At 69.7% G+C, this 48472-nt stretch carries 39 protein-coding genes (1 of these 39 only partly in view); 28 read left to right on the top strand and 11 right to left on the bottom strand.

All coding sequences use genetic code 11. The features are described 5' to 3' along the window. Positions 1-64, top strand: the 3' portion of a protein-coding gene (locus LKO27_RS14265) for an extracellular solute-binding protein (protein ID WP_227738182.1). 1703 nt of this gene lie to the left of the window's left edge; the window shows 64 of its 1767 coding nt (coding positions 1704-1767); the start codon falls outside the window, past its left edge; its stop codon occupies positions 62-64. 179 nt (positions 65-243) lie between these two features. On the opposite strand, the gene LKO27_RS14270 is transcribed toward LKO27_RS14265, so the two are convergent. After that, entirely contained in the window at positions 244-873 is a 630-nt protein-coding gene (locus LKO27_RS14270) for a YesL family protein (protein WP_227738183.1), read from the bottom strand. Between the two features lie 10 nt (positions 874-883). Then, positions 884-1897, bottom strand: a complete 1014-nt coding sequence (locus tag LKO27_RS14275; protein WP_227738184.1) for a LacI family DNA-binding transcriptional regulator — start codon at positions 1895-1897, stop codon at positions 884-886. Between the two features lie 246 nt (positions 1898-2143). On the opposite strand from LKO27_RS14275, the gene yicI reads away from it, so the two are divergent. Together yicI and LKO27_RS14285 are read left to right on the top strand one after the other, a co-directional pair. Then, positions 2144-4426 (top strand): alpha-xylosidase, encoded by a 2283-nt coding sequence (yicI, locus tag LKO27_RS14280; protein WP_227738185.1) that lies wholly within the window; start codon positions 2144-2146, stop codon positions 4424-4426. Further along, positions 4423-6939, top strand: coding sequence for a glycoside hydrolase family 3 protein (locus tag LKO27_RS14285; protein ID WP_227738186.1), 2517 nt, complete (start codon positions 4423-4425; stop codon positions 6937-6939). The genes yicI and LKO27_RS14285 overlap by 4 nt, the downstream gene beginning before the upstream one ends. On the opposite strand, the gene trpB is transcribed toward LKO27_RS14285, so the two are convergent. Next, a complete protein-coding gene (gene trpB, locus LKO27_RS14290; RefSeq protein WP_227738187.1) occupies positions 6936-8147 on the bottom strand; it encodes a tryptophan synthase subunit beta in 1212 nt (403 codons plus the stop codon). The two genes, LKO27_RS14285 and trpB, sit on opposite strands and share 4 nt — an antisense overlap. Positions 8148-8329: 182 nt before the next feature. Between trpB and LKO27_RS14295 the strand changes: the two genes are divergently transcribed. The 6 genes from LKO27_RS14295 (at position 8330) to LKO27_RS14320 (ending at position 14543) form a co-directional block, all read left to right on the top strand. Continuing rightward, positions 8330-9319 (top strand): siderophore ABC transporter substrate-binding protein, encoded by a 990-nt coding sequence (locus tag LKO27_RS14295; protein WP_304650908.1) that lies wholly within the window; start codon positions 8330-8332, stop codon positions 9317-9319. A gap of 97 nt (positions 9320-9416) precedes the next feature. Further along, positions 9417-10427 (top strand): ABC transporter permease, encoded by a 1011-nt coding sequence (locus tag LKO27_RS14300; RefSeq protein ID WP_227738188.1) that lies wholly within the window; start codon positions 9417-9419, stop codon positions 10425-10427. Positions 10428-10440: 13 nt separating this feature from the next. Next, positions 10441-11568 (top strand): iron chelate uptake ABC transporter family permease subunit, encoded by a 1128-nt coding sequence (locus LKO27_RS14305; protein WP_227738189.1) that lies wholly within the window; start codon positions 10441-10443, stop codon positions 11566-11568. After that, positions 11565-12323: an ATP-binding cassette domain-containing protein gene (locus tag LKO27_RS14310; protein WP_227738190.1), complete on the top strand. Its 759-nt coding sequence runs from the start codon at positions 11565-11567 to the stop codon at positions 12321-12323. Before LKO27_RS14305 ends, LKO27_RS14310 begins: the two co-directional genes overlap by 4 nt. Before the next feature lie 190 nt (positions 12324-12513). Further along, positions 12514-13920 (top strand): type VII secretion integral membrane protein EccD, encoded by a 1407-nt coding sequence (eccD, locus tag LKO27_RS14315; RefSeq protein WP_227738191.1) that lies wholly within the window; start codon positions 12514-12516, stop codon positions 13918-13920. A 116-nt stretch (positions 13921-14036) separates the two neighbouring features. Beyond that, positions 14037-14543: a hypothetical protein gene (locus LKO27_RS14320; RefSeq protein ID WP_227738192.1), complete on the top strand. Its 507-nt coding sequence runs from the start codon at positions 14037-14039 to the stop codon at positions 14541-14543. On the opposite strand, the gene LKO27_RS14325 is transcribed toward LKO27_RS14320, so the two are convergent. Next, entirely contained in the window at positions 14540-15502 is a 963-nt protein-coding gene (locus LKO27_RS14325) for a sugar-binding transcriptional regulator (RefSeq protein WP_227738193.1), read from the bottom strand. The genes LKO27_RS14320 and LKO27_RS14325 overlap by 4 nt on opposite strands. Before the next feature lie 124 nt (positions 15503-15626). Between LKO27_RS14325 and LKO27_RS14330 the strand changes: the two genes are divergently transcribed. The 3 genes from LKO27_RS14330 (at position 15627) to LKO27_RS14340 (ending at position 18171) form a co-directional block, all read left to right on the top strand. After that, positions 15627-17237 (top strand): alcohol dehydrogenase catalytic domain-containing protein, encoded by a 1611-nt coding sequence (locus tag LKO27_RS14330; RefSeq protein ID WP_370630041.1) that lies wholly within the window; start codon positions 15627-15629, stop codon positions 17235-17237. A gap of 77 nt (positions 17238-17314) precedes the next feature. Next, positions 17315-17962 (top strand): ThuA domain-containing protein, encoded by a 648-nt coding sequence (locus LKO27_RS14335; RefSeq protein WP_227738194.1) that lies wholly within the window; start codon positions 17315-17317, stop codon positions 17960-17962. Between the two features lie 26 nt (positions 17963-17988). Further along, complete coding sequence (locus LKO27_RS14340) at positions 17989-18171, top strand: DUF5302 domain-containing protein (protein ID WP_227738195.1); 183 nt, start codon at positions 17989-17991, stop codon at positions 18169-18171. A gap of 67 nt (positions 18172-18238) precedes the next feature. On the opposite strand, the gene LKO27_RS14345 is transcribed toward LKO27_RS14340, so the two are convergent. Then, the gene (locus LKO27_RS14345) at positions 18239-23008 is read right to left on the bottom strand and encodes a metallophosphoesterase (RefSeq protein WP_227738196.1); all 4770 of its coding nucleotides are present in this window, start codon (positions 23006-23008) and stop codon (positions 18239-18241) included. Between the two features lie 227 nt (positions 23009-23235). On the opposite strand from LKO27_RS14345, the gene meaB reads away from it, so the two are divergent. The 7 genes from meaB (at position 23236) to pknB (ending at position 32251) form a co-directional block, all read left to right on the top strand. Beyond that, positions 23236-24249, top strand: coding sequence for a methylmalonyl Co-A mutase-associated GTPase MeaB (gene meaB / locus LKO27_RS14350; RefSeq protein WP_227738197.1), 1014 nt, complete (start codon positions 23236-23238; stop codon positions 24247-24249). 250 nt (positions 24250-24499) lie between these two features. Then, on the top strand, positions 24500-25249 hold the full coding sequence (locus tag LKO27_RS14355) for a DUF3662 and FHA domain-containing protein (protein WP_227738198.1): 750 nt from the start codon (positions 24500-24502) through the stop codon (positions 25247-25249). A 2-nt stretch (positions 25250-25251) separates the two neighbouring features. After that, positions 25252-25713, top strand: a complete 462-nt coding sequence (locus tag LKO27_RS14360; RefSeq protein WP_227738199.1) for an FHA domain-containing protein — start codon at positions 25252-25254, stop codon at positions 25711-25713. Between the two features lie 2 nt (positions 25714-25715). Further along, positions 25716-27110 carry a protein phosphatase 2C domain-containing protein gene (locus LKO27_RS14365; RefSeq protein WP_227738200.1) on the top strand — a complete coding sequence of 465 codons (1395 nt, stop codon included), beginning with the start codon at positions 25716-25718 and terminating at the stop codon, positions 27108-27110. Beyond that, the gene (locus tag LKO27_RS14370; protein ID WP_370630042.1) at positions 27110-28501 is read left to right on the top strand and encodes an FtsW/RodA/SpoVE family cell cycle protein; all 1392 of its coding nucleotides are present in this window, start codon (positions 27110-27112) and stop codon (positions 28499-28501) included. The genes LKO27_RS14365 and LKO27_RS14370 overlap by 1 nt, the downstream gene beginning before the upstream one ends. After that, the gene (locus tag LKO27_RS14375; protein ID WP_227738201.1) at positions 28498-29928 is read left to right on the top strand and encodes a penicillin-binding protein 2; all 1431 of its coding nucleotides are present in this window, start codon (positions 28498-28500) and stop codon (positions 29926-29928) included. Before LKO27_RS14370 ends, LKO27_RS14375 begins: the two co-directional genes overlap by 4 nt. 67 nt (positions 29929-29995) lie before the next feature. Continuing rightward, positions 29996-32251 carry a Stk1 family PASTA domain-containing Ser/Thr kinase gene (gene pknB / locus LKO27_RS14380; protein ID WP_227738202.1) on the top strand — a complete coding sequence of 752 codons (2256 nt, stop codon included), beginning with the start codon at positions 29996-29998 and terminating at the stop codon, positions 32249-32251. A 3-nt stretch (positions 32252-32254) separates the two neighbouring features. Here the strand turns inward: pknB and LKO27_RS14385 are convergent, their stop codons facing one another. Continuing rightward, on the bottom strand, positions 32255-32899 hold the full coding sequence (locus tag LKO27_RS14385; RefSeq protein ID WP_227738203.1) for an aminodeoxychorismate/anthranilate synthase component II: 645 nt from the start codon (positions 32897-32899) through the stop codon (positions 32255-32257). A 27-nt stretch (positions 32900-32926) separates the two neighbouring features. Further along, positions 32927-33664: a DUF881 domain-containing protein gene (locus tag LKO27_RS14390; protein WP_227738204.1), complete on the bottom strand. Its 738-nt coding sequence runs from the start codon at positions 33662-33664 to the stop codon at positions 32927-32929. A 107-nt stretch (positions 33665-33771) separates the two neighbouring features. On the opposite strand from LKO27_RS14390, the gene LKO27_RS14395 reads away from it, so the two are divergent. Both LKO27_RS14395 and LKO27_RS14400 read left to right on the top strand, forming a co-directional pair. Next, complete coding sequence (locus tag LKO27_RS14395; RefSeq protein WP_227738205.1) at positions 33772-34056, top strand: cell division protein CrgA; 285 nt, start codon at positions 33772-33774, stop codon at positions 34054-34056. Next, a complete protein-coding gene (locus LKO27_RS14400; protein WP_227738206.1) occupies positions 34053-34706 on the top strand; it encodes an HAD-IA family hydrolase in 654 nt (217 codons plus the stop codon). Before LKO27_RS14395 ends, LKO27_RS14400 begins: the two co-directional genes overlap by 4 nt. A gap of 98 nt (positions 34707-34804) precedes the next feature. On the opposite strand, the gene LKO27_RS14405 is transcribed toward LKO27_RS14400, so the two are convergent. Continuing rightward, a complete protein-coding gene (locus tag LKO27_RS14405; RefSeq protein ID WP_227738207.1) occupies positions 34805-36805 on the bottom strand; it encodes a cation-translocating P-type ATPase in 2001 nt (666 codons plus the stop codon). 93 nt (positions 36806-36898) lie between these two features. Further along, a complete protein-coding gene (locus LKO27_RS14410; protein WP_227738208.1) occupies positions 36899-37135 on the bottom strand; it encodes a heavy-metal-associated domain-containing protein in 237 nt (78 codons plus the stop codon). A gap of 171 nt (positions 37136-37306) precedes the next feature. Between LKO27_RS14410 and tal the strand changes: the two genes are divergently transcribed. Further along, a complete protein-coding gene (tal, locus tag LKO27_RS14415) occupies positions 37307-38413 on the top strand; it encodes a transaldolase (protein WP_227738209.1) in 1107 nt (368 codons plus the stop codon). An 18-nt stretch (positions 38414-38431) separates the two neighbouring features. Here the strand turns inward: tal and LKO27_RS14420 are convergent, their stop codons facing one another. After that, positions 38432-38893 (bottom strand): heavy metal-binding domain-containing protein, encoded by a 462-nt coding sequence (locus LKO27_RS14420; RefSeq protein WP_227738210.1) that lies wholly within the window; start codon positions 38891-38893, stop codon positions 38432-38434. Between the two features lie 97 nt (positions 38894-38990). On the opposite strand from LKO27_RS14420, the gene lysS reads away from it, so the two are divergent. After that, complete coding sequence (gene lysS / locus LKO27_RS14425) at positions 38991-40502, top strand: lysine--tRNA ligase (protein WP_227738211.1); 1512 nt, start codon at positions 38991-38993, stop codon at positions 40500-40502. Positions 40503-40506: 4 nt separating this feature from the next. Here the strand turns inward: lysS and LKO27_RS14430 are convergent, their stop codons facing one another. Then, positions 40507-41211: a Crp/Fnr family transcriptional regulator gene (locus tag LKO27_RS14430; protein WP_227738212.1), complete on the bottom strand. Its 705-nt coding sequence runs from the start codon at positions 41209-41211 to the stop codon at positions 40507-40509. A 270-nt stretch (positions 41212-41481) separates the two neighbouring features. Here LKO27_RS14430 and LKO27_RS14435 point away from each other — a divergent pair, with 270 nt between their 5' ends. The 5 genes from LKO27_RS14435 (at position 41482) to LKO27_RS14455 (ending at position 48395) form a co-directional block, all read left to right on the top strand. Then, entirely contained in the window at positions 41482-42066 is a 585-nt protein-coding gene (locus tag LKO27_RS14435; RefSeq protein WP_227738213.1) for a TetR/AcrR family transcriptional regulator, read from the top strand. Then, a complete protein-coding gene (locus LKO27_RS14440; RefSeq protein WP_227738214.1) occupies positions 42063-43805 on the top strand; it encodes an ABC transporter ATP-binding protein in 1743 nt (580 codons plus the stop codon). Before LKO27_RS14435 ends, LKO27_RS14440 begins: the two co-directional genes overlap by 4 nt. Beyond that, positions 43802-45772 (top strand): ABC transporter ATP-binding protein, encoded by a 1971-nt coding sequence (locus tag LKO27_RS14445; protein ID WP_370630043.1) that lies wholly within the window; start codon positions 43802-43804, stop codon positions 45770-45772. Before LKO27_RS14440 ends, LKO27_RS14445 begins: the two co-directional genes overlap by 4 nt. Before the next feature lie 91 nt (positions 45773-45863). Further along, the gene (locus LKO27_RS14450) at positions 45864-47384 is read left to right on the top strand and encodes a potassium/proton antiporter (RefSeq protein WP_227738215.1); all 1521 of its coding nucleotides are present in this window, start codon (positions 45864-45866) and stop codon (positions 47382-47384) included. A gap of 414 nt (positions 47385-47798) precedes the next feature. Beyond that, positions 47799-48395: a transposase gene (locus LKO27_RS14455; RefSeq protein WP_227738216.1), complete on the top strand. Its 597-nt coding sequence runs from the start codon at positions 47799-47801 to the stop codon at positions 48393-48395. Positions 48396-48472: the final 77 nt, after the last annotated feature.

Raw genomic sequence — 48472 nt, forward strand, 5'->3', positions numbered from 1 at the left:
CGACATGGCCAACGCCAAGGCGCAGAACGACGCGCGCCTCAAGGTGGCCGAAGAGTTCAAGTGATCGCGCCGCTGGTGTGATCCAGGAGGGGCCCGGGAGCGATCCCGGGCCCCTCGTCGTTCACCATCCCGGCCGCTTGAGTGTGGCCGAAACGACGGTCCATCGTCCTTTTCGCCACACTTAAGGTGGCCGGCGGGCGCCAGCGCAGGCCGGCGGGGCGTCAGGAGAAGGCCGCCGGGGCGTCAGGGGGAGTCCGACGGCGCGGCGTCGTCCTGGTGCCGGCGGAAGACGCGGCGGAACAGGAAGGCCGTTGCATACGAGCCGATGGAGAACCCGATGGTCACCAGGATGAACAGGAAGCTGGGGAAGATCACAACGAGCGCCAGCGTGGTGATGGGCAGCAGCAGGATGCCGAGCGTGTGCGCGGGTTCCACGACAGGCAGGAGCAGCGCGTTCTTCAGAGTCTGTCCGAAGGTGTTGCGGAACGCCGCCACGAGCGCGAGTCCGTAGAGGAGCGAGGCCAGCAGGTAAGCGGCCGCCAGGAAGGCCAGGATCGCGGCGGCGAGCGAGACGGGGCTGTCCACCGCCAGCCAGAACACCCCGACCCAGGCCAGCACGAGGACGGCCGCCAGCAGGGCGAGGAAGATACCCGTCGCCGCGAGGAAGTTGCGCCGCAGGGCGACGAAGTAGTCCTTGATGAGGTAGCCGCGCTCCTCGTCGGCGTAGCGGAGGGTCACCTCGTAGAGGGCACTGGTGGCAGCGCCGATGGTGACCAGCGGCACGCAGCACAGCAGATAGATGAGGTTCAGGGCCACGAACGCGAGCAGGGTGGAGACGCCCTGCATGGTCCTGCCGCCGGGATCGACCCTCATGCGCGCCGGCTCATCGGGCGGGGCTCGGCGCCGACAGGGGCAGGCCGGGGCGCAGGCTCAGCGTCGGCGGGATCAGGCGGACGCTGGGAGCCGCGCCGTCGGCGATCATCTCCCACACGACGTCGGCCGCGGCCATCCCGATCTCCTCAGCGGGGATGTCGATGGTGTCCACCGGGACCCGCAGCGTGCGGGCGACGTTGGGCGGGCACAGCGCGACGACGGCGATGTCGGCGGGTATCCGCTGGCCCCGTTCAGACAGGCGCGCCAGCAGGTGCGGCAGCGCCTCCTCGTTGTGGATGAACAGGGCAGTGGTGTCCGGCTGGGCCGCGAACACCTCGTCGATGACGGCGACGGCGTCCGGCGTGCTGGGACAGGGATGGATGCTGACCGCGATCCCGGCCTGAGCCGCCGCTGCCGTGAATCCCCGGGCCAGCCGGTCGGCGTAGGAGGTGTGGCGCGCCATGACCTCGGCGGGCGAGCCGATGAGCGCCACCCGCCTGTGCCCCTGTGCGGTGAGGTGCTCGACGGCGAGGTGGCCGGCGGCCTCGAAGTCGAAGTCGACGCAGGCCAGGTTGCCCGGCTCCGACGGCAGGCCGATCAGCACGCACGGCTGGTGCAGCCCTGCCAGGATGCCCAGGCGTTCGTCGTCGGACTCCACGTCCATCACGATGAGGGCGTCCACCATCGAGGAGTTGGCGGCGCGCTCCAGCCCGGTGGTGTCGTCGCTGGTGAGCAGCAGGATGTCGTAGTCGTGGCCACGCGCCCCGGTGGCGACGCCGGTGACGATCTCCATCACCACGTGGACGTCGACGCCGGGCCGCAGCGGAGCCTGCAGGCCGATGATGCTGGTGGAGCGCGACGCCAGCGCCCGAGCGCCCGCATGGGGTCGGTAGCCGAGTTCCTCGATGGCGCGCGCCACCCGGTCCTGGGTCTCCTGGGAGATCTTGCGCTTGCCGCTCATGACGTAGGAAACCGTCGAGATCGACACGTTCGCAGCCTCCGCCACGTCCGCGATGGTCACCATCTTCGAAACCTCATCCTCCAGGGTTCACCCCTCGTCCTCGAGCGGCGCCAACAGCACTCCGGCGGCCCCTTGCACACTCGTGGACACCGGTATGAGAGCTAGTATAGAGTCATCTGTTGAAGCGCTTCGAATGATGACGTAGAAGTCCCTTCCCCACGGTTGCTCCCCGTCCCCCCACTGCTGGGAGATCGGGGTCCGGAGCCGGGCGGGCGCTGACGGACAAGGCTTGAAAGGCAGACGAACAACGTGAAGTTCACCGACGGCTACTGGCTGACCCGCGAAGGCGTGAGGCCGCTGTACGCGGTCCAGGTCGACGACATCCGCCGCGACGACGAGGCCGGGACCATGACCGTCCACGCGCCCACGGCGGTCATCCGGGACCGGGGCGACACGCTCAACCGGCCCATGCTCTCCCTGAGCTTCTCGGCGCCGATGCCCGGCATCGTCAAGGTCCGGGTGCAGCGCCACGCGGGCGGCGTCCACCGCGGCCCGGACTTCGCCGTGCACGCCACCGGTGACTTCCGTCCCCAGATCAGCATCGACGATGCCGCGGGCGTCCTGGACTCCGGCGGCCTCCGCGCCAAGGTCTCCCGGCAAGGCCCGTGGCTGGTGGAGTTCGAGCACGACGGCAGGGTGCTGACGACGTCGCTCCCCCGCTCCGTGGGACACATGACCGACCACAGCACCTGGGTCCACCAGCAGCTGTCGATCGAACCGGGCGAGCGCGTCTACGGTCTGGGCGAACGCTTCGGCGCGTTCACCAAGAACGGCCAGGTGGTGGAGAGCTGGAACGCCGACGGCGGCACCTCCAGCGAGCAGGCGTACAAGTCCGTGCCGTTCTACCTCACCAGCCGGGGCTACGGCGTCCTCGTCGACCACCCCGGCCGGGTCTCGTTCGAGGTGGGCTCGGAGGTCAACTCCCGCGTCCAGTTCTCCGTCGAGGGCGAGACGCTCGACTACTACGTCATCGCCGGCCCCACCCCGAAGGACGTGCTGCGCCGCTACACCGCGCTCACCGGCCGTCCCGCGCGCGTCCCGGCCTGGTCCTTCGGCCTGTGGCTCACCACCTCCTTCACCGCCCAGTACGACGAGCAGACCGTCAGCAGCTTCGTCGACGGCATGGCCGAGCGCGACCTGCCGTTGTCGGTCTTCCACTACGACTGCTTCTGGATGCGCGAGTACCAGTGGTCCGACTTCGAGTGGGACGGCCGCACCTTCCCGGACCCGGCCGGCCAGATCGCCCGCCTCCATGAGCGCGGCGTGAAGGTCTCGGTGTGGATCAACCCCTACATCGCCCAGCGCTCACGGCTGTTCGCCGAGGCCGCGGAGAACGGCTACCTGCTCAAGCGGCGCGACGGCAGCGTGTGGCAATGGGACCTGTGGCAGGCCGGCATGGCCATCGTCGACTTCACCAACCCGGAGGCCACGGACTGGTACCTCGGCCACCTCGACAAGCTGCTGGACCAGGGCGTCGACTCCTTCAAGACCGACTTCGGCGAGCGGATCCCCGTCGACGACGTGGTCTGGCACGACGGCTCGGATCCCGAGCGCATGCACAACTTCTACGCCCACCTCTACAACGGGGCGGTGTTCCGTCTCCTGGAGCGGCGCAAGGGCGCCGGCAACGCCGTCCTGTTCGCCCGCAGCGCCACCGCCGGATGCCAGCAGTTCCCGGTTCACTGGGGCGGCGACTGCGACTCCACCTTCGCCTCGATGGCAGAGTCGCTGCGCGGCGGCCTGTCGCTGGCCATGTCCGGCTTCGGGTACTGGAGCCACGACATCGGCGGCTTCGAGGGCACCCCGGACCCGGAAGTGTTCAAGCGCTGGGTAGCCTTCGGGATGCTGAGTTCGCACTCGCGGCTGCACGGCTCGGACTCGGTCCGCGTGCCGTGGGCCTTCGACGAGGAGGCCGTCGACGTCACCCGCAAGTTCACCCGGCTGAAGATGCGGTTGATGCCGTACCTGGCCCGCGTCGCGGAGGAGACCCACCGCGATGGGATTCCGATGATGCGCCCGATGGTCCTGGAGTTCCCCGACGACCGGGGCGGCTTCGAGGCCGACTGCCAGTACCTACTGGGCGACTCGCTGCTGGTGGCACCGGTGTTCACCGCGGCCGGCGACGTCGAGTACTACCTCCCGGCGGGGACGTGGACGTCGCTGCTCGACGGCACCACCCGCGAGGGGTCGCGCTGGGTCAGTGAGAACCACGCCATTGACTCCCTGCCCGTGATGGTGCGGCCCGGCACCGTGCTGCCGCTGGGCGCGGTCACCGACCGCCCCGACTACGACTGGGCCGACGGCGTCACGCTCAGCTGCCACGAACTGCCCGACGGCTTCGAGTCCGACGTGGTGGTGCCCGGGCTCGACGGTGCGCCGTCGACCACGTTCCGGGTCCGTCGGCGTGGCAACGTCTACTCCGCCAGCAGCGACGACGCCCGCGCGGCCTGGTCGCTGGCCGTGGGCGGCCGCACCGTCGGCGCCGAAGGGGCGCAGGAGATCAGCATCGACCTCGGGGAGGACCAGGCATGAGCGAGGACCGGACGCCGGTGTTCCGGCAGGTGGACCGGCCGCTGGCCGAGCGCTCGGCGGACCTGCTGGGCCGCCTGACGCGCGCTGAGAAGGTTGCGATGCTGCACCAGGCGGCGCCCGCGGTCGAACGCCTCGGGCTGGGGCCGTTCCACACCGGCTGCGAGGCGCTGCACGGCGTCGCCTGGCTCGGCGAGGCGACGGTGTTCCCGCAGGCCGTCGGGCTGGCGGCGACGTGGGACACCGACCTGATCGAGGCCGTCGGCGAGGTGGCCGCCGTCGAGGTCCGGGCCAAACGGGCCACGGACCCGACCGTCGGGCTGAACGTGTGGGCGCCGGTGGTCAACACGCTGCGGCACCCGGGCTGGGGCCGCAACGAGGAGGGCTACTCCGAGGACCCCCACCTGACGGCGCACTTCGGCACCGCCTACAGCCGCGGCCTGCGCGGCCACCACGAGCGGGTGTGGCGGACCGTGCCGACGCTGAAGCACTTCCTGGGCTACAACAACGAGACCGACCGCTCGGTCACAGACACCAACCTCTCCCCGCGCACCCTCCACGAGGAGGAGCTCGCGGCCTTCCGCGAGCCCATCGAGTCCGGGGCCGCCGGGGCGATCATGCTGGCCTACAACCTGGTCAACGGCGCGCCCGCGCACGTGCAGCCGGAACTGGTGGCCGAGGCCCGCTCCTGGGCCGACGAGTCGATCGCGGTGGTCTCCGACGCCGGCGCCCCCGGCTTCACCGTCAGCCTCCAGCGCGCCTACGCGGACAAGGCGACGGCCTCGGCCGCGCTGCTGCGCGGCGGCATGGACTCCTTCACCGACGACGATGCCAACGCCGTCCCGACCATCACCGCCGTCGAGGCCGCGCTGGAGCAGGGCCTGCTCACCATGGCCGACGTGGACCGAGCCGTCACCAGGCTGCTGGAGCTGCGGATCCGCACGGGCGAGTTCGACGGCGACGCCGACCCCTACGCGGCGATCGGCCCCGACCACCTGGACCGCCCGGCCTCCCGCGAACTGGCGCGCGAGGTGGCCGGCCGAGCCGTCGTCGTCCTGGCCAACGAGGCCGGACTGCTGCCGCTCTCGGAGCCGTCGAGCATCGCCGTGGTCGGGCCCCTGGCGGACCTGGTGCTCACCGACTGGTACTCCGGCACCCCGCCCTACGCGGTGGGGCTGGGGGCGGCCCTGGCCGAGCGCTACCCGTCGGCCGCCGTGGAGGTGGTGACCGGGGCCGACGTCGTCGCGCTCCGCTCCCTGACCAGCGGGGGTTACCTCACCTCAGACACCTCCGGGGCCCGCGTGGACGCCAACGCCGCCCGGGCCGGCGACGCCTGCGCGTTCGAGGTCACTGACTGGGGCGACGGCGTCCTGACGCTCCGGTCACGGGCCAGCGGCGGACTGCTGACGGGCGGCCAGTGGCCCGTCAGCGCCGACGCGGGGCGCGTCGGCGGCTGGGTGGTCCAGGAGACCTTCCGGCGCCACGCCCACCCCGACGGCACCGTCTCCTTCCTGCACCTGGGGTCCGGCCGCTGGCTGCGCGTGCTGCGCGACTCCGGCGTCGTGACCGCCGACGGCGTCGAACTGGCCCAGGCCGAACGGTTCGTGGTGCGCGCCCTCACCTCAGGTCAGGCGGAAGTGGCGCGCGCCGCGGCGGCGGCCGACGTGGTGGTGGTGGCCGTCGGCAACGACCCGCACCTGCTGGGCCGCGAGACCGAGGACCGGCCCCACCTGTTGCTGCCGGAGGCGGCCGCCGAGGTGTGGCGGACCGCTGGCGAGGCGAACCCCAAGGCTGTCCTGGCCATCATCTCCAGCTACCCCTACGTCCTGGGTCCGGGGGTGGCCGACGCCGCGACCGTACTTTGGTCCAGCCACGGCGGCCAGGAACTCGGCCACGGCCTCGTCGACGTCCTCTCGGGTGACCGCGAGCCGAGCGGACGGCTCGCGCAGTCCTGGCCCGCGCGCCCGGAGCAGGCCGGGGACCTGTTCGACTACGACACCGCCCGACAGCAGGCCACCTACCGGCACCAGAGCGAGCCGTACGCTTACGCGTTCGGCCACGGCTGCACGTACTCGAAGGTGTCCTACCTGGGCGTATCGCTGGCCGCGCCGCGGCTGGAGGCACCGGAGCCGGCGCACCGGCATCCCGCGCTGACGCCCTCCGAGGGTGACCGGGTGGCGACCGTGACCGTCCGCGTCGCCAACACCGGGGAGCGCCCCGCGGAGGAACTGGTTCAGGTCTACGCCCTGCCACCCGCCGGCCTCCCCATCCCCGGCCCTCGACGGCTGCTCGTCGCCTACCAGCGGGTCCGGCTGGCTCCCGGCGAGGAGCGCGACGTCGTGGTGGAGTTCCCGCTGGCGCGTCTGGCCGTCTGGGACGACTCGCTCCGCTTGCCGGGCGCACCCGAGGACTGGGTGCACGCCGGGGCGCTGCGGGTGCAGCCCGGCGACTACGTCGTCGCGGCCGGACCGTCGGCCGACGACCTGCCGGTCCGCGCCACGCTCAAGGTGGTCTAGGCCCCAGCAGGCGCCATTCCGAGGCGCTCGGCGACGAAGTCGATGTCCTTGTCGCCACGCCCGGAGAGGTTCACCACGATGATGTCGTCGGAGGCCAGCGTCGGCGCGAGCTTCATCGCGTGGGCGACGGCGTGGCAGCTCTCGATGGCGCCGATGATGCCCTCCAGGCGGCACAGCAGCTGGAACGCCTCGATCGACTCGTCGTCGGAGGCCGAGACGTAGGACACCCGGCCGAGATCCTTGAGGTGGGCGTGCTGCGGGCCGACGCCGGGGTAGTCCATGCCGGAGGCGATGGAGTGGACAGGCCAGGGCTCGCCGTCGGAGTCCTGGAGCACGATGGTCTTCATGCCGTGCAGGACGCCGGGCGTGCCGAGGGTCATCGTGGCGGCGTGGTCGCCCGGGTTGTCCAGCCCGCGGCCGGAGGGCTCCACCCCGAAGATCTGCACCGACTCGTCCTCGAGGAACGCCTGGAACAGGCCCATGGCGTTGGAGCCGCCGCCCACGGCCGCGACCAGCGCCGTCGGGAGCCTGCCCTCCTTCTCCTGGAGCTGCCGCTTGGCCTCGCGGCCGACGATGGCCTGGAAGTCCCGCACGAGCGTCGGGAACGGGTCTGGACCCACCACAGAGCCGATGGCGAACATCGTGTCGGAGAAGTCGGAGGCCCACACCCCGAACGCGGAGTCGACGGCGTCCTTGAGGCACCGGCCGCCGCTCTCCACCGCCACGACCTTGGCCCCGAGCAGTTCCATCCGCACGACGTTGGGGTGCTGCTTGGCGACGTCGATGGCCCCCATGTGGATCTCGCACTCGAGTCCCAGCAGGGCGGCCGCCGTCGCCAGTGCGACGCCGTGCTGCCCGGCGCCCGTCTCGGCGATCAGCTTGGTCTTGCCCATCCGCTTGGCCAACAGCGCCTCGCCCAGGGTGTGGTTGATCTTGTGGGCGCCGGTGTGGTTGAGATCCTCGCGCTTGAGGTAGATCCGCGCGCCGCCGACGTGGTCGCTGAGGCGTCGGGCCGGGAAGAGCGGGGAGGGCCGACCCACGAAATCGGCCAGCAGCGCCTCGTACTCGGCCTGGAACTCGGGGTCCTCCTTGGCCTCGGCGTAGGCGGCGGCCACCTCGGCGATGGGCGCCTCGAGGTGCGGGGGCAGGAAACGGCCGCCGTGGGCGCCGAAGAATCCGGTGGCGTCGGCATGGGTGAGCGAGGTCATGGGCGGATGCTACTGCCCCCGGGGCCCGAGCCGGCAGAGGGGCCGCGAAACGTCGATCCGTCTCGGAAGCTGGATTAGGTCACGCCCGCCTTGCGTTTTGTCTGGGCCGTCCCCTAGCCTCAGTTAAGTAAGGCTTACCTAACCCGATACGACCCGACTGGGTCGCCTATCCGAAGGACAAGATGGCAAACACCCGCACCGGCATCGCCGCCCTGGCCGCCGTCGCCGCCCTGGCCCTGGGCGCCTGCAGTGCCCCCGCCGAGGCCGACCCCGCAGACGCTGGCACCTCCGACCAGCCGGCCGCCACTGTCGAGGTCGAGGACAACTCCGGCACCCAGACCGTCACCGTGCCCCCGGCCTCCGTCGTCGCGCTGGACAACCGCACGTTCGAGACGCTGGACGCCTGGGGCGTCGAACTCTCCGCCGCGGCTCGCTCCCTCATGCCCCCCACCATCGGTTACAAGACCGACGAGTCCATCCCCGACGTCGGCAACCACCGCGAGCCCGACCTCGAGGTCATCGTCGCCGCTGAACCCGACCTGATCATCAACGGCCAGCGCTTCACGGGGTTCGCCGAGGACATCGCAAAGCTCGCACCCGACGCCGTCCAGCTCAACCTCGACCCGCGCGAGGGAGAGCCCCTAGACGCCGAGCTCCGGCGCCAGATCACGACGCTGGGGCAGGTCTTCGGCAAGGAGTCCGAGGCAGAAGCCGTCGTGGCGGACTTCGACGCTTCCATCCAGGCCGTGAAGGACGCCTACACCGAGGGCGAGACCGTGATGGCCGTGAACGTCTCCGGGGGCAGCATCGGCTACATCGCCCCCGGCGTCGGCCGCACGCTCGGGCCGGTCTTCGACTTGTTCTCCCTCACGCCGGCACTTGAGATCGACGACGCCAGCGACGACCACCAGGGCGACGACATCTCCGTCGAGGCGATCGCCGAGTCCAACCCCGACTGGATCCTGGTCATGGACCGCGACGCGGCAGTCTCGGCCGACGACCCCGCCTACGTCCCCGCGAACGAGGTGCTGGAGAACTCCGCCGCCCTGCAGAGGGTGACCGCCGTGGTGGAGGGCAACATCGTCTACCTGCCCGCCGACGCCTACACCAACGAGGGCATCCAGACCTACACGGAGTTCTTCAACTCGCTGGCCGAGGCCTTCTCCGAGTAGGAACCAGGATCTCCACCTTGACAGCAGCTGACCGGACCGGGACGGGGCGGTGTCCCCGTCCCGGCCGGTCACGCCCTTTCCGCGAGCAGGAGCCGGCATGACCTCCGCGACGACCACCGCCCCCGTCACGCGGGGCAGCAGCACGCGCACCAGGGGCCGGCTGCTGGACTGGAAGCTGCTCGTCGGCCTCGTCGTGGTGGCGGTGCTGCTGGTGGTCTCCCTGTTCACCGGCGTCTACGACGTCCTCGGAGCCGACGACGGCCGCCAGATGTTCGCCCTCACCCGCATTCCGCGCACCGTCGCACTTGTGCTCGCGGGGGCCGCGATGGCGATGTCGGGACTGGTCATGCAACTGCTCACCCAGAACCGCTTCGTGGAACCCACCACCACCGGGACGACGGAGTGGGCCGGCCTCGGTCTCCTGGCCACCATGATCGTGTGGCCCAACTCCCCCATGCTGGTGCGGATGGGCGTGGCAATCGCGTTCGCGTTCGTCGGCACCATGGTGTTCTTCGGGTTCCTGCGACGTGTGACGCTGCGCTCCTCACTGATCGTGCCCATCGTCGGCATCATGCTGGGCGCGGTCGTGGGCTCCGTCTCCACCTACATCGCCCTGGCCACCGACACGCTCCAGAACCTGGGGGTCTGGTTCGCCGGCAGTTTCATCGCGGTTGTCCAAGGCCAGTACGAGGTGCTGTGGATCGTGGCCTTCGTCGTCGCCGCTGTCTTCGTGGTGGCCGACCGCCTCACCGTCGCCGGCCTGGGCGAGGACATCGCCACCAACGTCGGGCTCGACTACAACCGCATCGTGCTGCTGGGGACCGGCTTGATCGCCATCTCCACCGGCGTGGTGACCGTCGTCGTCGGCAACCTGCCGTTCCTGGGGCTGATCGTGCCCAACATCGTCTCGATGTTTCGCGGCGACGACCTGCGCAGCAACCTGCCCTGGGTGGCCCTGCTGGGCATCGCGGTGGTGACGGTCTGCGACATCATCAGCCGCACCATCATCATGCCCTTCGAGGTGCCCGTTTCCCTGATCCTCGGCATCGTCGGTGCCGCCGTGTTCATCATGCTGCTGCTGCGGCAGCGGCGACGCGGAGCCAAGTGAGAGCGACCTGACGATGACCACCACCTCAGACCGGCCAGCCACCGTGAAGCTCACCATCGACGCGGCCACCTACGCCGAGCACTCCGGCCCCGGGCGCGACGCGAGCGGCCCTTCCCGCGCCGTCGAGGCCTCCCCCGGGGAACGCCGCTCCGGCGCGTTCCACACCGCCCGGGCCCGCCGTCGGTACTGGGTCATCCTGGCCGTGCTCGCGACGCTAGCCCTGCTGTTCACCGCGGGGCTGATCGCCTACGACAACCCCATGGACTTCGGCACCGAGGGCTTCTGGCTGATCGCGGAGCGCCGCTCCACCAGCGTCTTCGTCATGCTGATCGTTGCCGTCTGCCAGGCGATGGCCACCGTCGCCTTCCAGACCGTGACGCACAACCGCATCGTGACGCCGTCGATCATGGGCTTCGAGTCCCTCTACCGCGCCATCCAGACCACGACGGTCTACCTGTTCGGGCTTGGCGGGCTGATCGCGTTCACGGGAGTCGGGGCCTTCGTCGTCCAGACCGCCCTGATGGTCGCGCTGGCCCTGGCGCTCTACGGGTGGCTGCTGTCGGGCAAGTACGCCAACCTCCAGGTGATGCTGCTGGTGGGCATCATCATCGGCGGCGGCCTGGCGTCGGTCTCGTCGTTCATGCAGCGGCTGCTGACGCCGAGTGAGTTCGACGTGCTGGCCGCCCGCACCTTCGGTTCGGTGAACAACGCCGACCCCAGCTACTTCCCCGTCGCGGTGCCGATCGTGCTGGTGGCCGGCGGGTTGCTGTACCTGCGTTCCCGCCAGCTCAACACCATCGCGCTCGGCCGCGACGCCGCGACCAACCTGGGTGTCAACCATCGCCGCGGCGTGATCGTCGTGCTGATCCTGTGCTCCGCGCTCGTGGCGGTCTCGACGGCGCTGGTCGGGCCCATGACGTTCCTCGGGTTCCTGGTGGCCACGCTGGCCTACCAACTGGCCGACACCCACGACCACCGCTACGTGTTCGGCATGGCCGTGCTCACCGGCTTCGTGGTGCTGGCCGGCGCCTACTTCGTCATGAATCACGTCTTCTACGCCCAGGGCGTGGTCTCCATAGTCATCGAGCTGGTGGGCGGCAGCCTGTTCCTGTTCGTCATCATGAGAAAGGGTCGCCTGTGATCACGCTCACCGATGTCCGGAAGTCCTACAGCGAAGACGTCGCGATCGGCCCCATCGACCTCGAGATCCCCACCGGCGGCATCACCGCGCTCGTCGGGCCCAACGGAGCGGGCAAGTCCACCATGCTCACGATGATCGGGCGCCTGCTCGGCATGGACCAGGGCGCCATCGAGGTGGCCGGGCTGGACGTGGCCGCCACCAAGTCCCGCGACCTCGCGAAGGTCCTTTCGATCCTCCGGCAGGAGAACCACTTCATCACCCGCCTGACCGTGCGCCAGCTCGTCGGATTCGGCCGGTTCCCGTACTGCGGGGGTCGCCTCACCGTCGCCGATGAGGCCATCATCAGCCGCTACATCGACTTCCTGGACCTCGGCGACCTCGAGGACCGCTACCTGGACCAGCTCTCCGGCGGCCAGCGGCAACGGGCCTACGTCGCGATGGTGCTGTGCCAGGACACCGACTACGTGCTCCTCGACGAGCCCCTCAACAACCTGGACATCGCCCACTCGGTGCGGATGATGCGCCATCTCAAGCGCGCCGCCGACGAACTGGGCCGCACGATCATCATCGTGCTGCACGACATCAACTTCGCGGCCGCCTACTCCGACCACATCTGCGCCGTCAAGGACGGGCGGATCGCGCGCTTCGGGAGCCCTGAGGAGATCATGCGCGACGAGGTGCTGACCGACATCTTCAACACCGAGGTCTCCGTCGTACGGACCCCAGGGCGGCCGCCCGTGGCCGTGTACTTCTAGGCGTGGGATTCCAGAACGCGAACTCGGCGTGTCGTGGACGGGGAACTGCCACGACACGCCGAGTTCGCGTTCCACAATCCCAGCCCGCTCCTGAGCCTGTCGAAGGGCTGCTGCCCTGACCCGGTCGAATGGCACCCTCGCCCGCCCGCCCAGTGGCCCCGTGACCGCTTCCCGCACTACCGTAGGGGCCGTGAGCAGCACCGCCGAGGAAGACCTGTCCCGGGTCACGATCATCTCGCAGTCCCGACGGGTGGACCTCGCGCTCCCCGGCTCCGTCACCCTCAGTGAACTGCTGCCCAGCATCCTGCGCTTCTCGGGGCTGGAGCCCAACACGCCCACCGACGCCGTCCACGCGTGGGTGCTGCAACGCTTCGGCGCCGACCCGTTCGACCTCTACACCCCGGTCGGCAAGCTCAACATCCGCGACGGCGAGACCCTCCACCTGCGCCAGCGTGAGAACGCCATCCCGGACGCCGCCTTCGACGACGTCGTCGACGCCGTGGCCGGGGCCACCAACTCCCGGCCCTCGTGGGCGGCGCGCCACAGCCGGACCATGGGCCTGGTCCTGATGATGGTGCTGCTGATCGGGGCCTCGCTGCTGAGTGTGAACGGCGCCATGGCGGTGCAGGGTCTGGCCCTGCTGCTCGCCGTCGCGCTCACCGGTTTCCTCGGCTTCGCCACGTTCATCGCCGCCGTGGCCCTCGCGCGTGCCGCCGGGGAACGGCCGACGGCGACCTGTCTGGCGTGGACGAGCGTCGCACTGGCCGGGATCACCGGCTGGTTCCTGCCCAACCTGATCGCAGTCGAACCCATCCCCATCGCCATCCGCATCCTGATGGCCGGGGCCCTCGTCCTGGTGGCGGCCTCGGCGTCGGCCCTCGCTGCCCGGGTGCACGCGATGCCGCTGTTCGCCGTCGCCCTCACTGCGGGCTTCATGCTCATCAGCGCCAGCGCTATGGCCCTCAACTACGGCCACGACGCTGAGGTCGCGGCCATCACGCTGGGTGTGATGGCGGTCCTGACCGGCTTCCTGCCCGCGTTCAGCTACCGGCTCGCGGGCATCGCCATGCCCAACCTGACCGTGAACACCGAGGCGATGCTGGCCGACCAGACGCCGGTCCAGCACGACATCGTCGAGCGCGCCCTGCTGGCGGACCGGATCCTCGCCGCCGTCCTGGCTGCAACCAGCGCGACGGCGGTGTTGTCGGCGCTGCTCGTCCTCCAGCAGGGCAGCCTTTGGGCACTGGCGCTGTGCCTGTGCACCGGTCTGGCATTCCTGCTGCGGGCTCGAGCCTTCGTCGGTCTGGCGCAGCGCATGGCGCTCCTGCTCGGCGGCACACTCGTCACGGCCCTGGCCATGTTCGCGCTGGCCGCGCCCGCAACCAGGTCGACCACCGGGGTGCTGATCCTGTTCGCAGGGGTGCTGGTGCTGGGCTACGTGCTGGCGCACTACTCCGCCTCCACCTACGCCCGGATCATCTCGCCCTCCTGGGGGCGCTGGGGCGACATCTTCGAGTGGCTGGCCATCATGGGAATCGTGCCGGCCCTGCTGGGAGTCCTGGACCTGTACACCTACTTCCGCTCGCTGTTCGGCTGACCCGGCCGCTACGCCCACCTGAACCCGGCCCGACAGACGCCTGGACCGCGAGTCCCCTACCCTTTGGGCAATGCTGTCCCTGGAACCGGGGCATCGAGCACTCGGAAGGCTGAACGTTGAGCATCGAGCAGGAAGACACGACCTACTCCAACTCCACCGCCACAATGCGCGGCGGCATGGCTGCCCTGGTGCTCCTCCTGCTTGGGGTCGCGGGGCGGTTCTGGCAGCGTTCGATGGTGGACACCCCCGCGGCCGCAACGGTGCAGTCCTTCTCCGGCCCGTTCTTCGAGGCACTCGTGACCATCGGGGCCGTGCTCGGAGCCCTGTGGCTCTGGCACCGGGTCACGGGACGCGACGCGAGCGCCGGCAGCAAGCGCGCCGGTGCCCGTCTGCTGTGGGTGGGCCTCGGCTTGATCTTGATGTTCGTGCTCGTGCAATTCCTGTGGGTGCGCCTGGTCTTCCTTGGCGGCCCGGAAGCGGACCCGGTGATTGCCGGTTGGGTGATCGAACTCACCAGCCTCTTGCTCAGCGTCCTGTTTCCCGTCGGCCTGGTCCTGGTGGGCCTGAGCCTGTGGAGCCGGTGGTCGCGCACGGAATCACCCGTGCCCACTGACCTCCACTAGCGCGCGAGCAGCAGTTCCGCCGTCGGCTCGTCGGTGACCAGGACGTTCAGGTAACGGCCTGCCACGGCGCCCCTGATGGCGTCCACCTTCTCGCGGCCCGCGGCCACGCCGACGACGTTGGGCAGGGCCCGCACGTCGGCGAGCCGCAGGCTGACGGTGCGCTCGGAGACGTCCCCGGCCACCACCCGGCCACGCAGGTCGAACCATTGGCCCAGCATGTCGCCGACGGCGCCGCGGCGGCCGAAGTCAGCCACCTCCTCCTCCGTCACCATCCCGGTGCGCACCGCCGAGGAGCCGGGGCGCACCGCCCCCACGCCGGTGAGGGTGATGCTCGCGCCCCGTGCCAACGCGAACACGCTCTCGACGGCGTCCTCGGCCAGCAGGGCCTGCGCGGTCTCCGCGCTCGAGACGAACAGCGGCGCGGGGACCGTGCGGAGCCGGCGAACCGCTTCGGGGTTCTCCGAGACCAGGTGCGCGACGTTGTCGATGGTCCCGGCGGCCGACGCGAGCGTGACGCCGTCGAGGGATTCGGCGGACAGCATCGTCAGGGCACGGGCGACGCTGTCACTCCAGCCCAGTCCCACCACGACCCCCGGGTGCAGGTGACGACGGACGTAGGCGGCCGTCGCGGCGGCCACCCGCTCGTTGGTGCGCTCCCGCGACAGCGGACCGTCGGAGGTGGGGACCACGACGGCGTCGTCGAGGCGCAGGTGGTCCCGGAGCCTGGTGGCGAGCCCGAGTGCGGTCAGGTACTTCGCGTCCATCTCGATGCGCACGATCCCGTGCTGGCGTGCCGACTCGAGCAACCGGCCGACGCTCTGCCGGGACACGAACAGCCGCTTGGCCACCTGCGCCTGCGTCAGTCCGTCCTCGTAGTACAGCCACGCGGCGCGCACGATGATGTCGAAGTCGTCCCCCTGTGGTGTGAGCACCTTCTCCGCCTTCCTGTCGGCTCGCATGGGCCGATGCCCAGACTTGCTCCAGACACCTTCTCACGCGGTCCCGCTGAGCCAGAATGGAGGCCAGAGACCATGTCTGATTCCGCGCACCGCGCGCGAGACCACTTTCCACGAAGGAGTCGCCGTGGCCGAGATCCCCGCCACCCAGCACGCAATCCAGTTCACCGGAGTGGACCAGATCGTCCACAACACCGCCAAGGCGGTGGACCCCGTGGGGCCGACGCAGATGCTCCTCCAGGTGGAGGCCTGCGGCATCTGCTTCTCCGACACCAAGCTCCTGCACGCCTTCGACAGCCACCCGCGCAAGGCGGAGGTGGTCTCCGGGATCGACCTCGACGCCCTCGCAGAGATCCCCGGCTACCGGCCGGGGTCGCAGCCGACGGTGCCCGGCCACGAACCCGTGGGCCGCATCGTCGCCGTCGGTGACCAGGTGACCCGCTACAGCGTCGGCGACCGGGTCCTCGTGCAGGCCGACTGGAAGCACCTGCGCACCCCCAAGTCCAACGGCGCCTTCGGCTACAACTTCGAGGGCGCGCTGCAGGAGTACGTCGTCATCGACGAGCGCTGCGTCATCTCGCCCTCCGGCGAGGAGTTCCTGATCCACGTCACCGACGGACCGTCGGCCGCCGCCGTCGGCCTGATCGAGCCCTGGGCCACCGTCGAGGGCTCCTACGCCTGGTCGGAGCGCAACCACCTGGCCGACGACGGTCGTCTGCTCGTGGTCACCGAGAACGGGGGCGCTGGCGTCGAGGCACTCACGGCCGACCACCAGCCCGGCGAGACGAGCACCGTCGCGCCGGCCGAGGTGGCCACCCTCGAGGGCCAGACCTTCGACGACATCATCTACTTCGGCGCCGACGCCGACGTGATCGAGGCCCTGACCCCGCTGCTGGGCACCCGCGCCACGTTCTGCGTCGTGCTCGGGGGGCAGAGGATCCAGCGCAAGGTGAAGCTGGACATCGGCCGCGTGCACTACGACTTCATCCGCTTCGTCGGCACCGTCGGCGACGACCCCGCCGAGGCCTACGCCTGGGTCCCAGCCACCGGCGAGGTCCGCGACGGGGACAGGGTGGCCATCATCGGCGCCGCCGGGCCGATGGGACAGATGCACACCATCCGTGCGGTCACCTCCGGCATCGGCATCGCTTCGGTGGACGCCACCGACCTCAGCGACGACCGCCTGTCGCACCTGGCAACCCTCGTTCAGCCCGTCGCAGACGAGAAGGGGATCCCGATCACCTTCATCAACACCGGCAACACCGAACTGCAGCCCGGCTACACCCACATCAGCTGCATGGTTCCGGTTCCCGCGCTCGTCTCCCAGGCAGTGGACCTGGCCGCCGACGGCGCCATCCTGAACGCCTTCGCGGGCATTCCTGCCGGCACGCTGGGCGACTTCGACCTGCAGGGCATCATCGAGCGTCGCATCTTCATGCTGGGCACCTCGGGCTCCGACGTCTCCGACATGCGCACGGTCCTGGACAAGATCGAGAAGGGCGTCATCGACACCCACATCTCGCTCGACGCGGTCACCGGCATGGCGGGCTTCACCGACGCCATCGAGTCGGTCATGAACCGGACCTCCGGCGGCAAGATCATGGTCTACCCGATGCTCCACGACCTGGGCCTCACCCGCCTCGTCGACATGCCCGAGAAGCTGCCGCACGTGGCCGCGAAGCTGAACGACGGGGTCTGGACCAAGGAAGCCGAGGCAGCCCTGCTGGCCGGGGAGTGACTTCCTTCGCCTGCGACGCGCCGGGGTGGGATTGCCCGCCCCGACGCTGTGCTGTCCGCGCCCGATAGCTTGGGGCCATGGCATCCATCCGAATCCTGAGCGGCCACGGGCGCTACAGCGACCCCTGGCACCCCTTTCCGGAGACCTCCGCGGCGGTCCAGCGCATCCTCACGGCCGCCGGTCACGACGTCGAGGTCCGCGACAGCGAGCCCTCCGCCCTCGCCGACCTGACGCCGGTGGACCTGCTCGTGGTCAACACCGGTGGCGCCCATGTGAAGGATGCGGCTCCGCCGGAGTGGGCGCTAGCCCACGAGGCGCTGGGCGCATATATCGACGGTGGCGGTCGCGTCCTCGGGCTGCACACCGCCGCGGCCACCTTCCCCGACTGGCCGCGCTGGCGGGAGTTGATCGGCGGTCGTTGGGGCGAGCGCGCCTTCCACCCCGAGATCGGCACCGCCACCTTCGACCCGTCCCCGGGCGCGACGGACCATCCCGTGTGGACGGGTCTGGAATCGGTCACCGCCTTCGACGAGCGCTACTCGGGCCTTGACCGGGCCGACGACGCCGTCGCGCTGGTCCAGCACGTCACGGACGGCACCGTCGAGGTCATGGGCTGGGCGCGCGGACGCCTCGTCTACGACGGCCTGGGCCACGACGCGCGCTCGTATGAATCCGAGTCCCGCTGCCGGCTGCTGCTCAACGAGGTGGCCTGGCTGCTGCGCTGAGCCTGACCGGGACGTAGGCTTGGGCCATGAGTACCGAAGACAAGACAGAGCCGCTGGATCCCAAGGAAGCGATGCGCCAGGCGCTGGAGCGCAAGAAGGCCCATGAGCAGGAGGGTCAGGCCAGGATCGACGCCGAGCGCGACAAGGGCGGGCACGCCCACGGACAGGTCGGCGGCAAGCGCGTCTTCCGTCGCAAGTCCGGCGGCTGAGCGCCACAGAACCACGAAGGGCCCGGCCCCGCCATCACGGCGGTGCCGGGCCCTTCGCAATTCGGGATCAGTTCCTGAAGCGGACGCTGTTGTTGAAGACCCAGGTCTTGGTCCAGCGGAACGTCCGTTCGCCGTCGACCAGCGAGGAGGCGATCACCGAGGCCTCCACCCAGGTGCGACAGCCATTGCGGCCGGTAGCCGGGGTCTCGCACTCGGTCCGCCAACGCCGGCCGTCAGCCCCCGTCCACTCCCCCGGCACGGCGAGGGGGTTGGTGCCCCACGCTGCCCGGCTCAGGTACGGCAGGTAGGACAGGTTGTTGAACACCCAGCCGTTGCTCTGCACGAACCGGCCGCCGGCCTGCGCGACCGACGTCGCCCAGATGCTGGTGCGGCAACGGATGGTCTGGGAGTAGGGCTCGCACTCCGTGTGCCACCACCGGCCGTTGACGTTGTGGAAACCGGGGACCTCGTAGGGCACCCTGGGCCCGTTGCCCGGGAACGCCGTGGGCCGGGCCGACGGCGTGGCCGACGGAACGGCGGTGGGGCGGGCCGACGGCGTGGCGGACGGGATCCCGCTCGGCGGTGCCGTGGGCGAGGCCGACGGCGTCTGCGTCGGCTCGGCGACGACGAGGTGGCGGATCTCGCTGATCGCCTCGCCGCCGAACGCGTCGCGCGCCACCACGTACCAACCCGCGCCGGCCGTCGGCTCGTCCCAGACGGCGGTCACCGTCGCGCCGGACTCCACGCCGGTGAACTCACCGATCACCTGCGTGGTCAGGATGTCCGCGCTGAACGCCTTGGTGGCCAGCGACTTGGTGGCCGGCTCGATGCCCAGGGTGTCGTAGGAGACCTCGAAACTCTGGTGCTCGGGCTCCAGCCTGTCGTCGTCGGCGTTGAAATCGCCCAGCGACGGCGAGTAGGTGCGCACCTTGAGCTGCCGCGACTCGTTGTCGTAGTGCTGCAGCCGCAGGTACCCCAGACCACCCTCGGGCAGGCCCTGGTAGTCGAACAGCATCGAGGTGACGGTGCGCTCGGCGGTGCCGTCGCCGTCGTCATCGAAGGTGTCGGTGCGGGTGAAGGCGTCGTGGTAGTGCCCCGACTGCACCATCCGCACGTTGGGGTTGGTGGCCACGACCTCGTCGAAGATCCGCTGCGGCAGGGCACCCAGGCCGCCGGTGGTCAGCATGTACTCGTGCAGGTTGACCACCGCGATGCGCTCGGGGTATCGGGCGAGCACCTCGTTCATCCACTCGATCTGCTCGGTCTGGGCGCCCCAGCCCATGTAGACGTGGATGAAGTCGATGCCTCCGGCCGAGAACAGGTCGTAGTGGCCGCGGTTGTCGAGGTGCGATTCCCCGTACCAGGGGTTGTCGGCGAACCGTGCCTCGCCGAAGTGCTGGCCGTACTCGGTGTAGTCCACCTCTGCCTGGGAGACGTCGTGGTTGCCCGCCAGGACGCCGTAGGGCAGACCCGCGTCGTCGAAGAGCTCGTAGGCGGGGTTGGCACGCTCCCACTGCTCGGGGATGTCGTTGTTGTCGACGATGTCTCCGGTGTGGGCGACGTAGGCCAGGTTCAGGTTGTCCCGCTGGGCCACGAGGAACTCGTTGATGGCCTGCTGGTGCTTGTAGTAGGCGCCGTTGGCGTTGTAGTACTGCGTGTCGCTGACGTGGGCGACGGTGAAGTCGTAGGACGAGCGCGGTTCGGCCTCGGCGTGGAACGCCTCGACGTCGTCGCTGCGCTGGGTGCGGTTGCCGCCGGCCCAGCCGTCGGTGTGCTGGATCAGCACCTTGAGTTCTCCGCCGATCTCGTGCCCGCCCGCCGGCACGAGCGCCTCGAGACTCACCGGGACCAGTCCGTCACCGGCCTCGGTGACCGTCTCGGCGACGCGGTTCCAGCCGCCGTCGGTGGTGAGCACGTTCATGCTCACCCGCTGTCCGGCGTTGGCCTCACCGCTCCAGGACAGGCGGGCGCGGTAGTCGTCGCCGGCACCCTCCGGCACCGGGACCGTCAGCAGCTGGTAGGGCAGGAGTTCGCCGCTGGAGACGGCCTGGTCGAGGGCGACGGTGGCAGCGTCGTCCCGCTCGACGGTGGCCGCGTCGGAGGTCAGGCCCCCGGTCAGCGCGACCTCACCGTCGGCGGCCGTCAGGCGGTGCCCGACGTTGAAGGAGCCCGAGAGCTCATCCGCGGTGGGATCGGTGACGACGGCGGACAGCTCCACCCCTGGCTGCACTTCGGCACCGTCGGCCGGGCCGGCCAGTTCCACGCCCGGCTGTTCCTCGGGCGTGGTGAACGTCACCGTGGTCACGCCGCGGTTGCCCAGCGCGTCGGTGGCCGTGACCTCCAGCACGTGCTCGCCGGCGCTCAGCTGCAGGGACGACGTGTCATGGGGGGTCTCGATGACCTCCCCGTCGAGCCGCACCACCACCGACTCGACGCCGACCCCGGCGTCGGTCACCTCGGCGTCGATGCTGATCTCGCCCTTCTGGATGGAACCGTCAGCCACCGACGGCACCACCTGCGGCGCGGTGTTGTCGACGACGACCTCGGCCGTCGCCCTGTCCTCACCGCGGACGGCGACGACGTCGTGCGGCCCGTCGGCCACGGCGGTGGTGTCCCAGGTGTACCCCAAGGCGGAGAACGCATCGGCGGGGACGTCGTAGGTGGCCTCGTAGAACTCGTACTTGCCGGCCGAGTCACCCATCCGCAGCGAGGTGCCGGGATCGGTGAAGTTCGCGTCCCGCAGGGTCCGGCCGTCGGGCAGCACGAGGCGCAGGTTGCGAACCTCGAAGTCGTCGTTGTTCTCGTCGGGGTCGATCTCGGGGGCCTTCTTGGTGCCCGCCCAGATCTCGACGGTGAGGTCCTCACCCTGCGTGAGGTGGGCCTCGTCAACGGGGACGGACACGGTGACCCAGTCGCCGTAGAAGCCCTTGTCGAAGACGTGCAGGACCTCGCCGTCGATGAGGACACCGTTCTGGAAGTACGCGTCGGTCTGACTCGCCTCGAAGACGAACACGGGCTTGCCCTCGAGCGCCGGCACCAGGCCGCCCGAGACGTCGTCACCGTCGATGCTCAGGCTGACGCCGTCGTTGCCGCCCTCGGTGCCGACCACCAGCTGCGTGGTGCCGGAGACGAACTCCCCGTCGGTCACGTTGAGGCGGACCGGGTCGGTGTTGACGCCCTCCAGCGCGACCCGCGTGGACGGCGTCGTGGTCTCCGAGGTGCCGTCGCCGGCGACCACCCAGTAGTCGTAGTAGCGCTTGCCGGTCAGGTCCGCGGCCGGGATCGTGAAGGTGTAGGTGTCGTCGGTGCCGCGCAGCAAGTTGTACTGCATCGGCTCGGCGTCGACGTTGCTGCGGACGTGGAGGGTTGCGGTCCGGACCAGCTGGTCGTCGGTGATGGTGTGGGTGATCGCGAAGTCCTGGCCGGGCGTGATGGCGTCGGCGGTGGTGTCGGCGACCGCCGGGGCTGCGGTGTCCTCGGCCAGTGGCATCAGTCCGGTGGGCACCTGCTCGCCGACGCGGACCGAGCCGGGCGTGGCCGGGGAGATCTCCAGGATCTCCTGCAGTGCCTTGTCCTGCGTGCCGGTGTAGTGGATGCCTTGGTCGGCCTGCGTGTGGTCGACGCCGGTGATGTGGTTGTAGTAGGTGCGCTTGATGGTCACTCCGGTGTTGGTGATGACCTCGACGCCGCGGATGCTGCCGTTGGCCATGCCGCCGGCCGAGATCTCCACCAGGTCCTCACCGGCGACCAGCGCGGTGCCGAACTTGGCGTTGAAGTCGGCGGCGGTGAGGGCGTCGTTGCGGCCGTTCTTGATCCAGAACACCAGTGTCTGGCCGGACGGGATCACGACGTCGGCCGGCTCCGAGGGCCACAGCGCGCTGCTGTTGATCGTCAGGTCCGCGGCCGGGTACAGGTAGTTGATCTTGAAGTCGGAGAAGTCGATGGAGTCGTCGGTGGGGTTGTAGACCTCGATGAACTCGAACGCGTCCGCACCGTCGAGGTTGCTCGTGTCCGGCACCACCTCGGTGACCTGGAGCAGCGCGACGTCGAGGTCCGGGTCCGGCGTGGGATCTGCGGCGGTCGGGGTCGCGCTGGGCTCCTCCGTCGTGGTGGGCGTCGCGCTGGGCTCCTCCGATGGGGTCGGGGTCGCGCTCGGCTCCTCCGACGCGGTCGGGGTCGCGCTCGGCTCCTCCGACGCGGTCGGGGTCGCGCTGGGCGAGGTGGCGGGCGCGAGTTGCGCGGGGTCCAGCACGCCGGGGGTACCGGGCGCGTTGGCCGCGAACAGGGCTTGCGCGGGCGCGTCGGTGGCGGCGAAGTGGGCGGTGCCTGAGGGGGAGACCGAGCCGGCCGGGTAGTACGTCCACGCGACGGCGCCGTCGGGCCCGGTGACGCGGATGCCGCGCTCTCCCCCGTTGACCATGCCGGGCTGGCCGGTGGCCTTCACCAATGGGTAGGTGCTTGCCGCGTCGCCCCACTGGGCTCGGAACTCGGCGTCGGTGCGGGCGAAGGAGTCAACGGTGGAACTGGTGTACTGCAGCCAGACTGCGACCGCACCACCGGCTGGGACGAGGACGTCCTCCACGGTCAGCGGGACGTCGCGGGTGGTGTCCGAGGCGTCCGCGTAGGTGTAGGCGAGGTCGTAGTCGGCGAGCGAAACGGACTCCGAGGAGGTGTTGGCGACCTCGAAGAACTCGAAGTGGTCTGAGCCGGCGTGGTCGGGCGCGATCTCGGTCACCACCAAGGCTGTGGGCGCCGCCGCCCCAGCCGGGGAGACCAGCGTCGCCACGATTCCCACCACCAGTGCGACCACCGCTGTCAACGCACCGATTCCACGCATCCTGTTACCTCCGAGGTTGTTGGGCCTCCTCATCCTGTGCCGAGCCGGTGGCCGGAAGCACCCACCGGGCGGCAAACAGCTGGTGAACAAGCAGTGAACGGACCGCCGTAGCGAGCGTGGCAGCGCTTGGGTGTGACCGGAAGGGCGGTCATTCGTCCGTCGGTCCACACCTGGTGGAGGCCGCACCCCGCCGGAGCCCGGGGACGGGCCGGGGCTAGGGTGGTCGGGTGCGGAATCTCAGTGTGGAAGAGCTTGCGGAGAAGGTCGCCGAGGGGTCACGGGGACACGTGGCCCGTGCCATCACTCTCGTTGAGTCGACGAAGGCGGAGCACCGGGACCGCGCGCACCAACTGCTCCAGGCCCTGGCCCCGCTGACCGGCAAGGCCTTCCGGGTGGGCGTCTCAGGCGTCCCCGGTGCGGGCAAGTCCACCTTCATCGACGCGATGGGCGTGAAGCTGATCGAGGAGCGCGGACACCACGTCGCCGTGCTGGCGGTGGACCCCTCGTCGACGCGCACCGGCGGCTCGATCCTCGGCGACCGGACGCGCATGGCCGACCTCGCCAACCGGCCGGAGGCCTTCGTGCGGCCCTCGCCGTCGGCCGGTCACCTCGGCGGGGTCGCCAGGGCAACCCGCGAGTCGATGCTGGTGCTGGAGGCGGCCGGCTACGACGTCGTGCTGGTCGAGACCGTGGGCGTCGGCCAGTCCGAGGTCGCCGTCGCCGGGATGGTGGACACGTTCCTGATGCTGCAGGTCGCGCGCACCGGCGACCAGTTGCAGGGCATCAAGCGCGGCATCCTGGAACTGGCCGACGTCATCGCCGTGACCAAGGCCGACGGCGACAACGAGGTGGCCGCCCGCGTGGCGGCGCGTGAGCTGGCCATCGCGATGAAGCTCATCACCTCCGACACCGAGAAGCGCCGGGCGCCGGTCCTCACCTGCTCCTCCTACACCGGAGCCGGTCTCGACGAACTCTGGCAGGCCGTCGTCCGCCACCGCGACGAACTGGAGGCCGAGGGCCGGCTCGCGGAGCGTCGGCTGAGCCAGCAGCGCGACTGGCTGTGGAACATGGTGCGGGAGGAACTGCTGGAGTCGCTGCGGACGTCACCCCGGGTGCGGGCGGTGGCGGCCAGGGTCGAGGCCCGGGTGGCCGAGGAGCGGACCAGCGCCCTGGAGGGGTCGCACGAGATCCTGGCCGCCTATGCCCGGGCGGTCCCTGACTTCCCATGGGCGCCCCACTGATCCGGTGCAAGGCGCACTGCCGGCTCCCACGCGACCGGCCCGACCGCTAGGTTGGGGTTTCCTTGTGCGTCATTCCACGAGGAAACCCCAGCAGGACGAGCGGGAGGGTGTTGGGCGCGCGGGGGCCACGAGGGTCCGTAGCAGCCTGATGCTGCACTTGAGGTGCCCGGCGCGTCGGTGGCCCGATGTCACCCGATACTGGGGGTCTGGGTAAGCTGAGGCGCGGTGTGACCGCTGGAAGGGGGTCAGGATGGGCGTATTCGACCGGGCAGAGAAGAAGATCGGCGCAGCCGTCGACAAGGTTTTCGCGCGCGCCTTCAAGGGCGACGTGCAGCCTGTCGAGATCTCGGCGGGCATCCAGCGGGAGCTGGACGCGGAGGCGAAGCTGCTCAGCAGGGACCGCCGGCTGGTCCCCAACGACTTCACCATCTCCCTGTCCCCACACGACTACAACCGCCTGTTCCCGTACTCCAAGACCCTGAACGCCGAGATCATCCCGGGGCTGCGGGAACACGCCGCAGACCGCCAGTACGTGTTCAACGGGCCCATCTCCATCAGCTTCGAACTGGACAAGTCCTTGCCGACCGGACAGTTCAAGGTCTCCAGTGACGCGGTGGCCGCTCCTTCCGGCTCAGGTGGTGCCCCCGCAGGGGGTTCAGGAGGGGCCGCCGGGCGCACCACGCCGTCGCTCCACCGCCCCGCCCGCGGCCTGGTGCTCGAGGTCAACGGCGTCCGCCATCCCCTGCAGCCGCCGGGTCTGGTCATCGGCCGCGGTTCGGAGGCCGACCTGCGCATCAACGACCCGGGCGTCTCCCGCCGCCACGCCCTGATCACCGTCTCCGGCAGCCCGGATGCGCCAGTGGTGGCAATCGAGGACCTTGGCTCCACCAACGGGGTCATCGTCAACGGCAGCCGCATCCACCAGACCCAGCTGGTGGACGGCTCACGCATCGAGATCGGCAACACACGGATGCTGGTGCACTCGCCGTCGGAGCACTGAGGATGAGTGACCTCATAGTCGCGGCCATTCGCATCGTGTTCTTCGTGTTGCTGTGGCTGTTCATCCTGTTCGTGGCCGACATCATCCGCCGCGACATGTTCGGACGCACCGTGAAGGCCGACACGCTGAAGGCACACCCAGCCGACGGCCCGGGCCGCGGCAAGCGCTCGCGCACACCCACCCGCTTCGCCGTGACCCAGGGCGTCCAGCAGGGCCTGTCGGTCCCAGTGCAGTCGACGATCAACCTCGGGCGCGCCGCGGACAGCACCTTTCACCTGGAAGACGACTACGCGTCGGCCCGGCACGCCCAGCTGGTGCAGTCCGACGCGCTCACCTGGGTCCTGCACGACCTCCAGTCCACCAACGGCACCTACGTCAACGGCCGCCGGGTTACCGAGCCCACCCCCGTCACCGTGGGCGACGTCATCCGGATAGGCAAGACCCTCATGCGGCTGGAGGTCTGAGTGTGACGTTCTCCCTGGTCTTCCGCGCCCACTCCGAGGTGGGCCGCATCCGCAAGAACAACCAGGACGCCGGCTACGCCTCGCCCAACATGCTGCTGGTGGCCGACGGCATGGGCGGCGCGGCCGCGGGCGACCTCGCCTCGGCGGTGGCGGCGGTGGAGGCCAGCAGGTGCGACGTCCGGCTCGAGGGCGAGGCGCTGCTGGAGCACATCGGGGGGATCGTCAACCGGGCCAACGACAAACTCGCCGAACTCGTCGAAGCCGACCCGACCCTGGACGGCATGGGCACCACCTTCTGCGGCGCCATGTTCTCCGGGACGCAACTCGGGATGGCCCACATCGGCGACTCCCGCTGTTACGTGCTGCGCGACAGCGAACTCATCCAGCTCACGCACGACCACTCGTGGGTCCAGTCCCTCATCGACAGCGGCCGCCTGACGCCCGAGCAGGCCGCGACCCACCCCCACCGCTCCTTGATCCTGAAGGTCCTCAACGGGCACTCCTCCATGACCCCGGACTACTCAACGGTCGACGTCGCCGAGGGTGACCGTTACCTGTTCTGTTCCGACGGCCTGAGCGGCCTGATCGACGACCAGCTGATCGCCGAACTGCTCGCCGTCACCGACCTCGACGAGTCGGTCTCCCTGCTGGCGGAGGCGGCCAACAACGCGGGTGGGCACGACAACATCACGGTCGTCGTCGGGGAGGTGGTGCCCGCTGACCCGGCGCTGGATGCTGCCGCGCCGCTGCTCGTCGGGTCCGCCGTGGAGCGGGAGATCCCGGATGCCGCAGAGCTGGCCGCGGAGTTCAGGGCGACGGCGTTCCCGGAACCTGCCGACGGCGGGGACGACTCCCGGGAACCCGACGACGACGTCCAGGACGAGACGGAACGCGCCCGTTACGCGCCCGACCCCACCCCCGGGAAGCGCTGGCCCGGCGTCCTGGCCGCGCTGCTGGCAATCACGGTGGTCATCGGCGGCGCGGTCTGGGGAGTCGTGGCGTACACGCAGTCCCGCTACTTCATCGCCGAGGCAGAGGGCTTCGTCGGGATCTACAACGGCCTGCCCGGCTCGCTGCTCGGCACGGAACTCAACCGGCTCGTGGAGACCCGCGACACGCAGGTCTCCGACCTGCCCGCCTTCTACCAGCGCGCGGTCAACAACACCATCGGCGTGCCGAGCTACGAAGGCGCGCAGGCAACCGCGGAACAGCTCGCCGTGCTTGCCGCCCGCTGCATCGAGGCCCGCGAGGACCGCCTGAACCGGCCCGACCCGGCACCCAGCGCCCAACCGGACCCGTCACCCTCGGGGCTGTCGACGGGACAGCCCAACTACCCCACCTACCTTGCCCCCATCACGCCGACCGCGACCGAGGAAGCGGACCCGGAGGCCTGCTGATGACGGTGCAGAGACAACCCGCGGCCACCGGCGAGGTGGTGGTGCACCGGCAGTGGCGCAATGCCGAGTTGCTGCTGATCCTGCTCGGCCAGACGTTCGGGCTCGCCGGCTGGGTCGTCAGCAACCTCACCATCTACGGCGAGCTCCCGGCCAACCTGGGGATGGCTGCGGCCCTCTGGTACGCCATGGGACTGGTCGCGCACCTGGTGGTGCGGATCCGGCTGCCCTGGGCGGACCCGGTGATCCTGCCCTGCGTGTTCGCGCTCAACGGCCTGGGTCTGGCCATGATCGCGCGGATCGACCAGATTCCCGACCCGGTCAGGCACGACGCCGAGCAGCAGCTCATCTGGACGGGTCTGGGCATCGGGCTGTTCATCGGCGTGCTCGCCGTGCTGCGCGACCACCGTCGGCTGCAGCGCTACCCGTACCTGCTGTTCATCGCAGGGCTGGTCCTGCTCCTGATGCCGCTGCTGCCCGGAATCGGCCGGGCCGCCGGCGGGGCGCGGATCTGGATCAGCGTCGCCGGCTACAGCTTCCAGCCCGCCGAGGTGGCCAAGATCCTGCTGGCGATCGCCTTCGCGGCCTACTTCTACGACAAGCGCGACGTGCTCGCCCTGGCGGGCAGACGGTTCATGGGTCTCGAACTGCCCCGCGCCCGCGACCTCGGACCGATCGCCATCATGTGGATGCTCGCGCTGGTGGTGATGGTGGTCCAGAACGACCTGGGCACCGCGCTGCTGTTCTTCGGGTTGTTCACCGTCATGATCTACATCGCCACCGAACGGCCCGCCTGGCCCATCCTTGCCGCGCTGGCCTTCGGTGTGGCCGGCTTCCTCGCCTACGTCGCGACGCCGCACGTCCCACGGCGCGTGAACGCCTGGCTCGACCCGTTCAGCAACTACGAGGCCAACCTGCAGGTCATCAGCGCGCAGTTCGGCCTGGCGTGGGGCGGAGTGTTCGGGCGGGGCTGGGGCAACGGCCGCCCGGGCCTGACCCCACTGCCCAAGAGCGACTTCATCGCGACCAGTCTGGGCGAGGAGATCGGGATCGCCGGGCTGATGGCCGTCATCCTGCTGTACGGGATCATCTCCGCACGAGGGTTCAAGGCAGCACTCACCTGCCCCGACGGCTTCGGCAAGCTGCTCGCTGGCGGGCTCTCGTTCGTGTTCGCGCTGCAGGTCTTCGCCATCCTGGGCGGCGTCACCCGGCTGCTGCCGCTGACCGGCCTGACCACACCGTTCATGTCGCAGGGCGGTTCCAGCCTCGTCGCGAACTGGATCATGGTGGGAATCATGATGGTCATCTCGCACCGCGCCCGCATGCCGCAGGCAGCGACGGCGACCCCGCAGGAACTGCTGGGCGACGACGCGACAGCGGTGATCGCGAAATGAACGGACCCCTGCGCAAGGTCAGCATCTTCGTCGCCCTCATGATGGCCGCCCTCCTGGCGAACCTGACCTACATCTCCGTCGTGGCCAGTGAGGACCTGCAGGCACACCCGCGCAACCGCCGGGTCCGGGACGCCGAGTTCGCCCAGAACCGGGGCGCGATCCTCGTCGGCAACCAGCCGATAGCGGTCACCACCCGCTCCGACAGCACCGCCTTCCCCTGGGCGCGCACCTACCCGGAGGGACCGCTGTGGTCCGCGATCACCGGCTGGTACTCCTACGACTACGGGCGCAGCAACCTGGAGCAGCAGTACAACGAGGAGATGTCGGGCACGGGGTCGGTCCAGGCCGTGGGTCGGGTCCTGGACGTGCTGGCCGGGCGCATGCCGCAGGGCGCCAACATCTCCACGACGCTCAACGCCCGGGCCCAGGGAGCCGCAGTGGGTGCCCTGGGCGACCAGCAGGGCGCCGCCGTCGCCATCAACTACGAGACCGGGGAGATCCTGGCGCTCGCCTCCACGCCCACCTATGACCCCAACCTGCTCTCCACGCTGGACCTCACCGCCGAGCGCGATGCCTGGGACGAGTTGCTCAACGCCAGCTCCGAGCCATTGAAGAACCGTGCCGTCCGCGAGGTCTACCCACCGGGGTCCACGTTCAAGCTCGTGACTGCCGCAGCCGCGCTGGAGGCGGGCCTGACCAAGGACACGGTCCTCGACGCGCCGCGTTCCCTGCCCCTGCCCAACTCGAACTCGACGATGGGCAACTCCACAAATTGCGGTGGCACCGAGGTGACCCTGGAGCAGGCGATGAAGACCTCCTGCAACACCGCCTTCGGCACCCTCGGGATGCAGGTGGGCGGCGAGGCGCTGCAGGACATGGCGCAGGCCTTCGGCTTCAACACGGACCTCGGGCTGGACCTGCCGTCGGCGCAGTCGCGGTTCCCCGACGAGCTGGACGAGGCCCAGACCGCCCTCAGTTCCATCGGCCAGTTCGACGTCGCCGCCTCCCCCCTGCAGATGCTCATGGTGGCCGCGGCGATCGCCAACGACGGCGTCCTGATGCAGCCCCACATCGTCAAGGAGGTCACCTCCCGTGACCTCCGCGTCCTCGAGTCGCAGGGCCCGACCGAACTCGCCAGGCCGATCTCGGCCGAGAGCGCACGCCAGCTGCAGGAGATGATGGTGGCCACCGTCGCCGACGGCACCGGCCGCCCGGCGCAGGTCTCCGGCCTGACCATCGGCGGCAAGACCGGGACGGCCGAGTCGGATCCCAGCCGGCCGAACTACGCCTGGTTCGTCGGCTACGCCGAGGACCCGAAGGTGGCCATCGTCGCCTTCGTGCAGAGCACCGACGTGGAGCCCGACGACATCTCGGGTGGCCGCGTCGCCGCCCCGATCTTCACAGCGATCATGGAGGCACTGCGATGAAGCCGTTTCCACTATTCACGGGGCCATGGGAAACAATGGACGCTGAACGGATGAAAGGACTCATGCGATGACAGAGCGAGGTGCGGTGCTCCAGGGGCGCTACGAGCTCGACCAGATCATCGGCCGTGGCGGCATGGCCGAGGTCTGGCGCGCTCGTGACCGGCGCCTGGTCCGCGACGTCGCCATCAAGCGGCTGCGGGTGGACCTTGCGAGCGACCCCACCTTCCAGGCGAGGTTCCGCCGGGAGGCGCAGTCCGCTGCCGGTCTGAACCATCCCAACATCGTCGCCGTCTATGACACCGGGGAGGAACTGGACCCCTCCTCCGACGTGTCGGTGCCCTACATCGTCATGGAACTCGTCGAGGGCGTCACGCTGCGCGACGTCCTGCGCGACGGCCGCAAGGTGCTGCCTGAGCGTGCCCTTGAATTCACCAAGGGAGTCCTCGACGCCCTCGCCTACAGCCACCGCGCCGGGATAATCCACCGCGACATCAAGCCCGCCAACGTCATGCTGACGCCGTCTGGGTCCGTCAAGGTGATGGACTTCGGCATCGCCCGCGCCGTCGCGGACACGTCGGCGACGATGACGCAGACCGCCGCGGTGATCGGCACCGCGCAGTACCTGTCCCCCGAGCAGGCCCGCGGTGAGAAGGTGGACAACCGCTCCGACATCTACGCAGTCGGCTGCCTGCTGTATGAACTCCTCGTGTCCGAGCCGCCCTTCAAGGGCGACTCGCCCGTCAGCGTGGCCTACCAGCACGTCCGTGAGATCCCGGTGCCGCCGAGCCAGCTCGATCCCGAGATCACCCCCGAGATGGACGCGATCGTGCTCAAGGCGCTGGAGAAGGACACGAGCAATCGCTACCAGGACGCCAGGGAGATGAGCGCCGACGTCTCGCGTGCGCTCGCCGGGGAACCAGTACACGCGCTGCTGCCCGCCGTCGGGGCCGACCAGCCCACCCAGGTCCTGGCCAACCCGGCCGACTCGCCCACCCACGTCGCCCAGCGTGCCGCCGTGGCCCCCGTGCCGATCACGGCCGCCTCGCCCGAGGAGATCATCGCGGAAGAGGAGAAGAAGAAGAGCCGCAAGGGCCTGATCGCGCTGGCGGTGCTGGCCGGAGTGGTGCTCGTCGCGATGATCGTCGCCATCGCCATGATCCTCAACCCGCCCGAGCAGCAGCCGGAGACCGTGGCCGTTCCCAACGTCGTCGGTTGGACGGAGGCCGCCGCCACCGGGGCCATCACGGACGCCAGGCTGGAACCGGTGGTGGTCCCGGTTCCGGGCACCGAGCAGGACGCCGGCGAGGTGGTCGAGCAGAATCCAGCGGCACAGACCCAACTGGAACTGGGCAGCACGGTCACGATCTCGGTCAGTTCCGGGCCAGAGGTGCTCACCGTCCCGGCGGACCTGGTCGGGATGACGCGCGCCGAGGCCGAGCAGGCGCTGGAGGCGGCACAGTTCCCGCTGGAGAACGTGACGTTCTCCGACGCCGACCCCAGCAACCCGCAGCAGGAACCGATCGACGCGGAACCGGGAACGGTGACCGTGGTGGATCCGGCGCCCGGCGCCGAGGTCGGCCTGGACGACGAGGTCACGATCACACTCGCCACGGGACGCTCGCCGGTGCCTTCCTTGACGGACCGGACCCTTGAGGTCGCCAAGGAAGAAGCCATGGACGCCGGCTTCACCACCGCCCTTACGGTGGAGGAGGTGGAGACCAACGACGTCCAGCCAGGGCTGGTCTTCGAGCAGACACCCGCCGCCGGGGAACTGCTGGATCGGACCGGGGCCATCAGCGTGAAGGTTGCGAAGCCGGTCGCGCTGCCGGCGGTGCCCAGACTGACCGGGCTCACCGAGGATGCCGCGCGCCAGGCTGCAGCTGACCTGGGCTTCAAGACGGAGAGCAATCCAACCTACGCCAACGTTGACCAGGAGGGCCTGGTGATCGCGCAGGATCCGCCGGAGGGCCGGCAGGCCGACCCGGCCACGACGGTGATCACCATCGCAGTGGGGATGGTCCCGACCGTCCCGACCCTGACCGGCCTGACCGAGGCGGAGGCACGCGCGGCCGTCGCCGAGGCGGGGTTCACCTCCGACGTCCAGGTGACCACCGAGGTGACCGACAGTGAGCCAGCTGGGACCGTGGTGGATCAGACACCGGCCCCGGGAGACCAGCTGAACCCCGACACGCCGATCAGCATCGTCGTGGCCGAGGAACCAGCCGCCACCCAGAGCCCGCCCGACGGAAATCCGAGCGGTCCGCCGTCGGGCGAGGGTGGGCCGGGTGCCATCCTCCCGCCGGGCAAGTCCAAGAACGACTGAGGCTCAGGCCCGGGACATGTTCGCCCGCGTGATCGGCGTCAGGTCCCGGGCTCGCTCGGGCGCCCCTTCGTCGCCACAGCTGACCAGCCAGTTCGCGAGCATCTGGTAGCCGCCCTCGGTGAGGACCGACTCCGGGTGGAACTGCACCGCGGCCATCGGCCACTGCCGGTGCTGGACCGCCATGATCACCCCGGACTCGGTGCGGGCCGTGACCACCAGGTCGTCGGGGATGGTGTCCTCGACGATCGCGAGCGAGTGGTACCGGGTGGTGCGCAGGGGTGACGGGAGCCCGGCGAAAATGCCCTCGCCGTCATGGAACACCTCCGAGACCTTGCCGTGAAGCAGTTCCGGGGCGCGGTCGACGACGGAGCCAAGCGCCACCCCCATCACCTGCAGTCCGAGGCAGACACCGAAGATGGGCTTTGTCGGCCCGAGTTCGCGGACCACGTCGATGCAGACCCCCGCGCGCTCAGGCGTGCCGGGGCCCGGGGAGAGCAGGACGCCGTCGTAGCCGGCGTGCCACTCCGGCTGGCCGAAGCGCGGGTCGTCATTGCGCCAGACGTCGACCTCGGCACCGATCTCACCCAGGTACTGGACCAGGTTGTAGACGAACGAGTCGTAGTTGTCGACGACGAGGATCTTGGCCATGGCGCAATTCTTCCACGGCGGCGAGGATCAGCCGATGCGCGCCCGGGAGACGTTCAGGGTGCCGACGAAGGCGGGGAACTCGGCATTCTCGAAACGCGACTCGCTGTAGCCCAGTCCGTAGGCCTCGACGTACTGGAGGTAGATCTGGACGGGCCTGGACTCGGCGAGCGAGACCTCCATGGCATCGGTGGGGCCGATCGCCTCGATGACGTAGGGCGGCGCGTAGGGCACACCGTGCAGCACCACCGAGTTCCCAACGCACTTGATCCCCGTGGTGGAGATGACCCGCTGCCCCTGGATCGTCATCGCCTCGGCACCGGCAGTCCACAGCGCGTTCACCACCGCCTGGATGTCCTGCTGGTGGACGATGAGGGAGTCGTCGTCGACCCCTGCGGGGCGGATGTCCAGTGGAGCGTCAGTCAGCACCACGCGGAGCCCGGGGCCTGAGACCGGCACCGTCGAGGCAACCATCCCTGCGGCGTCCACCCGTGCGGCCAGTTCGGGGTTGCCGCCCTGGGCCTGGCTCAGCTCCTCGACGTCGCCGCGCAGGCCCTCGGCCTCGGCCCTGAGGTCCTCGTTGCGCTCGGTCTGGGCCGAGACGAGTTCCTGGAGGCTGGCCGTGCGCTCCGAGCGGAGGTCGGTCCCCCGCGCGGCGATCGCGGAGACCGTGATCATGAACCCGGCGAGGATGAAGATGCCGACGGTGGTGAGCCTGCCGAAGCCCTCGCGCTCCTTGCGCGGGGCCGCTGCCGGATCGTCGCTCATGGCGCAAGCCTACGTTGCCGTCGCCCGCTCGCCACCTCACCAGGGGGCCGATGGTGCTGTTTGTCCCGACCTCGATTAACCTGTTCCCCGACGCAAGGAGAGTGAACGTGCCCGAGTCCAAGGTTCGCAGCGACGCAAAGAAGAAGAAGCTCGCCAGGAAGTCCGCCGACGTGGCGGAGCGGCGCGCCGACAAGAGGGACGTCCTGGCCACCAACCGGAACTGGGTTCCGTGGGTGTTCATCCCGGTCGGGCTGCTCGGAGTCCTCTGGATGGTGGTCTACAACCTCGCCGGCAACTCACTGGGGTTCATGCGTGCGCTGGGGGACTGGAACGTGGTGATCGGGCTGGGCCTGATCATCGCCAGCTTCTCGTTCATGACCCTCTGGAAGTGAGCCTCGCCGGGAGCCCGCTCGAGGGCCGCAGCTTCGACGCCGTCATCTTCGACCTGGACGGCACCCTGATCAACTCCCACGCCGCCATGCTGCGCGCCTACGGTCGCTGGGCAGACGAGTACGGCGTGGACCTCTCCCTGTTGCCCGCCCTCCTCGGCATGCCGAGCGCAGTGACGGCCGAGCGGCTGCTGCCGCCGGAGCTGGTGGCGGCTGGAGCGGCGCGGATCGACGAACTGGAGACCACCGACACCGACGGCGTGGTTGCCCTGCCGGGTGCCCGGGACGCGCTGGTGCTGCTGGGAGGCCGAGCCGCGATCGCGACGTCGTGCACCTCGGCGCTCATGAAGGCCCGGGTGGCCGCCGCCGGTCTGCCCTTCCCCGAGGTGATCGTCACGCGCGACCAGGTGGAGAAGGGCAAACCTGCGCCGGACAGCTTCCTGCTGGCCGCCGAAAGGCTCGGGGTGGCGCCGGGGCGGGCCCTCGTCGTCGAGGACGCGCCGGCCGGGGTGGCCGCCGCGCGCGCGGCGGGTTCCGCGGTCCTGGGCGTCCTCAGCACCAAGACCGCCGTAGAACTGCATGCCGACGCCCACGTCGACTCCCTGGCCGACATCGAGTGGTTCCTCGCCGACGACGGGATCCGGCTGCGCTGAGGGGCCTGTCCGGTGGGGTGGGATTCCAGGACGCAAACCCGGCGTGTCGTGGACGGGGTTCGTCCATGACACGCCGGGTTTGCGTTCCGGTCCCAAGGTCACACGGGGACCGCGTCGACCGGGGCAGGACGGGACTTGCCGCTACCACTCCCGGCACCCGCGGAACGGTCCGGGACCCTGCGCAGCAGACGCATCGCGTTGCCGATGACGATCAGCACCGAGGCTTCGTGCACCAGCATCCCGACAGACATCGTCACGCCCCCCGCGAACACTCCGGCCAGCAGCGCGACCACGGTCACCAGTGCCACCGCGATGTTCTGCCGCATCACGCCGACGGTGCGCCTGGCCAGGCGGATCGCCTCCGGGAGCTTCAGCAGGTTGTCGCCCATGAGTGCGATGTCGGCGGTCTCGACGGCGACCGCGGACCCGGCGGCACCCATCGCGACGCCGATGTCAGCCGTCGCCAGGGCCGGGGCGTCGTTCACGCCGTCACCGACCATCGCCACGGTGTGGCCGTCGGCCTGCAACGCCAGGACCGCCTCCAGCTTGTCCTCGGGCAGCAGGCCCGCCCGGATCTCGTCGATGCCGGCGGCTCGCCCGATGGCCTCTGCGACCAGGCGGGTGTCACCGGTCAGCATCACCACCTTCTGCACCCCCGCGTCGTGCAGGCGGCGCACCATCTCCGCGGCGTCCGTGCGGACCTGGTCCGCCACGGCCACCACGCCGATGACTCGGCCGTCGACCGCGACGATCATCGGAGTCCTGCCGGCCGACGCCAGTTTCTCCGCTACCCGGGAGGCGCCCGCGTCGTCGGTGATGCCGTACTGCTCCAGGAGCGGCGGGTTGCCGACCAGCACGCGGCTGCCTGCGACGTCGGAGGCGATTCCCTTGCCCGGCACCGGTGTCACTTCGCCCGGCAGCCCTCGGTGGCCGACGCCCTCGTCGCGGGCGGTCTCGAGGATGGGCCGGGCCAGGGGATGCTCGGAGCCGGCCTCTGCGGCCGCGGCCCAGCGCAGGACCTCCTGCCTGTCCGACGACGGGTCGAGCACGATCACGTCCGTCAGCCTCGGTGTGCCCTCGGTCAGGGTGCCCGTCTTGTCCAGGGCGACCGCGGACACCTTGGCCGCCGTCTCCAGGTACTCGCCGCCCTTGATGAGGATGCCGCCGCGGGCCGAGCGGCCGATGCCGGCCACGATCGCCACCGGGATGGAGATGACCAGCGCGCCGGGGCACCCGATGACGAGCAGCGTCAGCGCGAGCACGACGTCCCCGGTGACCAGGCCTGCGACGAGCGCGAGGAGCATGACGCCCGGGGTGTACCACTTGGAGAACCTGTCGATGAAGGCCTGGGTCTTCGCCTTGGCATCCTGCGCCTCCTCGACACGGTGGATGATCCGGGCCAGCGTCGTGTCGGCACCGACGCCGGTAGCGCGCACCTGCAGGAAGCCGCCGCGGGAGACCGTGCCGGCGTAGACGGCGTCGGAGGCCACCTTCTCCACCGGAATGGACTCGCCGGTGATCGATGCCTCATCGACTGCGCCCGTCCCGGAGACGACCTCGCCGTCGACCGGCACCTTGGCGCCGTTCTTCACGAGGACTATCTCGCCGGGGTGGACCTCCGCGGCCCGCACCTCGCGCTGCTCACCGTCGCGCATGACGACCGCGACGTCGGGGGCCACGGCGACGAGCTCGGCCAGGGCGGAGCGGGTCTTGTTGAGCGTGGCGGCCTCGAGGGCGTGGCCGATGGCGAACAGGAACGTGACCGCCGCGGCCTCCCAGAAGTTGCCGATCAGCACCGCGCCGATCGCGGCCACGGCAACCAGGAGGTCGATGCTGACGTGGCGCACCAGCAACGCCCGGACCGCCTTGACGACGATTCCGTAGCCGGCGACGACGGCTGCGGCCAGCATCAGCGCGTCGGCGATCGTGAAGACCGGTGCGCCGGTGGCGTGCGCCCCGGCGTCGATCCACCAACTCGTGGTGAGGACCGGGTTCCAGGCGCCGCCGATGCGCCCTAGGGCCCAGGAGGCGGCGATGAGCAGTCCGGCTCCGGCGGGCACGGCCCACTTGCCGTGGACCAAGGATTGGAGTTTGTGCACTTCGTTCGTCCTTTCGAAGAAGTAGAGGGTTCTGGGTGGCGCCGCCGACCGGGCGCACCCGGCCGCCCGTGGGACGGCCGGGCGCGACGGGGGTCAGAAGGCCGAGGGCCTGGCGGTGTAGCCGGCCTTGGCGACGGCCGCGACGATGTCGTCGACGGAGACGAGCGACGCGTCGTGATCCACCTCGATGCGGGCCGAGGCGAAGTGGACCTCCACGCGGGAGACACCGGGGAGGCGTCCGACCTGCTTCTCGATCTTGGCGACGCAGGAGGGGCAGGAGAAGCCCTCGGCGCGAAGGACGGTGTGGGTGGTGGTGGCTGTGGTTGCCATGGTGGTGTTCCTTTCACTCGGTTGGATGTCTTGAACCTACGATCGGCGGCGACTTGGTTCCTTGACGCAGGTCAAGCCGCCCCGGCCCCCCCTCCTGGGACTTTGAAGCCCCGGTGGGTGACCAGCGGGTCGCCTAGCATGGGAGGCACCCGCGTCGAAGGAGTGCACCCCATGACTGACCGTCTGCAGGAACTGAGCAAGGCCGGCGTCTCCATCTGGCTGGATGACCTGTCCAGGGACCGGCTCGTGTCGGGGAACCTCGCCGAGCTGACCCGCACGCACAGCGTCGTCGGCGTCACCAGCAACCCGAGCATCTTCGCCAAGGCCCTGTCCGAGGGCGACGCCTACACCGAGCAGCTGCGCGGGCTCAAGGCCGCCGGCGCGGACAGCCCGGAGGACGTCATCACCACCCTCACCACCGACGACATCCGCGACGCCTGTGACCTGTTCCGCCCCATCTACGACGCCACGGGCGGCTACGACGGCAGGGTCTCCCTCGAGGTGGACCCGCGGCTCGCGCACGAGGTGGAACGCACCGTCGAGCAGGCGCACCAGTTGCACGCCCTCGTGGACCGCGAGAACCTGCACATCAAGATCCCTGCCACCGAGGCGGGCCTGAAGGCCATCACCGCCACGATCGCGGCCGGGATCAGCGTGAACGTGACGCTCATCTTCTCCATCGAGCGGTACGAGCAGGTGCTCGACGCCTACCTGAGCGGCCTCGAGCAGGCCCAGCGCGACGGCGTCGACCTCAGCCGGATCCACTCGGTGGCGTCCATTTTCGTCTCCCGCAACGACGTCGAGGTGGACAAGCGGCTCGAGGCCATCGGCACCGACGAAGCCCTCGCGCTGCGCGGCCGCGCCGCCCTGGCCATCTGCTGGCTGTGCCACGAGGTCTACCAGCGAGTGCTCGCCTCCGAGCGCTGGCAGGCCCTGGCCGCCGCCGGCGCCAACCGGCAGCGCCCGCTGTGGGCCTCCACCAGCACGAAGAACCCCGCCTACGCCGACGTGCTCTACGTCGAGGAGCTTGTCACGGCCGACTCGGTCAACACGATGCCGGAGAGCACCCTGATGGCCTTCGCCGACCACGGCGAGGTCCGCGGCGACACCGTCTCAGGCCGCCACCAGGAGGGGCACCAGACGCTGGCCGCCGTCCGCGCCGTCGGCGTGGATCTGGACGACGCCTTCCGCGTGGTCGAGGAGGAGGGCGTGGCGAAGTTCATCGAGCCCTGGACCGAGCTCATCGACACCATGCGCCAGCAACTCGACGCGGTGTGACCTCCAGGCGGTCCGAGGTCAGCGGGCGAGGATCACCGCGGTGCCGTAGGCGGTGACCTCGGAGACCGTCTCGGAGACCTGCCCGCCGTCGAAGGACAGCCCGACCACGCCGTCGGCGCCGGCCTCGACCGCCTGCGCGACCATGGCCGCGACGGCATCCTGCCGCACCGAAGTGTTCACGAACGCCATCTCCGGGTGATGGGCAAGGTCCCGCGGGCGGGAAACCACCCCGAACACCACCCCGACCACGGAGTGGATGCGCATCCCCGGGAGCTCGTTCGTGGTGGACACTGGCAGGTCGAACTGCCGGAACCGGGGGTCGCGTGGCTCGATGTCGGGTCCCGCCGTCGGGGGGATCGGCGCCGACGGTGCCGGCGTCAGCGCGGACGGGGCGGACGGTCCCAGGGGGCCACGGTAGGACGGGTCCCCGGCCGGCGCGAACGCGCCGGGCACGGCCGGGGGCTGCTGCGGGTGGATCATGGGCGCCAGCCTAGCGAGCAGCCGGGAGCAGATGGGCGACGTCGGCCCGGCTTCGCGGGAAGCGGAAGCAGGGTGTCCAACCGGTAGGATTCGGGTCGTGACTGACCAGACGCCCATCCCCACCAGCAGCGACTCCGAACAGACCGCCATCCGCAAGGAGAAGCGCGCCCGGTTGCTGTCGGAGGGCCGCGAGCCCTACCCCGCGGACCTGAGCCGCAGCCACACCCTGGCCGAGGTACGCCGGATCTGGGGGCACCTCGAGGCCGGTGAGGAGACCGACGACGTGGTCAGCATCGGCGGCCGCGTCGTGTTCGTGCGCAACACCGGCAAGCTGTGCTTCGCGACGCTGCAGGACGGCTTCACGCTCGACCACAACGGTGAGCGGCTGCAGGTCATGCTGTCGCTGGGTGAGGTGGGCGAGGAGAAGCTGGCCCGCTGGAAGTCCGACGTCGACCTCGGTGACCACGTCTGGGTCACCGGCCGCGTGATCGCCTCCAAGCGCGGCGAGTTGTCTGTGATGGCCACCGACTGGCGGATGGCCAACAAGGCGCTGCGTCCGCTGCCGGCGCTCCACAAGGACCTCTCCGACGAGGCGCGCGTGCGCCGTCGCTACGTGGACCTGATCGCCCGCGAGGAGGCCCGCTCCATGGTGCGCACCCGGGCCACCATCACCCGCGCCATCCGCGAGACGCTGCACGACCAGGGCTACATCGAGGTCGAGACCCCGCAGCTGCAGCTGATCCACGGCGGCGCCACGGCCCGGCCGTTCCACACGCACCTGAACGCGTTCAACCTGGACATGAGCCTGCGGATCGCGCTGGAGCTGCACCTGAAGCGGACGATGGTGGGCGGCGCCGACCGCGTCTACGAGATGGGCCGGGTCTTCCGCAACGAGGGCATCGACTCCTCCCACTCAGCGGAGTTCACCATGCTCGAGGCCTACATGAGCTGGGGTGACCAGCGGACCATCGCGCGGCTGATCCAGGACATCGTGGTGGCCGTGGCCGACGCCGTCGGCTCCCGCCAGGTGACCACGGACAAGGGCGTCATCGACCTCGACGGCGAGTGGCAGTGGCTCTCGATGTTCCCGGCCCTGTCGGAGAAGGTCGGCGAGACCGTCACCGTCGAGACGCCGCTGGCGGAGCTGCGGCGGATCGCCGACGCACACGACGTCGAGTACGACCCGGTGTGGCAGGCCGACAAGTTCGCCATCGAACTGTTCGGTGACCTGGTGGAGCCGGAGCTCATCCAGCCGACGTTCGTCTACGACTACCCCTCGATCGCCCAGCCACTGGCCCGGCCGCACCGGAGCGATGAGGGCAAGGTCGAGGCCTGGGACCTGATCATCGGCGGCATGGAGCGCGGCACCGGCTTCACCGAGCTCATCGACCCCGTCATCCAGCGGCAGGTCCTGACCGACCAGTCGCTGCGGGCCGCGGCCGGCGACGCCGAGGCGATGCAACTCGACGAGGACTTCCTCGAGGCGCTCGAGTACGGCGTGCCCCCGATGGGCGGAATGGGGCTGGGGATCGACCGGCTCGTCATGCTGTTCACCGGCGTCGGCATCCGGGAGACCATCCTCTACCCGTTGCTGCGCCCGCAGGGCTGACCGGTCAGGCTTCCGCGGACAGCGCCAGCAGCGCGTCCAGGTCCTTGATGGTGAGCAGGCCACGGGTCTCCTCGACCACCACGCCCGAGTCGGCGAGCCGCCGGAGCTGCCGGCTGAGTGACTCCGGCGTCGTGTCCAGCAGGGAGGCGATGTCCTTCTTCGCAAGCGGCAGCTTGACGCTCAACCCTCCCGGCCCGCGCTTGGCGGGCAGGCTCATCAGGTAGTCCGCGAGCCGCGAGGACACGTCGCCGGAGATGACCGACGCCAGGCGCGCCTCGGTCTCCTCGAGCCGTTGGCTGATGCCCTGCAGCATCCGCAGCCCGACGCTGGGGTGGCGCTCGACCAGCTTGCCGACGTCGGCGTGGCGGAACACGCACATGCTGCCGTCGTCGAGTGCGACGGCGTGGTGGTCCGGTCGGGCGCCCGAGAGGAACGCTGACTCCCCGACGAAGTCCCCCGGCTCCAGCACCCGCACGATCTGCTCGTGCCCCTCCGCGCTGATCCGCGTGATCTTCAGCCTGCCGGTGTGGACCACCATCAACTGCGACACATCGGAGCCGGCGGTGTAGATGGCCTCGTTCCTGACCATGCGGGTCGGCCTGGCGAGCTCGGCAACCTGCTCCTGCTCGCTGCGGGACAGCCCCTGGAACAGCGGCACCCGCGCCACGCACAGGTCGTCGTCGGGAATCACGTTCAGTCTGGTCACCACGTTGGCCTCCTCGGGCCATTATCGCCCCTGCCCCGAGCCGACGGTGGCGCCACCGCTCCGGTGGTTTGCCACCGCTCCGCCGGTTCGCCACCCTTCCGGTGGTTCGCCACCCCCACAGCGGTGGCGCGGGCGGCGGACGGTGGCGAAGGCGGCCGACGGTGGCGCGGGCGGCCGACGGTGGCGCCCACCTCCGCGCCGGCGCCCGTCCGGGAGCAAGAAAAGTCTCGACTCCCTCTTGATGAGTGAGTCCTCACTCATTACAGTTGCTCCGTGACCCGAGCCACCCCCATGCCTCCCGAACAGCGCCGCGCTGCCATCGTCGAGGCCGCCCTGCCCCTGCTGGCCAAGCATGGGCCGGAGCTGACCACCCGCATGGTGGCCGAGGCCGCAGGGGTCGCCGAGGGAACTCTGTTCCGCGCGTTCCCCACGCTCCAGGAACTCCTGGCGGCCACCTACTCGGCGTACCTGTCGGGCGAGCGGCTCGCCGAGCGACTGGCGGAGGTGGATCCGGGCGACACGCTGGAGGCCACGACGTCGGCGGCCCTGGGTGCGCTGGCCGACTACATCGAGTCGGTGCACTTCGCACTCCGCCCGCCGCCCAAGCAGCAGGGCGACACCGCACCGCACCTGCGGCAGGCCAAGAGCGACTACCTGGCCCGGATGTCGGACGTGCGTGATTGGCTCGTGCGCATCCTCAGCCCCCACACAGCAGAACTCAAGATCAGCCCGGAGAGCTACGCCCACTTCCTCATGACCCTCTCGATCGGCCAGCACATGGGCCGTCCCGCGGGGATCCAGATCGATGACATCACAGACTTCGCGCTGAACGGCGCCCGACGAAGGACCACCGCATGATCGGTCAACTCGTACGGTTGATCAACCGCTATGTCCGCCCCTACTGGGGGCTGATCACCATGGTCGTGATCCTCCAGGTGATCGCGACCCTGATGTCGCTGTACCTGCCCACCCTGAACGCCCGCATCATCGACGAGGGCGTGGTCACCGGCGATGTCGCGTTCATCTGGGGTACCGGTGGCGTGATGCTGCTGCTGTCCCTCGTGCAGGGCGCGGCCCAGGTGGGTGCGGTCTACTTCGGGGCGCGGACGGCAATGCTGTTCGGCCGCGACGTCCGCGGCGCGGTCTTCGGCCGCGCGCTCAGCTTCTCAGCCCGGGAACTCAACCAGTTCGGGGCGCCGTCGCTGATCACCCGCACCACCAACGACGTCCAGCAGGTCCAGATGCTCGTGCTGATGACCTGCGTCATGCTGATCGGCGCGCCCATCACCATGGTGGGCGGCGTCGTCATGGCGCTGCGCGAGGACGCCGGCCTGAGCTGGATCATCCTGGCCGCCGTCGTCGTGCTGGGCGCCGGCATCAGCCTCCTGCTGGTGAACCTGGGCCCGCTGTTCCAGCAGATGCAGACCCGCATCGACACCCTCAACCGGGTGCTGCGAGAACAGATCACCGGAATCCGGGTGGTGCGCGCCTTCGTCCGCGAGGACCACGAAGCCAGCCGCTTCGAGCGCGCCAACGCCCAGCTGACGGACACGACGGTCAGCGTCGGCCGCTGGATGGCGCTCCTGTTCCCGTTCGTCGGGTTCGTCATGAACATCTCGACAGTCGGCGTGATGTGGTTCGGCGGGCTGCGCATGGACAGTGGCGACATCCAGATCGGTCAGCTCACCGCCTTCATCGCCTACCTCATGCAGATCCTGATGTCGGTGATGATGACCACGATGCTCATGGTCATGGCCCCCCGCGCCGCCGTCTGCGCGGACCGCATCATGGAGGTCCTGGAGACCAGGTCCTCGGTCGCTCCCCCGGAGAACCCCGTCACACCTGGCATCGAGCGCGGCCACGTCGTCTTCGACTGCGTGAGCTTCGCCTACCCGGGTGCCGAGGAGCCGGTGCTCAAGGACCTCAGCTTCGAACTGCTCCCTGGCCGCACCACGGCCGTCATCGGCTCCACGGGATCGGGCAAGACCACCCTGGTGAGCCTCATCCCCCGCCTGTTCGACGCCACCGGCGGCAGCGTGCGGGTGGACGGCGTCGACGTCCGCGACATGGACCCCGACACCCTCTGGGCCCGCGTCGGGCTGGTGCCGCAGAAGCCCTACCTGTTCACCGGCACCGTGGCGAGCAACCTGCGCTACGGCAGGCCCGACGCCTCCGACGAGGAGATCTGGCGGGCGCTGGAGATCGCGCAGGCCTCCGACTTCGTGTCCGAGCGCGAGGGCGGGCTGGAGTCATCGATCTCGCAGGGCGGCACCAACGTCTCCGGCGGGCAGCGCCAGCGCCTCGCCATCGCCCGTGCCCTCGTGAAGGACCCCGAGATCTACATCTTCGACGACTCGTTCTCAGCCCTCGACGTCGCCACCGACGGCCGGCTCCGAGCGGCGCTGGACCCGACCATCAGCGACAAGGCGGTGCTGGTGGTGGCACAGCGCGTAACCACCATCAAGCGGGCCGACGAGATCCTGGTGCTTGAGCACGGGGAGATCGTCGGACGCGGTACCCACGAGGAGTTGCTCGCGGACTGCAGCACCTACCAGGAGATCGTCGAATCCCAGCTGAGCGCGGCGGAGGCAGCATGAGCGAGAAGAAGGCCACACCGGTCAAGGCCAACGCGCGCCCGGACGCACCCCCGCGCGGCCATGGCCCCGGTCACGGACCCATGGCCGGCACCGGCGAGAAGGCCGCGAACTTCAAGGAGTCCCTGAAGCGGCTGGTGTCAGCGCTGCGGCCCGAACGCCCCCGCATGATCGTCGCCATAGTGATCGGCGTCCTCTCGGTGGCCCTCGCCGTCGTCGGACCCAAGATCCTCGGCAGGGCGACGGATCTCCTGCTGGCCGGTTTCATCGGCAAGCAGATGCCCGGCGGCCTCACGCGGGAGCAGGTCATCGAGCAGACGATCGCCGCCGGCAACGAGCAGCTCGCGGATCTGCTGCGACGCCTGGACTTCGTCCCCGGCCAGGGCATCGACTTCGGCGCCATCGCCGGCGTGCTGGTGCTGGTACTCGTCCTGTACGTGGCGTCGGGACTGTTCTCCTTCCTCCAGGGCTGGATCCTGAACACGGCGGTGCAGCACAGCATCTACCGGATGCGCCAGCAGGTGGCCGCGAAGATCGACCGCCTGCCGCTGTCCTACTTCGACAAGCAACCGCGAGGCGAGATCCTGAGCCGGGTCACCAACGACATCGACAACGTCTCCCAGACGCTCCAGCAGACCCTGACCCAGATGCTGAACTCGCTCCTGATGGTGGTCGGTGTGCTGGCGATGATGTTCTGGATCTCCCCCACGCTCGCGCTCGTGGCGCTCGTCAGCGTGCCAATCGCGGTGGGACTGGTCAGCATCATCGGTAAGCGTTCCCAGAAGCTGTTCGCCCAGAACTGGAAGTCCACCGGTGAACTGAACGCCCACATCGAGGAGGCCTACAGCGGCCACTCCCTCGTGAAGGTGTTCGGTCGGCAGCGCGAGGTGGAGGCAGTGTTCGCCAAGCGGAACCAGGAGCTCTTCGAGGCCGGCTTCGGCGCCCAGTTCGTCTCCGGGATCATGATGCCCATCATGATGTTCGTCGGGAACCTGAACTACGTCGTGATCGCCGTGATCGGCGGCCTCCGCGTCGCGTCGGGGACCATGAACATCGGCGACGTGCAGGCGTTCATCCAGTACTCCCGGCAGTTCACGCAGCCGCTGACGCAGGTGGCCTCCATGGCCAACCTGATGCAGTCCGGCGTCGCCTCCGCCGAACGGGTCTTCGAGCTGCTGGACGCCGACGAGATGTCGCCCGAGCCGGCCGGCGACCTCCCCGCCGTCACCCGCGGGCACGTCGAGTTCCGCGACGTCGACTTCTCCTACTCCACTGACGAGCCGCTGATCGGCGGCCTGAACCTGGAGGCGCGCCCCGGGCAGACCGTCGCCATCGTCGGACCCACCGGGGCGGGCAAGACCACTCTGGTCAACCTCCTCATGCGCTTCTACGACCTCGACGGGGGCGCCATCCTCCTCGACGGCCTCGACATCTCGACGCTCGCACGCGGCGAGGTGCGCAGCAGGATCGGCATGGTCCTGCAGGACACCTGGCTCTTCGGGGGCACCATCCGGGAGAACATCGCCTACGGCCGCCCCGACGCCAGCGAGGAGGACATCGTTGCGGCGGCAACGGCGACCTTCGTCGACCGCTTCGTCCACACCCTCCCCGACGGGTACGACACCGTGATCGACGAGGAGGGCAGCAACATCTCGGCCGGTGAGAAGCAGCTGATCACCATCGCCCGCGCCTTCCTCGCAGACCCGGCGCTGTTGATCCTCGACGAGGCCACCAGCTCCGTCGACACCCGCACCGAGCTGCTGCTGCAGCAGGCCATGTCCGCGCTGCGGACCGGGCGGACGTCGTTCGTGATCGCCCACCGGCTCTCCACCATCCGCGACGCCGACCTGATCCTGGTGATGGAGCACGGGAGCATCGTCGAGCAGGGCACCCACTCCGAGCTGCTCGACGCCGAGGGCGCCTACTACGACCTCTACCAATCGCAGTTCTCGGCACCGGCCACGACATAATGAGGCCATGAGTCCAGCGCACCCCAGCCGTCAGGGATCCGGCCGTCTCCGGACCTGGCGGCCCGCGCGCGCCGGCGGGAGTGGCTGAGGCATGACTCCCGAGCAGCTCAACGTGGTCGTCCTCGGCGTCTGTGCTGTGCTGCTCGCCGCCGTCGCCGCGGTCCGCATCTCCTCCCGCAGCGGGATGCCAAGCATGCTGCTCTACCTGGCGATCGGCCTGCTACTGGGCGAGGCCGGCATCGGGATCCGGTTCGACGACGGGCAGCTCGCCTACAACCTCGCCACCTTGATGCTCGCCCTGCTCCTGGCCGACGGCGGCTTCACCACCGACTGGAAGCACCTGCGCCCGGTGGCGCTCAGGGCGGGACTGCTGGCATCCGTCGGAGTCATGCTCTCGGTCACCATCACAGCCACCCTGGCCATGTGGATCCTCGGGCTGGACCTGCGGACCGCCATCCTGCTCTCCGCCATCGTCTCCTCCACCGACGCCGCCGCCACCTTCGCAGTGCTCCGCCGGCTACCAATCAAGGACAAGGTCCGCACCCAGCTCGAGGGCGAGTCCGGCTTCAACGACCCCCCGGCGATCATCATCGTCTCGGTGGTGGTCTCCGACGCCTGGAACCAGGGCTCGGTACTGCAGATGGTGGGCACCGGCCTCTACCAGCTGGTGGGCGGGACGCTGATAGGCATCCTCATCGGCCGCCTGGGCCAGGTCCTGCTGAACCGGGTCTCGCTGCCGTCGTCGGGCCTGTACCCGTTGGCGACGGTGTCCATCACGCTCGTTGCGTTCGCCGTGGGAGGGATCGCGGGCACCTCCGGTTTGTTGTCGGCCTATGCGTCCGGGCTGTGGCTCGGCAACCAGCCGCTGCCACACAAGCAGACGACGAGGGGCTTCACCGAGTCACTCGGCTGGCTGGCCCAGATCGGGCTGTTCGTGATGCTGGGGCTGCTCGCCTCGCCGGCCAGCATCCCCGCAGCCATCGTGCCCGCCCTCGTCATCGGTGGCGCGCTCACGTTCATCGCCCGGCCGTTGGCCGTCGCCGTGATCCTGACGCCGTTCCGCACCGGCTGGCGGGAACAGGCGTTCACCTCCTGGGCCGGATTGCGCGGCGCGGTGCCCATCATGCTCGCCACCATCCCGCTGACGACGGGGATGGCGGGTGCGACGCACATGTTCCACGTCATCTTCGTGCTGGTGCTGTTCTTCACCCTGCTCCAGGGCCCGACCCTGCCGCTCGCGGCCCGGCTGACCGGCGTCACGGAGGAACTGGCGCCCACCGAGGTCCAGTTCGACTCCTCGCCGCTGGAGGGGATCAACGCTTCCCTGCTCCAGTTCGTCGTCCCCCACGCCAGCAAGCTGGTGGGCCTGTACGTCGCTGACCTGCGGCTCCCCCACGGGGCCATGATCACCATGGTCATCCGCGACAAGGTGGTGCTGGTCCCCGACGGGAAGATGCGACTCCGCGGCGACGACCACCTGCTGATCGCGGTGCCCAACGGCCAGCTCCGCGCCACCCAGGACCGGTTGCGGCTGTTGTCCCAGCACGGGCAGCTGGCCCGCTGGGTGGCGAACGTGCGCCGTCGGACCGCGCCCGCGGACCCGACCCGCTGAGCCCGTCAACGGTCTCGACACGCCGACTCGTCCCTCGCCAGCTACTCGACCAGCGGAGAGCCAGCACGAGCGGCGACCCCTCCCGCTGTTCGAGTAGGAGCCGCGAGGAACGAGCGGCGACGTGTCGAGATCACACCCGCGTCCCAACGGTCTCGACACAGTGAGGATGATGGTGGGGGGATCCCGGTCCGGTTTGTTCTGACTCTTCTCGACACTGACACCCTGTGCGGGTTGTCCTCACCGCGATTTGTCGACCGTCCCGGGCCGGGACCCCTTGCGCACCTCGCTGGCGAGCGTCGTGACTTGATAGGAGCCTGGCCTTAGGTGCCTCATCACTGTGTTGTCCGCATCGCCTGCTGGTGGGTGCCGCCCGGTATCAGCGCTTGTTGAAAGGACGGAAACACCATGACCACAATGTCACAGCCAAGGCCGGTTTCCCAGACCGTGGTGGGTGGTATCGACACCCACCAGGACACCCACACCGCAGCCGCCCTCACCAGCCAGGGTGTGCTGCTGGGGTGGCGCCAGTTCCCCGCGAACCCATCCGGATACGCCCAGCTGCATGCCTGGTTGGGCAGCCACGGCCAACTCCTCAGCGTCGGGATCGAGGGCACCGGCGCCTACGGAGCCGGCCTGGCCCGGCACCTGCGCGCCACCGGCACCCAGGTGGTCGAGGTCGACCGCCCCGACCGCACCGACCGCCGGCAACGCGGCAAGTCAGACCCCATCGACGCAGAGAACGCAGCCCGGGCGGTGATCTCCACCCGAGCCACCGGCACCCCAAAGGACCGCGACTCCCACGTCGAAGCGTTACGGAACCTGCACGTTGCAAGAAGGGCAGCCATCCAGCACCGCGCCGACCTGCAGCGCCGCATCAAGACCCTGATCGTCACCGCACCCGACCAACTCCGCGAACAACTGCGCCACCTCCGCCTCGCTGAACTGATCCGCACCTGCCAGAAACTGCGCCCTGAATCACCCCGGCATGTCCGGAGACTCATGTTGTTGTGAGCTCTGCGGGTTGCAGGGCTGGTTCTGAATCGTAGTGGAGGGCTTCGAGGTCGGCTGGTGGGATGTCGCCGCAGTAC

It is taken from the genome of Tessaracoccus sp. OS52, from assembly GCF_020687685.1.
Lineage (GTDB): Bacteria > Actinomycetota > Actinomycetes > Propionibacteriales > Propionibacteriaceae > Arachnia.

Excerpts from the sequence above, each read along its gene's own strand:
- LKO27_RS14345 (WP_227738196.1), bottom strand. The coding sequence starts at position 23,008 with ATGCGTGGAATCGGTGCGTTGACAGCGGTGGTCGCACTGGTGGTGGGA.
- LKO27_RS14410 (WP_227738208.1), bottom strand. The coding sequence starts at position 37,135 with ATGGCAACCACAGCCACCACCACCCACACCGTCCTTCGCGCCGAGGGC.
- LKO27_RS14335 (WP_227738194.1), top strand. The coding sequence starts at position 17,315 with ATGGCATCCATCCGAATCCTGAGCGGCCACGGGCGCTACAGCGACCCC.
- LKO27_RS14440 (WP_227738214.1), top strand. The coding sequence starts at position 42,063 with ATGATCGGTCAACTCGTACGGTTGATCAACCGCTATGTCCGCCCCTAC.
- LKO27_RS14375 (WP_227738201.1), top strand. The coding sequence starts at position 28,498 with ATGAACGGACCCCTGCGCAAGGTCAGCATCTTCGTCGCCCTCATGATG.
- LKO27_RS14325 (WP_227738193.1), bottom strand. The coding sequence starts at position 15,502 with ATGCGAGCCGACAGGAAGGCGGAGAAGGTGCTCACACCACAGGGGGAC.
- LKO27_RS14450 (WP_227738215.1), top strand. The coding sequence starts at position 45,864 with ATGACTCCCGAGCAGCTCAACGTGGTCGTCCTCGGCGTCTGTGCTGTG.
- LKO27_RS14360 (WP_227738199.1), top strand. The coding sequence starts at position 25,252 with ATGAGTGACCTCATAGTCGCGGCCATTCGCATCGTGTTCTTCGTGTTG.
- LKO27_RS14275 (WP_227738184.1), bottom strand. The coding sequence starts at position 1,897 with ATGGTGACCATCGCGGACGTGGCGGAGGCTGCGAACGTGTCGATCTCG.
- LKO27_RS14295 (WP_304650908.1), top strand. The coding sequence starts at position 8,330 with ATGGCAAACACCCGCACCGGCATCGCCGCCCTGGCCGCCGTCGCCGCC.
- LKO27_RS14285 (WP_227738186.1), top strand. The coding sequence starts at position 4,423 with ATGAGCGAGGACCGGACGCCGGTGTTCCGGCAGGTGGACCGGCCGCTG.
- pknB (WP_227738202.1), top strand. The coding sequence starts at position 29,996 with ATGACAGAGCGAGGTGCGGTGCTCCAGGGGCGCTACGAGCTCGACCAG.
- LKO27_RS14305 (WP_227738189.1), top strand. The coding sequence starts at position 10,441 with ATGACCACCACCTCAGACCGGCCAGCCACCGTGAAGCTCACCATCGAC.
- LKO27_RS14385 (WP_227738203.1), bottom strand. The coding sequence starts at position 32,899 with ATGGCCAAGATCCTCGTCGTCGACAACTACGACTCGTTCGTCTACAAC.
- LKO27_RS14270 (WP_227738183.1), bottom strand. The coding sequence starts at position 873 with ATGAGGGTCGATCCCGGCGGCAGGACCATGCAGGGCGTCTCCACCCTG.
- LKO27_RS14355 (WP_227738198.1), top strand. The coding sequence starts at position 24,500 with ATGGGCGTATTCGACCGGGCAGAGAAGAAGATCGGCGCAGCCGTCGAC.
- LKO27_RS14420 (WP_227738210.1), bottom strand. The coding sequence starts at position 38,893 with ATGATCCACCCGCAGCAGCCCCCGGCCGTGCCCGGCGCGTTCGCGCCG.
- LKO27_RS14455 (WP_227738216.1), top strand. The coding sequence starts at position 47,799 with ATGTCACAGCCAAGGCCGGTTTCCCAGACCGTGGTGGGTGGTATCGAC.
- tal (WP_227738209.1), top strand. The coding sequence starts at position 37,307 with ATGACTGACCGTCTGCAGGAACTGAGCAAGGCCGGCGTCTCCATCTGG.
- LKO27_RS14445 (WP_370630043.1), top strand. The coding sequence starts at position 43,802 with ATGAGCGAGAAGAAGGCCACACCGGTCAAGGCCAACGCGCGCCCGGAC.
- LKO27_RS14370 (WP_370630042.1), top strand. The coding sequence starts at position 27,110 with ATGACGGTGCAGAGACAACCCGCGGCCACCGGCGAGGTGGTGGTGCAC.
- trpB (WP_227738187.1), bottom strand. The coding sequence starts at position 8,147 with ATGACCTCGCTCACCCATGCCGACGCCACCGGATTCTTCGGCGCCCAC.
- LKO27_RS14390 (WP_227738204.1), bottom strand. The coding sequence starts at position 33,664 with ATGAGCGACGATCCGGCAGCGGCCCCGCGCAAGGAGCGCGAGGGCTTC.
- LKO27_RS14340 (WP_227738195.1), top strand. The coding sequence starts at position 17,989 with ATGAGTACCGAAGACAAGACAGAGCCGCTGGATCCCAAGGAAGCGATG.
- LKO27_RS14300 (WP_227738188.1), top strand. The coding sequence starts at position 9,417 with ATGACCTCCGCGACGACCACCGCCCCCGTCACGCGGGGCAGCAGCACG.